54 protein-coding genes and 2 tRNA genes (2 of these 56 only partly in view) are annotated in these 54,885 nt (G+C 71.6%); 19 read left to right on the top strand and 37 right to left on the bottom strand.

Translation table 11 applies throughout. The features are described 5' to 3' along the window. On the bottom strand, positions 1-996 hold the 5' portion of the coding sequence (locus ACTWPW_RS19820; RefSeq protein ID WP_443169525.1) for an MFS transporter. The gene continues 273 nt to the left of window position 1, outside the view; 996 of the gene's 1,269 nt are visible here — the first part of the coding sequence; the start codon lies at positions 994-996; its stop codon lies off the left edge, out of view. 70 nt (positions 997-1,066) lie between these two features. Between ACTWPW_RS19820 and ACTWPW_RS19815 the strand changes: the two genes are divergently transcribed. Further along, the gene (locus tag ACTWPW_RS19815; protein ID WP_443169524.1) at positions 1,067-2,017 is read left to right on the top strand and encodes a GlxA family transcriptional regulator; all 951 of its coding nucleotides are present in this window, start codon (positions 1,067-1,069) and stop codon (positions 2,015-2,017) included. An 83-nt stretch (positions 2,018-2,100) separates the two neighbouring features. Then, positions 2,101-2,922, top strand: coding sequence for an SAM-dependent methyltransferase (locus ACTWPW_RS19810; protein ID WP_375115220.1), 822 nt, complete (start codon positions 2,101-2,103; stop codon positions 2,920-2,922). A 22-nt stretch (positions 2,923-2,944) separates the two neighbouring features. On the opposite strand, the gene ACTWPW_RS19805 is transcribed toward ACTWPW_RS19810, so the two are convergent. From ACTWPW_RS19805 to ACTWPW_RS19795, 3 genes are read right to left on the bottom strand one after another with little or no spacing between them, the layout of a single operon-like run. Then, positions 2,945-4,393 carry an FAD-dependent monooxygenase gene (locus ACTWPW_RS19805; protein ID WP_443169523.1) on the bottom strand — a complete coding sequence of 483 codons (1,449 nt, stop codon included), beginning with the start codon at positions 4,391-4,393 and terminating at the stop codon, positions 2,945-2,947. Beyond that, the gene (locus ACTWPW_RS19800; protein ID WP_443169522.1) at positions 4,381-5,028 is read right to left on the bottom strand and encodes a TetR/AcrR family transcriptional regulator; all 648 of its coding nucleotides are present in this window, start codon (positions 5,026-5,028) and stop codon (positions 4,381-4,383) included. Before ACTWPW_RS19800 ends, ACTWPW_RS19805 begins: the two co-directional genes overlap by 13 nt. Before the next feature lie 46 nt (positions 5,029-5,074). Continuing rightward, positions 5,075-5,524, bottom strand: a complete 450-nt coding sequence (locus tag ACTWPW_RS19795) for a MarR family winged helix-turn-helix transcriptional regulator (protein WP_443169521.1) — start codon at positions 5,522-5,524, stop codon at positions 5,075-5,077. Positions 5,525-5,606: 82 nt separating this feature from the next. Here ACTWPW_RS19795 and ACTWPW_RS19790 point away from each other — a divergent pair, with 82 nt between their 5' ends. From ACTWPW_RS19790 to ACTWPW_RS19775, 4 genes are all read left to right on the top strand, one after another. Further along, positions 5,607-6,008: a hypothetical protein gene (locus tag ACTWPW_RS19790; RefSeq protein WP_375115216.1), complete on the top strand. Its 402-nt coding sequence runs from the start codon at positions 5,607-5,609 to the stop codon at positions 6,006-6,008. Positions 6,009-6,055: 47 nt separating this feature from the next. Next, positions 6,056-6,628, top strand: coding sequence for a CGNR zinc finger domain-containing protein (locus ACTWPW_RS19785; RefSeq protein ID WP_443169520.1), 573 nt, complete (start codon positions 6,056-6,058; stop codon positions 6,626-6,628). An 84-nt stretch (positions 6,629-6,712) separates the two neighbouring features. Further along, positions 6,713-7,156, top strand: a complete 444-nt coding sequence (locus ACTWPW_RS19780) for a VOC family protein (RefSeq protein ID WP_375115214.1) — start codon at positions 6,713-6,715, stop codon at positions 7,154-7,156. Beyond that, a complete protein-coding gene (locus ACTWPW_RS19775; RefSeq protein ID WP_443169519.1) occupies positions 7,156-8,019 on the top strand; it encodes a pyridoxamine 5'-phosphate oxidase family protein in 864 nt (287 codons plus the stop codon). Before ACTWPW_RS19780 ends, ACTWPW_RS19775 begins: the two co-directional genes overlap by 1 nt. A 28-nt stretch (positions 8,020-8,047) precedes the next feature. Here the strand turns inward: ACTWPW_RS19775 and ACTWPW_RS19770 are convergent, their stop codons facing one another. The 5 genes from ACTWPW_RS19770 to ACTWPW_RS19750 all read right to left on the bottom strand — a co-directional run bounded on the left by ACTWPW_RS19770 (position 8,048) and on the right by ACTWPW_RS19750 (position 12,662). Continuing rightward, complete coding sequence (locus ACTWPW_RS19770) at positions 8,048-8,932, bottom strand: GNAT family N-acetyltransferase (protein ID WP_443169518.1); 885 nt, start codon at positions 8,930-8,932, stop codon at positions 8,048-8,050. 9 nt (positions 8,933-8,941) lie between these two features. After that, the gene (locus ACTWPW_RS19765) at positions 8,942-9,193 is read right to left on the bottom strand and encodes a hypothetical protein (RefSeq protein WP_375115211.1); all 252 of its coding nucleotides are present in this window, start codon (positions 9,191-9,193) and stop codon (positions 8,942-8,944) included. 75 nt (positions 9,194-9,268) lie between these two features. Beyond that, positions 9,269-10,753: a hypothetical protein gene (locus ACTWPW_RS19760; RefSeq protein ID WP_443169517.1), complete on the bottom strand. Its 1,485-nt coding sequence runs from the start codon at positions 10,751-10,753 to the stop codon at positions 9,269-9,271. A 211-nt stretch (positions 10,754-10,964) separates the two neighbouring features. Beyond that, positions 10,965-11,037 (bottom strand) — tRNA-Ala (locus ACTWPW_RS19755). A gap of 113 nt (positions 11,038-11,150) precedes the next feature. Beyond that, entirely contained in the window at positions 11,151-12,662 is a 1,512-nt protein-coding gene (locus ACTWPW_RS19750) for a YfbK domain-containing protein (RefSeq protein ID WP_443169516.1), read from the bottom strand. Between the two features lie 223 nt (positions 12,663-12,885). Here ACTWPW_RS19750 and ACTWPW_RS19745 point away from each other — a divergent pair, with 223 nt between their 5' ends. Further along, positions 12,886-14,556, top strand: a complete 1,671-nt coding sequence (locus ACTWPW_RS19745) for an asparagine synthase-related protein (RefSeq protein WP_443169515.1) — start codon at positions 12,886-12,888, stop codon at positions 14,554-14,556. On the opposite strand, the gene ACTWPW_RS19740 is transcribed toward ACTWPW_RS19745, so the two are convergent. Together ACTWPW_RS19740 and ACTWPW_RS19735 are read right to left on the bottom strand one after the other, a co-directional pair. Further along, positions 14,525-15,055, bottom strand: coding sequence for an isoprenylcysteine carboxyl methyltransferase family protein (locus tag ACTWPW_RS19740; RefSeq protein WP_375115207.1), 531 nt, complete (start codon positions 15,053-15,055; stop codon positions 14,525-14,527). The genes ACTWPW_RS19745 and ACTWPW_RS19740 overlap by 32 nt on opposite strands. Continuing rightward, on the bottom strand, positions 15,052-16,071 hold the full coding sequence (locus ACTWPW_RS19735; protein WP_375115206.1) for a type III polyketide synthase: 1,020 nt from the start codon (positions 16,069-16,071) through the stop codon (positions 15,052-15,054). Before ACTWPW_RS19735 ends, ACTWPW_RS19740 begins: the two co-directional genes overlap by 4 nt. Before the next feature lie 42 nt (positions 16,072-16,113). Between ACTWPW_RS19735 and ACTWPW_RS19730 the strand changes: the two genes are divergently transcribed. Next, complete coding sequence (locus ACTWPW_RS19730) at positions 16,114-17,085, top strand: helix-turn-helix domain-containing protein (protein ID WP_375115205.1); 972 nt, start codon at positions 16,114-16,116, stop codon at positions 17,083-17,085. Here ACTWPW_RS19730 and ACTWPW_RS19725 read toward each other — a convergent pair. Next, positions 17,075-18,160, bottom strand: coding sequence for a methyltransferase (locus ACTWPW_RS19725; protein WP_375115204.1), 1,086 nt, complete (start codon positions 18,158-18,160; stop codon positions 17,075-17,077). The genes ACTWPW_RS19730 and ACTWPW_RS19725 overlap by 11 nt on opposite strands. Positions 18,161-18,249: 89 nt before the next feature. Here ACTWPW_RS19725 and ACTWPW_RS19720 point away from each other — a divergent pair, with 89 nt between their 5' ends. Next, positions 18,250-18,996 carry a DUF2071 domain-containing protein gene (locus ACTWPW_RS19720; RefSeq protein ID WP_443169514.1) on the top strand — a complete coding sequence of 249 codons (747 nt, stop codon included), beginning with the start codon at positions 18,250-18,252 and terminating at the stop codon, positions 18,994-18,996. 10 nt (positions 18,997-19,006) lie between these two features. Here the strand turns inward: ACTWPW_RS19720 and ACTWPW_RS19715 are convergent, their stop codons facing one another. The 5 genes from ACTWPW_RS19715 to ACTWPW_RS19695 all read right to left on the bottom strand — a co-directional run bounded on the left by ACTWPW_RS19715 (position 19,007) and on the right by ACTWPW_RS19695 (position 24,624). Then, on the bottom strand, positions 19,007-20,530 hold the full coding sequence (locus ACTWPW_RS19715) for an acyl-CoA carboxylase subunit beta (RefSeq protein WP_443169513.1): 1,524 nt from the start codon (positions 20,528-20,530) through the stop codon (positions 19,007-19,009). A 55-nt stretch (positions 20,531-20,585) separates the two neighbouring features. Then, on the bottom strand, positions 20,586-22,091 hold the full coding sequence (locus ACTWPW_RS19710) for an FAD-binding oxidoreductase (protein ID WP_375115201.1): 1,506 nt from the start codon (positions 22,089-22,091) through the stop codon (positions 20,586-20,588). Positions 22,092-22,113: 22 nt separating this feature from the next. Further along, entirely contained in the window at positions 22,114-22,506 is a 393-nt protein-coding gene (locus ACTWPW_RS19705) for a DUF3224 domain-containing protein (protein WP_375115200.1), read from the bottom strand. Between the two features lie 36 nt (positions 22,507-22,542). After that, the gene (locus ACTWPW_RS19700; protein ID WP_443169512.1) at positions 22,543-23,325 is read right to left on the bottom strand and encodes an LLM class flavin-dependent oxidoreductase; all 783 of its coding nucleotides are present in this window, start codon (positions 23,323-23,325) and stop codon (positions 22,543-22,545) included. A gap of 90 nt (positions 23,326-23,415) precedes the next feature. Beyond that, positions 23,416-24,624: an FAD-binding protein gene (locus tag ACTWPW_RS19695; RefSeq protein WP_375115198.1), complete on the bottom strand. Its 1,209-nt coding sequence runs from the start codon at positions 24,622-24,624 to the stop codon at positions 23,416-23,418. 80 nt (positions 24,625-24,704) lie between these two features. Between ACTWPW_RS19695 and ACTWPW_RS19690 the strand changes: the two genes are divergently transcribed. After that, positions 24,705-25,052, top strand: coding sequence for a PLD nuclease N-terminal domain-containing protein (locus ACTWPW_RS19690; protein WP_375115197.1), 348 nt, complete (start codon positions 24,705-24,707; stop codon positions 25,050-25,052). Here ACTWPW_RS19690 and araA read toward each other — a convergent pair. The 11 genes from araA to ACTWPW_RS19635 all read right to left on the bottom strand — a co-directional run bounded on the left by araA (position 25,049) and on the right by ACTWPW_RS19635 (position 38,666). Further along, the gene (araA, locus tag ACTWPW_RS19685) at positions 25,049-26,515 is read right to left on the bottom strand and encodes an L-arabinose isomerase (RefSeq protein ID WP_443169511.1); all 1,467 of its coding nucleotides are present in this window, start codon (positions 26,513-26,515) and stop codon (positions 25,049-25,051) included. The genes ACTWPW_RS19690 and araA overlap by 4 nt on opposite strands. Next, positions 26,512-27,165 (bottom strand): L-ribulose-5-phosphate 4-epimerase, encoded by a 654-nt coding sequence (locus ACTWPW_RS19680; RefSeq protein ID WP_443169510.1) that lies wholly within the window; start codon positions 27,163-27,165, stop codon positions 26,512-26,514. Before ACTWPW_RS19680 ends, araA begins: the two co-directional genes overlap by 4 nt. Then, positions 27,165-28,784, bottom strand: coding sequence for a ribulokinase (araB, locus tag ACTWPW_RS19675; protein WP_443169545.1), 1,620 nt, complete (start codon positions 28,782-28,784; stop codon positions 27,165-27,167). The genes ACTWPW_RS19680 and araB overlap by 1 nt, the downstream gene beginning before the upstream one ends. Before the next feature lie 70 nt (positions 28,785-28,854). After that, positions 28,855-29,868 (bottom strand): LacI family DNA-binding transcriptional regulator, encoded by a 1,014-nt coding sequence (locus ACTWPW_RS19670; RefSeq protein ID WP_375115194.1) that lies wholly within the window; start codon positions 29,866-29,868, stop codon positions 28,855-28,857. A gap of 33 nt (positions 29,869-29,901) precedes the next feature. Then, entirely contained in the window at positions 29,902-31,161 is a 1,260-nt protein-coding gene (mmsB, locus tag ACTWPW_RS19665; RefSeq protein WP_375115193.1) for a multiple monosaccharide ABC transporter permease, read from the bottom strand. 76 nt (positions 31,162-31,237) lie between these two features. Beyond that, positions 31,238-32,767, bottom strand: a complete 1,530-nt coding sequence (gene mmsA / locus ACTWPW_RS19660; protein ID WP_375115192.1) for a multiple monosaccharide ABC transporter ATP-binding protein — start codon at positions 32,765-32,767, stop codon at positions 31,238-31,240. Positions 32,768-32,824: 57 nt separating this feature from the next. Next, entirely contained in the window at positions 32,825-33,943 is a 1,119-nt protein-coding gene (chvE, locus tag ACTWPW_RS19655; RefSeq protein WP_375115191.1) for a multiple monosaccharide ABC transporter substrate-binding protein, read from the bottom strand. Positions 33,944-34,135: 192 nt separating this feature from the next. Continuing rightward, positions 34,136-35,119 (bottom strand): galactofuranose ABC transporter, permease protein YjfF, encoded by a 984-nt coding sequence (gene yjfF / locus ACTWPW_RS19650; RefSeq protein ID WP_375115190.1) that lies wholly within the window; start codon positions 35,117-35,119, stop codon positions 34,136-34,138. Further along, positions 35,116-36,129, bottom strand: coding sequence for an ABC transporter permease (locus tag ACTWPW_RS19645; protein WP_443169509.1), 1,014 nt, complete (start codon positions 36,127-36,129; stop codon positions 35,116-35,118). The genes yjfF and ACTWPW_RS19645 overlap by 4 nt, the downstream gene beginning before the upstream one ends. After that, positions 36,126-37,637 carry a sugar ABC transporter ATP-binding protein gene (locus tag ACTWPW_RS19640; RefSeq protein WP_375115188.1) on the bottom strand — a complete coding sequence of 504 codons (1,512 nt, stop codon included), beginning with the start codon at positions 37,635-37,637 and terminating at the stop codon, positions 36,126-36,128. Before ACTWPW_RS19640 ends, ACTWPW_RS19645 begins: the two co-directional genes overlap by 4 nt. A gap of 162 nt (positions 37,638-37,799) precedes the next feature. Then, entirely contained in the window at positions 37,800-38,666 is an 867-nt protein-coding gene (locus ACTWPW_RS19635) for an ABC transporter substrate-binding protein (protein ID WP_443169508.1), read from the bottom strand. On the opposite strand from ACTWPW_RS19635, the gene ACTWPW_RS19630 reads away from it, so the two are divergent. Continuing rightward, a complete protein-coding gene (locus ACTWPW_RS19630; protein ID WP_443169507.1) occupies positions 38,665-38,817 on the top strand; it encodes a hypothetical protein in 153 nt (50 codons plus the stop codon). The genes ACTWPW_RS19635 and ACTWPW_RS19630 overlap by 2 nt on opposite strands. A 54-nt stretch (positions 38,818-38,871) precedes the next feature. On the opposite strand, the gene ACTWPW_RS19625 is transcribed toward ACTWPW_RS19630, so the two are convergent. Further along, on the bottom strand, positions 38,872-39,852 hold the full coding sequence (locus ACTWPW_RS19625) for a LacI family DNA-binding transcriptional regulator (protein WP_443169544.1): 981 nt from the start codon (positions 39,850-39,852) through the stop codon (positions 38,872-38,874). 296 nt (positions 39,853-40,148) lie between these two features. Between ACTWPW_RS19625 and ACTWPW_RS19620 the strand changes: the two genes are divergently transcribed. Further along, positions 40,149-43,538, top strand: a complete 3,390-nt coding sequence (locus ACTWPW_RS19620) for an alpha-L-arabinofuranosidase C-terminal domain-containing protein (RefSeq protein WP_443169506.1) — start codon at positions 40,149-40,151, stop codon at positions 43,536-43,538. Between the two features lie 31 nt (positions 43,539-43,569). On the opposite strand, the gene ACTWPW_RS19615 is transcribed toward ACTWPW_RS19620, so the two are convergent. After that, positions 43,570-44,316, bottom strand: a complete 747-nt coding sequence (locus ACTWPW_RS19615; RefSeq protein WP_443169505.1) for a metallophosphoesterase — start codon at positions 44,314-44,316, stop codon at positions 43,570-43,572. A gap of 77 nt (positions 44,317-44,393) precedes the next feature. On the opposite strand from ACTWPW_RS19615, the gene pdxR reads away from it, so the two are divergent. The 3 genes from pdxR to ACTWPW_RS19600 all read left to right on the top strand — a co-directional run bounded on the left by pdxR (position 44,394) and on the right by ACTWPW_RS19600 (position 47,610). After that, positions 44,394-45,809, top strand: coding sequence for a MocR-like pyridoxine biosynthesis transcription factor PdxR (pdxR, locus tag ACTWPW_RS19610; RefSeq protein WP_375115184.1), 1,416 nt, complete (start codon positions 44,394-44,396; stop codon positions 45,807-45,809). A 22-nt stretch (positions 45,810-45,831) separates the two neighbouring features. After that, on the top strand, positions 45,832-46,035 hold the full coding sequence (locus ACTWPW_RS19605) for a DUF4236 domain-containing protein (RefSeq protein ID WP_364113281.1): 204 nt from the start codon (positions 45,832-45,834) through the stop codon (positions 46,033-46,035). A gap of 102 nt (positions 46,036-46,137) precedes the next feature. After that, the gene (locus ACTWPW_RS19600) at positions 46,138-47,610 is read left to right on the top strand and encodes a pyridoxal-dependent decarboxylase (protein ID WP_443169504.1); all 1,473 of its coding nucleotides are present in this window, start codon (positions 46,138-46,140) and stop codon (positions 47,608-47,610) included. Between the two features lie 6 nt (positions 47,611-47,616). Here ACTWPW_RS19600 and ACTWPW_RS19595 read toward each other — a convergent pair whose 3' ends face one another. Continuing rightward, on the bottom strand, positions 47,617-48,564 hold the full coding sequence (locus ACTWPW_RS19595; protein ID WP_443169503.1) for a helix-turn-helix transcriptional regulator: 948 nt from the start codon (positions 48,562-48,564) through the stop codon (positions 47,617-47,619). Positions 48,565-48,662: 98 nt separating this feature from the next. On the opposite strand from ACTWPW_RS19595, the gene ACTWPW_RS19590 reads away from it, so the two are divergent. From ACTWPW_RS19590 to ACTWPW_RS19580, 3 genes are read left to right on the top strand one after another with little or no spacing between them, the layout of a single operon-like run. Next, positions 48,663-49,058: a VOC family protein gene (locus ACTWPW_RS19590; protein ID WP_443169502.1), complete on the top strand. Its 396-nt coding sequence runs from the start codon at positions 48,663-48,665 to the stop codon at positions 49,056-49,058. A gap of 21 nt (positions 49,059-49,079) precedes the next feature. After that, the gene (locus ACTWPW_RS19585) at positions 49,080-49,601 is read left to right on the top strand and encodes a nucleoside-triphosphatase (RefSeq protein ID WP_375115180.1); all 522 of its coding nucleotides are present in this window, start codon (positions 49,080-49,082) and stop codon (positions 49,599-49,601) included. A gap of 21 nt (positions 49,602-49,622) precedes the next feature. Beyond that, positions 49,623-50,144 (top strand): AAA family ATPase, encoded by a 522-nt coding sequence (locus ACTWPW_RS19580; RefSeq protein ID WP_375115179.1) that lies wholly within the window; start codon positions 49,623-49,625, stop codon positions 50,142-50,144. Positions 50,145-50,149: 5 nt separating this feature from the next. On the opposite strand, the gene ACTWPW_RS19575 is transcribed toward ACTWPW_RS19580, so the two are convergent. Then, a tRNA-Ala gene (locus ACTWPW_RS19575) sits at positions 50,150-50,222 on the bottom strand. A 74-nt stretch (positions 50,223-50,296) separates the two neighbouring features. Here ACTWPW_RS19575 and ACTWPW_RS19570 point away from each other — a divergent pair. Continuing rightward, positions 50,297-51,187: an RNA polymerase sigma-70 factor gene (locus ACTWPW_RS19570; protein WP_375115178.1), complete on the top strand. Its 891-nt coding sequence runs from the start codon at positions 50,297-50,299 to the stop codon at positions 51,185-51,187. A gap of 41 nt (positions 51,188-51,228) precedes the next feature. Here ACTWPW_RS19570 and ACTWPW_RS19565 read toward each other — a convergent pair whose 3' ends face one another. The 5 genes from ACTWPW_RS19565 to ACTWPW_RS19545 form a co-directional block, all read right to left on the bottom strand. Continuing rightward, entirely contained in the window at positions 51,229-51,759 is a 531-nt protein-coding gene (locus ACTWPW_RS19565) for a hypothetical protein (RefSeq protein ID WP_443169501.1), read from the bottom strand. Between the two features lie 9 nt (positions 51,760-51,768). Further along, complete coding sequence (locus ACTWPW_RS19560) at positions 51,769-51,984, bottom strand: helix-turn-helix domain-containing protein (RefSeq protein ID WP_364113297.1); 216 nt, start codon at positions 51,982-51,984, stop codon at positions 51,769-51,771. Between the two features lie 58 nt (positions 51,985-52,042). Beyond that, entirely contained in the window at positions 52,043-52,882 is an 840-nt protein-coding gene (locus ACTWPW_RS19555) for a metal-dependent hydrolase (protein ID WP_443169500.1), read from the bottom strand. Then, positions 52,879-54,102 (bottom strand): CynX/NimT family MFS transporter, encoded by a 1,224-nt coding sequence (locus ACTWPW_RS19550; RefSeq protein ID WP_375115175.1) that lies wholly within the window; start codon positions 54,100-54,102, stop codon positions 52,879-52,881. The genes ACTWPW_RS19555 and ACTWPW_RS19550 overlap by 4 nt, the downstream gene beginning before the upstream one ends. A gap of 202 nt (positions 54,103-54,304) precedes the next feature. Beyond that, positions 54,305-54,885, bottom strand: the 3' portion of a protein-coding gene (locus ACTWPW_RS19545; RefSeq protein WP_364113303.1) for an SRPBCC family protein. Its footprint extends 25 nt past the window's final position; the window shows 581 of its 606 coding nt (coding positions 26-606); the start codon falls outside the window, past its right edge; the stop codon is at positions 54,305-54,307.

Genomic DNA, 54,885 nt, shown 5'->3' with positions numbered 1-54,885 from the left:
GCTGGGCTCGGTCGTGGCCGCGAACAGGCTGGGCAGCACCATCAGCGACAGCCCGCGCAGCCCGTAGTAGACGCCGAGCAGCACTTTCGGGTCGATCTTGTCGCTGAGCCAGCCCGAGGCGATCGTGCCCGCGATGTCGAAGATGCCGATGACCGCCAGCAGGCCGGCCGCGACGGGCTCGGCCATGCCGTGGTCGTGGGCAGCGGGGATGAAGTGGGTGCCCACCAGGCCGTTCGTGCTCGCGCCGCAGATCGCGAACCCGCCCGCGAGGAGCCAGAACGGCCGCGTCCTGGCCGCCGCGGCGAGCACGGAGACGGCTCTGACGGCCGCGTTGACCTTGCCCTGCGGCGCGGGGCGCGGCGCGTCCGGGTCGGCGCCGAGCGCCGTCGTGCCCACGTCCTCGGGCCGGTCGCGCAGCAGCCACCACACGAACGGCACCACGGCCAGCGCCGCCGCGGCCACGGTCAGCGACGCGAAGCGCCACCCCGGCCCCACGGCGAGCTGGGCGAGCACGGGCAGGAAGACGAGCTGCCCGGTGGCGCCGGCCGCCGTGAGCACGCCGGTGACCAGGCCGCGGTGGCGGACGAACCAGCGGTCCACCACGGTCGCGGCGAACACCAGCGCCATCGACCCGGTGCCGAGCCCGACCAGCACGCCCCAGAACAGCAGCAGCTGCCAGCTCGCCGTCATCAGCACGGTGAGCCCGCTGCCCGCGGCGATCAGCAGGAGCGCGATGGCGACCACGCGGCGCATGCCGAAGCGGTCCATCAGGGCGGCGGCGAAGGGGGCCGTCAGTCCGTAGAGCACCAGGTTGATCGACACGGCCAGCGAGATCGTGCCGGCCGACCAGCCGAACTCCTCCCGCAACGGGGTGATGAGCACGCCGGGGGTGGCGCGGAAGCCGGCGGCGCCGAGGATCGCCACGAAGGCGACGGCCGCGACGAACCAGGCCCGGTGCAGTCGGCGGCGGGCAGGGGCGGTGGTGCTCGCTGTCATGCGCCAATACTGATTTATCCCCTTACATGGTTCGAGTGGCCGGATAGCCAATATGTGAAAGAATCTGGCCATGACCCATCGGATCGCGGTCGTCGTGCTCGACCACTTCGCCCCGCTCGACCTCGGGGTGCCCGGGCAGGTGTTCTGGGCGGCGGAGACACCGGCGGGCGAGAAGCTGTACGACGTGGTGACCTGTTCGGAGGGGCGGGCGCCGGTGCGGTGCAGCGCGGGCTACAGCGTGCTGCCCGACCACGACCTCGACGTGCTCGACACGGCCGACACCGTCCTGGTGCCCGGCATCCACGCGGGCCGCGCGCTGAAGGACGGCACGATCTCGGACACGCTGTCCGCGGCCCTGCAGGGGCGGCCCAGGACGATGTCGATCTGCACGGGCTCGTTCGTGCTGGCGGCGGCGGGCCTGCTCGACGACCGCCCGGCCACCACGCACTGGCGCGAGGCGGCCCGCTTCTCCCGCCTGTTCCCGCAGGTCAAGCTGGATCCCGACGTGCTGTTCCTGGACGACGGAGACGTGCTGACCTCGGCGGGCGTGGCGGCGGGCCTGGACCTGTGCCTGCACGTGGTCAGGCGCGACCACGGCAGCGAGGTGGCCAACCGCACGGCCAGGCGCTGCGTCATGCCGCCGTGGCGGGAGGGCGGCCAGGCCCAGTACATCGACCGGCCCCTCCCGTACGGCACCGGCGGCGGCACGGCGGCCACCCGCGACTGGATGCTCGCCCACCTCGACGCCCCGCTCGACCTGAACGCGCTGGCCGAGCACGCCAGGATGAGCGTGCGCACGTTCACCAGGCGCTTCCGCGAGGAGACCGGCGTGAGCCCGGCCAGGTGGCTCACCGGGCAGCGGGTGCAGCACGCCAGGCACCTGCTGGAGACGACGGACCTGGGCGTGGAGGAGGTGGCCAGGCGCTCGGGCTTCGGCACGGCGGTCTCGCTGCGCCAGCACCTGCACGCGGCCGTCGGGGTGCCGCCGCTGGCCTACCGGCACACCTTCCGGCGCGCCTGATCGGCCGCTCGTCGCAGGGTTTGCGGCAATTGCTCCCTTTCCGCCTAGAATCCGGAGAAGAGGATCAAGGAAAGGGTCGTCACATGGCCGAGGCGGACCACTTACCCGCCGGGATCAACCCGCACGTGCCCAGCGTCGCCCGCATGTACGACTACTACCTCGGCGGCCGGGACAACTTCGCCGCGGACCGCGAGGCGGCCGAGAAGATGATCGAGCTCGGCCGGCGGATGGGCAACGACGCCCGGCAGATCGCCCTGGCCAACCGCGGCTTCCTCGGCCGCGCCGTACGCATGCTGGCCGAGGCGGGCGTGCGCCAGTTCGTCGACATCGGCGCCGGGCTGCCCACCCAGGACAACGTGCACCAGGTCGCCCGGCGGCACGTCGCCGGCTCCCGCGTCGTCTACGTGGACAACGACCCCATGGCGCTCGCCCACGCCCGCGCGCTGCTGGCCAGGGAGCCGGACGTGATCGCGCTGGAGGGCGACCTGAGGGACCCGGACGCGATCCTGGACGACCCGCTCGTCACGGGACACCTCGACCTCCACGAGCCGTACGCGGTGCTCATGGTCGCCGTCCTGCACTTCGTCCCCGACGACGCCGAGGCCGCCCGCATCGCCGCCCGCGTCCGGGAGCGCCTGCGCCCGGGCTGCCACCTGGTGCTCTCCCACCTGTACGCCGGCAACGCCACCGACGACGAGACCCGCGCGGGCCAGCAGGTCTATTCGGGCACCACCTCGGGCGGCCTGGCCCGCCGGGACCGCGCCGGTATCACCGCCTACTTCGACGGCCTGGAACTGCTCGGCCCCGGCGTCGTGCCGGTCGCCGACTGGACCCCGGACGCCTCCCCCGACGGGGCGTACGACTTCGTCAAGTCGGGCATCCTCGCGGGGGTCGGCCGCGTCTGACCTCCGTGCCTGACCTCCGCGCCTACGCGGCCTCCAGGGTCTCGCCGAACCAGGTCTCCAGGGCCTCGTCCAGGGTCTCGTCCGGGGTGCCCGCCCAGGCCACGTAGCCGTCGGGCCGCACCAGCACGGCGTCCGGCCCGCCGGATGGCACGACGTCGACGCGCCCGTGGCGTACGCGCAGGCCGCCCGTCGCGTCGAGCAGCACCGGCCGGGCCCGGGCCGCCGCACCGGCGGGCAGCTCAGGCAGGAACCGGCCGACCAGCGGGTGCGGCGGCGCGGGCATCAGGTAGGCCACGTCCGACCCGGCCAGCAGGGAGGCGATGCGGCGCCGCGCGCCCGGGTCGCCCAGCAGCTCGCCGAACACCTCGCGCAGCGCCGTGACCGCGGAGCCGGGCGCGGCCAGCGCCAGCTGGGCCTGGGTGTGCATGGCGACCCGCCCGGCGGCCGGGCGGCGCTCGGCGTCGTAGGTGTCCAGCAGCCCTGGCGGCGCCCAGCCGTGCACCTCGGCGGCCAGCTTCCAGGCCAGGTTGGCGGCGTCTTGCAGGCCCAGGTTGAGGCCGGGCGCGCCCATGGCCGAGTGGACGTGCGCGGCGTCGCCGGCCACGAACACGCGGCCCTCGCGGTAGCGGTCGGCCACCCGGGTGTTGCGGCCGTTCAGCCGCCTGAGCAGGTGCGGGCCGGGGCCAGTGGGCTCGGCCAGCGGCACGTCCGCGCCGAGCACGCGGGCCAGGCTCCCCCGCAGCTCCGCGACGGTCATCGGCACGTCCTCGCCCGGCGCTTCGGCGTCCCACTCCATCGCCGACACCATGAGCGGGCCCGGCCCGGCCGGCAGCATCGCGTACGCGCCGCGCTCGGTCCTGTGCCACGTCCACAGCCCGAACGTGCCCGCCCCCGGCACCTCCATCTCGGCCCGCTCGGGCCGGATCACCGCGCCCGGCACGGTGACGTGGGCGGTGCGGCTGACGACGTCGGCGGCGCTGACGCCGGGAAAGCCGATGCCGGCCAGCTTCCTGACCGCGCTGTGCGCGCCGTCGCAGCCGACCAGGTAGCGGGTGCGCAGCTCGTAGGGCCCGTCCGGCCCCGCCAGCTCCAGCGTCACGCCCGCGTCGTCCTGGGCGAGACCGGCCAGCTCGTGTCCGCGCCTGATCCGCACGCCGAGCTCGGTCGCGCGCGTCTCCAGCAGCTCCTCCAGGGCGGGCTGGCTGATCCCCATCCCGTGGAGCGGGTTGTCGTCGAGCCCGGCCAGGTCCAGCGGCATCGCGCCGAACACGAACCCGGGCATCGGCGCCTCCTGGTCGGTGAGGCCGCGCAGGCGCAGCAGCCTGACCACCTGGCCGATGATCCCGTTGGCCTTGGGCTGGTCGCTGCGCCGCGGCAGGCGCTCGACGACGGTGGGGCGGACCCCGGCCAGGCTCAGCTCGCAGGCCAGCATCAGCCCGTTGGGGCCACCGCCGGCGATCACGACGTCCATGAGGTCTCTCCTTGTTGCGAAGGGGGTCCGGAAGGGGCGGGCAGGCCCGCGGCCAGCGCGCGCAGCGAGTCGCGCAGCAGCGGCACGAGCGGGACCGGAGGGTCGGCGCGCAGCCAGTGGCCGACCGCCGCCTGCACGGTGGCGGTCACCGCGGCGGCGACCAGGTGGGGGTAGAGGTCGCGGGCGGGGTCGGTGCCGGTGCGCTCGGCCACGGCCGCGGCCAGCTCGCCGTCGGCCGCGAACGCCACCCGCAGCGACTCCGCCCGCAGCGCGGGCTCGTCGCTCAGCATCCGGATGCTCGCCAGGAGCTCGGCGGGCGGGGCGGTGTCGGCGGTGCCCGCGTGCTGCTCCCACGGGAGAACCATGGCCTCGGTCAGGGCCTCCCAGAAGGGCTCGCCGGGCGGCCGGGCGCGCAGCGCGGTCACGGCTCCCAGCACGCGGTCGGTGTGGCGGGCGGTGATCGCCTCGTACTTGCTGGCGAAGTAGTTGTTGTACGTCCTCGCCGAGACCCCGGCCGCGGCCGCGATGTCCTCGACGCGCACGTTCTCCAGCCCTCGTTCCAGAGCCAGCCGGAGGGCGGCCGTCATCAGCGCCTCGCGCGTGGCCTGCTTCTTCCGCTCTCTCAGTCCGCTCATGCCGCGAGCCTACCGCAAATATTTGCGTGATGCGAAAATTTTCTGGTCACGCACAATCTGGGTCGTGGGCGGCGTACAGGCGGGCGACCATGTTGTTCAGCAGCGAGCGCTCGATGGGCGTCAGCGGGCCGAGGAAGGCGGCCTCGGCCTCCGCCATGTGGGCCAGCGCGGCCGCCACGACGCGGGCGCCCTCGTCGGTCACCGTGATCAGGTATTTGCGCCGGTCGGCGGTGTTGCGGACGCGGCGTACGTACTGGAGCTCCTCCAGTTTGTCGATCACGGCGGTCATCGTGGTGCGGTCCATGCGCGAGACGGCGGTGAGGTCGCGCTGGGACCTGGCGGCGTCGTGCGCGTAGGTCAGCACGCGCAGCTCCTTGCCGGTGATGGACCAGCGGGCGAGCTCCTCCTCGATGCGCTGCCGCGCGAAGTCGCCGATGCGCACCAGCATGTAGCCGGTGGCCGTGGAAATCCGCTCAGCCGCGCCGCGCTCGCTCATGCCGTCCAATGTAGAACCCTTGAGCTTCCGGAAAGTCGTCAGCTATGCTGACGGTTATCGTCACTCGCCAGGAGGCTCTCCCATGTCGCTGCCCGTCCGTGCCGAACCCGCCCTGCGCGTGTTACTCGCGCTGATCGGCGCCATCACCACGCTCCCCGTCCTCGCCCTGGTGAACGTGGGCATCCTCGACTGGAACTACGGGGTGGCCGACCCGGCCCCGATGACGCAGGCACTGCTGCAGCACCGCGGCATGCTGCAACTGCTGCTCGGGGCCGCCATCATGTGGGCCGCCTTCCACCCGCCCGTGCGCCTGCCGGCGGCGCTGGCCGCCGTGGCGGGCAAGACCACGTTCCTGGCGCTGATCCTGCCCAACGCGGCCATTCGGGGCGACCTGTCGCCGCTCAGCGTCTGGTTCGACCTGTTCTGCATCGTGGTGCTGGGACTGCTGGCCGCCCGCCTCCTCACCCGGCCGAGAGAGGCGTGATCCGGCGTCTCACGGGTGCAGGTGCTGTTCGGCGTTAGATTGAGGAGATGTCCTACCTGATCCTGGAATTCGTCAGCACGATCAGGGCCGACCGGTCCGGCCCGGTCGACCACCTGTCGGGCGTGGACGGCATGACGGCCTGGGTCCGCGAGCACGCGGCCGGCCTGGGCCTGGACCCGGACTTCACGGCCACGGAGGAGTTGCGGCAGGAGACCGTACGCCTGCGCCAGGCCGTACGCGCCCTGTTCGCCAGGGCCGTGAGCCCCGACCCGCCGAGCCGGGCGGACGCGCCGGACCTGCCCGCGTTCGAGAAGGCGCTGGCCCTGGTCAACGCCACCGCCCTGGCCGCGCCCACGGCCCCGCAACTGTCCTGGAACGGCGCGCCGGCCCTCACCACGACCCCCGCCGCCGGGGTGGATGAGTCCGCACTCCTGCGCGGCCGGCTCGCCACGGCGGCGGTGGAGTTCCTGGCGAGCCCGGACCGGAGCCTGCTGCGCACGTGCCAGGCCCCGCGCTGCGTGCTCTATTTCGTCAAGGAACACCCACGTCAGGAGTGGTGCTCGACGGCCTGCGGCAACCGCGCCCGGGCGGCCAGGCACTACCGGGAACACAAGAAATGACCTCTTCTAACGCCAAAAGCCGAGATTTGCCGTTATAGTTCTTCTAACGGCAAGCCAGTAGGGCAAACGTTAGAGGAGTGTGGGATGTCCTTCCAGACCGGGCACATCGGGCTCAACGTCACCGATCTCGACAAGTCCAAGGAGTTCTACGGGCGCGTCTTCGGGTTCACGGTGGCGGGCGAGTCCCAGGAGGACGGGCGGCGCTACGCGTTCCTGGCGCAGGACGGCACGCTCGTGCTGACGCTGTGGCAGCAGAGCGAGGGCCGCTTCGCCACCGCCCGGCCGGGGCTGCACCACCTGTCGTTCCAGGTGGCGGACCTCGACGCGGTGCGGCGCGCGGAGACGGTGATCAAGGAGCTGGGCGCGACCCTCCACCACGGCGGCATCGTGCCGCATCGCGAGGGGGCTTCCTCGGGCGGCGTGTTCTTCGAGGACCCCGACGGCATCCGGCTGGAGATCTTCGCTCCCGACGGCGGCGGAGACCGGCCCGCGCCCACCTCTGACGCGCCGACCTGCGGGTTCTTCTAATGGGAAGGCATCCGGGAGAGGTCGCCGTGCAGCGGCGGGCGGGGGTGCGGCTGGAGGACCACGGCAGCGCCCGTGCCCGGGCGGAGATCCCCGAGGTGGCGGCCGGGTTCCTGCGGAACCAGCGGATGATCGTGGCCGGCGCCGCCGACGACCTCGGGCGGCTCTGGGCGGGCTTGCTCACCGGGCCCGCCGGGTTCGCCGCTCCGGAGGACGACCGCACGCTCGTGCTGCACGCCCTGCCCGCGGCCGGCGACCCGCTGCACGGGCTGTTCGCGGCGGAGCGGGACGTGGGCCTGCTGGCCATCGAGCCGCACACGCGGCGCAGGATGCGCGTGAACGGCACCGCCGTACGCGCGGGGGACTCCCTCGTGGTCTGGACCGAGCAGGTCTACGCCAACTGCCCGAAATACATCCAGACCCGCGAGCCCATCGCCGAGCCCGGCACGCCCGCCGTTCTCGGCCGGGGCGACTCCCCCGGGCGGCGGCACCTGGACTGGATCGCGGCGGCGGACACGTTCTTCATCGCCACCCGCGCCCAGGGCTTCGGCGCGGACGTGTCGCACCGGGGCGGCAACCCCGGCTTCGTCCGCGTCACCGGCCCGCGCTCGCTGGAGTTCGCCGACTACCCGGGCAACGGCATGTACATGACCCTGGGCAACCTGGAGCTCGACCCGGCGGCCGGGCTGCTGTTCCCCGACTGGGAGCGTGGCGAGACGCTGCAGCTCACCGGCCGGGCCCGGGTGGAGTGGGGGGAGGACCGGCCGGTGGTGCGGTTCGACGTCGACGAGTACGTCCACCTCGCCGGCACCCTGCCCGCCGGATGGACCGCCCCCGGATACCACCGCTTCAATCCACTCGTGTGAGGAGGCGGCTCGGACGTCCACCGTGGGGTCACAGCCGCTTCTCGAACCAGTGGTGGGCGTAGGGCTCGTCGTTGAACGCCGCGACCTCCGCGTAGCCGGAGGCCCGGTAGAGGGCGATCGCCTCGGTGAGCGCGCGGTTCGTCTCCAGCCGCAGCGTGCGGGCGCCGTGCCCGGCCGCGCGCGCCTCGGCCTCGGCGAGCAGCCGGCGACCCAGCCCCAGTCCGCGGGTCGCCGGGTCGACCCACATCCGCTTGATCTCGGCCGTGGCGTCGCCGGGGTGCAGCTTCAGCGCCACGCAGCCCACCGGCTCGGCGTGCAGCGTGGCGACCAGCAGCATCCCGGCGGGCGGCCGCAACTCCTCGTCGCCCGCCGGGATGCTGCGCTCCGGGTCGAAGCCGCCGTCGAAGCGGCGGGCCAGCTCGGCGACGTACGCGCGGATGCAGTGCCGGGCGGCGGGATGGCTCGGGTCGAGCGCGTCGATCGCGACCATGGAGGCCGCCAGCAGGCGCTCGACCTCGCCCATCGCGGCCACCAGGCGCTCGCGGCAGTCGGCGGGGAGCGGCTGGAGGATCGCGGCGGCCGCCTCGTCGGAGCGCCGGTCGAGCTCCTCCCGCTCGGCCAGCCCGGCCGGGGTGAGCCGGGCCGTGCGCACCCTGCCGTCGGGGCCGCTCCCCTCGACCACGACGAGCCCGTCGGCCTCCAGGGAGCGCAGCAGCCTGCTCATGTAGCCGGAGTCGAGGTCGAGCCGGGCCCGCAGGGCGCGGATCTCGCTGCCCTCCGGCCCGATCTCCCAGAGCACCCGGGACTGGCCGAGAGGCCGGTCCCGGGCCAGGAACCTGTCGTTGAGCGCGCCGATCCGCTGCGTCACGGTCCGCTGGAAGCGGCGCACCTGCCTTATCGCCGTGCCGTCCATTCTCTGACTTTAGTCAGAGAATGCTGCCCACGTGAAGGGGTCGGCGATCGGGACCGCGCTGTAGTCCTCGCCCGCGACCGGATGAATTTCCTCCCAGCGCACCCAGCGCGCTTCCAGCGTCGTCGGCGGCCACAGCAGGTATCCCCACCGCGCCCCCTGGGCGTCGTCGCCCCAGGCGAGCAGGTAGCGGGCCGCGCCGTCGCGGATCGCGTGCTCCACGATGGGCGGCCTCCAGATCTCGGGCAGTTCCACAGGAGTCATGATCCCAGTGTACGAACTCCAGTTCGAGATTACCATCAGGCGGGCGCCGGCGGCAGGCCCTGAGGGGCCGGGGGCTCATTTCAGGCCGGTGACGAACGTCCTGGCCAGCTTGGTCAGGGCCCGTTCCGCGGCGGCGGGGTCGAGGACCGGCTCCTGGTAGCCGTCGGCGCCGACGACGCCGCCCCCGGCCGTCGTGCCCCTGAAGGTGAAATCGACCGTCCGGTCGCCGATCAGCACCTTGACCAGGATCTCCCGCATGGGCTTGTCGTCCGGCTTGTCCGGCCTGGTGGCCGAGGAGAGCACGACGAACGCCTGCCCGCCGAGTCCGGAGAGCTGCCGGCGGGGCTCGTAGTCCGTGTGGGTGGTGGTGTCGCCGATGCCGCCCTTGGCGCGGTAGCGGTCGAATTTCGCGGCCTCCCGGTCGAACTGGAACTTCGCCCCGGAATCGCCGCCGCCCCAGTCGACCAGGTGGACGCGCAGCTCGCCACCCCTGGCGGTGAACTCCTGGCCGGGCTCGTGCGCGACCTCCTCGCTGATCCGCCAGGTGCAGGTGGTGTGCTTGATGCGGCCGTCGCTCCCGCCGACCGACGGGCCCTCGGCGGTGCGGAAGAGCGCCGACTCGACGTTCGCGGCCGTGAGGATCGCGCACGGCCCGTCGAGCTTGACCTTGCCGGCGGCCTTGGCCATCTCCGCGGTGACCCGCTCGGCGACCTTCCCGGCCGCGGCCCGGACCTCGTCGCCGGAGGGGTACTTGGCGCCGGTGCGGTTACTGCCGCCGTACTCGACCTGGATCAGCCAGGGCCCCTGGCGGACGAACACGGCGGCCTTGAGCCCGCTGTGCCCGATCGAGCTCTGGCTGTAGGACGCGTCGCCGTGGTCGAGCTCCTTGAGCTCGCCGAAGGCCGAGCCGGAGGTCCTGCCGTCGGTCCGCTTGCCGTCGCGGACGTTGACCCGCCGCTCGTGGCCCTTCCTGTCCGCCTCGAACCGGTCCTTGGCGTGGTCGAGCGCGCTGCCGCCATCCGGGCTCCGGGCCGCGACCGCGATGGTCAGGCTGCGATGGCCCAGGACGCCGCCGCCGACGTCCATCTTGCTGTTGTGCCACGCGCAGGCGGCCCGCTTCTCGGTCTCGGTGGCGGCCGGCGTGGACGCCTGCCTCCCGCCGTACCGGCCGTCGGTGACCAGGCTCTTGCGGAGGGCGTCCGGAACGGCTGAGCAGAGCTGGTCGCCGGTGACCGGCCGCAGTTTCACGGGCTTGGCCGACGGCGACGGCGACGTGACCGTTCTGCGCCGCTCCCCCGTCGAGCTCGCCGGGGGTTCGGGCTGCCTGCTCTGGAGGAAGAACCAGATCCCCGCCGCACCGGCGGCGAGCAGCACGACGGCGGCCACGGCCACCACGGCGATCAGCGGCCCCTTCGAGCCCCCGCCACCACGCCGGGGCGGCGGCCGGTGCCCGCCCGCGTGCCTGCCCTGCCCTCCGGGCGGCGGAAAGCCACCTCCATGCGGTCCCGGCGCCCCGGGCGGCGGGAAGCCGCCCGGGTGCGCGCCCGCTGCCCCGGCCATGCCGAACCCCTGCGGCGGCCAGGCTGGCGCGGGCCCCGATGAGGGCGGGTACGGGGTGGACATCGGCAACCTTTCGGAGAAGCGGTTGCGAGCCTACGGACGACCGGTGCGCGAGCGTGTCAGGCGAACACCCGACAATGCGGCGCCACGGCCCCCGCACATGCGAAAAGGGCCGCCCCCGGATGACGGGAACGGCCCTCTTTCACACCTGTGGAGCTATGGGGATTCGAACCCCAGACCTCCTCCATGCCATGGAGGCGCGCTACCAACTGCGCCATAGCCCCTTGTTTCGTGTACGAGTGTAGCCGACTTCGCGACCCCCGATGCACACTCGCGAATCGCCCGAAGCCCCACAGGGCGGCTCGACCGGCCAGGCCCGGCCGAGCCGCCCCGCGGGTCACCCGACCGACTTGGCCCGTTCGATGAGCGTGGCCAGCTCCGACACCATCGGGTCCTCGGCGGCGGAGGCCAGCCGGGAGGCGTGCTCGCCCAGCGTGGGCAGGTCCAGCCCGAACGCCTCGCGGTCGCGCATGTACACCGCGAACGCCGCCACCACGACGTCCACCTGCAGCCGGATCGGTGCCTTGTCCCAGACGGAGGCGGCCAGGTCGCCGGACTGCAGCGACCCGCTGACCTCCGACGCGCCCCTGGTGTCGGGGTCCTGCCAGCGCACGGTGGCCTGGGCGAGCTGGCCGTTGGCGCCGGGCTTCAGCTTGATCGAGTACAGGGCGGTGACGGAGTGGCCGGGGCCGATCTCGCCACCGTCGCGGCTGTCGTCCCGGAACTCCTCCGTGGCCAGGGCGCGGTTCTCGTACCCGATGAGCCGGTAGCTCTCCACCACCGCCGGGTTGAAGACGACCTGTGCCTTGGCGTCGCGTGCCCGCAGCTCGATGTTGGCGGGCAACTGCGTGGCGAAGACCTTGGCGGCCTCCTCCTCGCTGCTGATGTACACGGCCATGCCGTCGCCGTTGTCGGCGAGCTGCTCCATCAGCTCGTCGCCGTACTCGCGGCCGACGCCCACCGTGAGCAGCGTGACCTGCTTGCCCGCGTACTCCTTGACCCGGTCCAGGAGGGCCTGCCACTGCGTGCTGCCCTGGTTGGCCAGGCCGTCGGAGAGCACGATGACCCGGTTCGTGGCGGCGGGGCGGAACGACTGGGAAGCCTGCTGGTAGCCGGTGACCAGCCCGGCCTCCAGGTTCGTGCCACCGGCGATGGTGAGCTGGTCGATCGCGTGGCTCAGCTCGTTCCTGGCGGTCAGCGGGGTCATCGAGGCCAGCACCGTGGCCTGGTCGGAGAAGGACACGATCGAGACCTGGTCGCCGGGTGCCAGCTGGGTGAGCAGTTTCTGCAGCGCCGCCTTGACCAGGTCGAGCCGGCCGGCCTCGGCCATCGAGCCGGACACGTCCACCACGAACGTGAGGTTGGCGGGCCGCCGCTCGGCCGCGTCGGACGCGCGGGTCTGCAGGCCCACGCGCATGACGGCCTCGTCGCCCGACGGCAGCTTCGCGCCGTCGACGTGCACGGCGAAGCCGTCGTCCGGGGGCTGCGGGTAGTCCTGCCGGAAGGAGTTGACCCACTCCTCCGGGCGGATCTCGCCGGGCTCCGGCCAGCGGCCCTCCTGAAGGGTACGGCGGGCGTAGCCGTACGAGGCGGTGTCCACGTCGAGGGCGAACGTGGAGATCTGCGCCGTCGTCGTATCCCGCTCGCTCTCGTCCTGGTCCTTGCCCTCGGCGTCGGCCTGGGCCGGCTTGGATGATTTCCGGGGAACGGCGGGTTGCTCGTTCTGACTTGACAGGGGTGCTTTCTGACCGCTCGTGGCGCTTTCGCCGCCGCTGCTGCCGCCGCCGCAGGCCGCCAATCCGAGAAGGGCTATAAGCCCGACACCGACCGCCAAGAGACGAAATTTCATCTCAACCACCTCCGAGTCGTACGACGGAAGCCGGTTCGCGATGGCCTGGCCGGTGACTCAAGCGAGCGCAAACCGCGATCTACGCGTGATCGGTTGTGACAAATGAGGTAGTTGAGGTAGGCATGTCGGGGTGCGCGTCTATTTGGGCATAGCCGCAAAGCGGCAGGACATTTCCGCCCATGTCCTAAACAGAGTTCGATCCGTTATCGAACCGGCCTTTCCCGTGCCGCCCGACGTCATTCGCGGCCGCGAATGGCACGGCCGGGGTGTCTCGCTGTTCGCGTGGACCAACGAGCCCGACGACTCGCGGCAGCCGCCACTGATCTCCGAGCACGACGGCCGGATCCTCGGGCTGAACGGCCACCTGGCCGACCCGTCCGACGTGACCAGGCTCCCCGACGACTCCGTGGGCGGCTGCTTCTCGGCCTGGATCGCCCGCGACGGCGAGCTGACCGCGAGCACCGCGATCAACCGGGTCTGCCCCGTCTTCTACGCCGAGACGCCCGAGCTGCACGTGGTCGGCAGCCGCGCCCTGCTGGTGCACCTGGCGGCCCGGCCGGACGACCGGGTGGAGCACGACGTGCTCGCCCTCCAGACGATGGTCAGGCAGGGGTTCTTCCTGTCGGACGAGACGCCGTACAAGGGGGTCTCGGCGCTGCGGCCCAGCTCGCGGCTCGTCGTGCGGGACGGCGTGCGCGCCATCACCGAGACCCCGCTGCCGGAGGCGGCGCCCGCCCCCACGTCGGCGCGGCGCAAGCGGGCGGCGATCGGCGAGCTGGCCGACGCGCTGCTGGCCACCGTGGCCCCGCTGCGCGAGCTGGACGAGCCGGTGAACCTGGCGCTGACCGGCGGGCGGGACACCCGCATCCTGGCGGCGCTGCTGCACGCGGCGCGGGTGCCGTTCCGGGTGACGACGAACGGCCTGGACACGCATCCCGACGTGATCATCGCGCGGCGCATCGCGGCCCGGCTGGGGGTGGAGCACACGGTCATCGCCCCGCCGCAGACCGCCGCGAAGGACGCGGTGCTGGTGGAGCACCCGCTCAGCCGGGCCTGGGAGACGCTGCGCACGTGCGAGGGGATGACCTCGGCGTACGAGTCGATCGTGAGTTACCTCCCCTACTCCGGCAAGCCCACCATGTCGGGGCAGAGTGGCGAGACGCTGCGCGCGGGCAGCCTGAACCTGCTCCAGACCGACCTGAGCGACAAGGCGCTGCTGCGGCGCATCGACAACACCTTCCGCAAGGACGAGAAGCTGTTCACCGCCGAGGCGAACGAGCACGCGCGCGAGCTCGCCCGGCCGTGGCGGGCCCGGCCGAACCGGCTGGAGGCGCTGGACCACATCTACATCTGGTACAAGGTCGGCCGCTGGCAGGCCAGCGCGCGGGCGGGCGCGCTGCGGCGCGGCGACCCCGTACGGCCGTTCCTGGACAACCGCGTGGTACGGGCGGCGCTGAGCCTGGACCAGGGCTGGCGCCTCTCCGAAGAGGTGATTTATGCCCTTATTTTGCGATTCGCCCCGAAGCTGCGGGACGTCCCGATCGAGGGGAAACCGTGGCGGTTCGCCGAGGGCATGACCCGGCCCTTCTGGCGCCGGCGCCTGCCCGAGCACATGCCCACCGCGAAGACCGGAGGCGGGTGGAGCTGGCGCACCAGCCCCGGCCCCGCGCTCACGGACGTGCTGCGCGAGCAGGTGATCGGCAGCCTCGACGCCCTCGCCCCCATCGTGCACCCGGACCAGGTACGCGCCCTCTTCGCCGACCCCGTGGTCCAGAAGCCCGCCCTGGCCTGGCACCTCTACACGGTCAGCACGCTGCTGACCGGCCTCCACCCGGGAAAGCCGCCGGAGGGCCTGACGGAGATCACGGTCTCCCGGCCGGATCCGGCCCGATGAGCGCCAGGGCCCGATCCTCCACGCGGATCCGCACGGCGAGCAGCACCGCGTTCGCCACGGTGAAGACCAGCGCGGTCAGCCAGGCCGTGTGGACGAGCGGCAGCGCGATCCCCTCGGCCACCACGGCCACGTAGTTGGGGTGCCGCAACCACCGGTACGGCCCCCGCCGCACCAGCGGCATCCCCGGCACCACCACGACGCGCGTGTTCCACTGCCGGCCCAGCGTCGCCACGCACCACCAGCGCAGCCCCTGGGCCAGCGCGACGACGGCGAGCATGGGCCAGCCGAGCGCGGGCACGAAGGGGCGGCCGAGCAGCCAGACCTCGGCCGGCGCGGCGACCAGGAGCGCCACGTGGGCCAGGACGATCCAGGGATAGTGCCGCCTGCCGTACTCGACGCCGCCCCGGGACCTGGCCCAGGCCAGGTTGCGCCGGGCCACGACGAGTTCGGCCAGCCGTTCGAGGACGACCAGCCCGATCAGCAGCGCGTACGCCGTCACCAGTGCAGCAGCAGCAACTCGGCGGAGAACCCCGGCCCCAGCGCCATCATCACGGCCGGAGTGCCGGGCCGGCCGCGGGTCTCCTGGAGCACGTGGAGCACCGAGACCGACGACAGGTTGCCGTACTCGCGCAGCGAGCGCCAGGTCACGTCCAGGGCCTTGGGCGCCAGGCCGAGCGTCTCCACGATCTTGGCGATGACCTTGGGCCCGCCGGGATGGCACACCCAGGTGGCCACCTGATCGGGCGTCAGGCCGTAGTCCGCCAGGAACGCCTTGATGTCGGCCGCCAGCACCTCCTCCACGAAATGGGTCAGGTCCGCGTCCAGCACGATGCGGAACCCGTGGTCGCCCACGTCCCAGCCCATGAGGTGCTCGGTGCCGGGGTAGAGCCTGCTGCGGGTCGCGACGACCTCGGGGCCGTGCCCGCGTCCGGTCGCCACGACGGCCGCCGCGCCGTCGCCGAACAGCCCGCTGGCCACCAGGTTCGCGATCGAGGTGTCGTCGCGCTGGATCGTCAGCGAGCACAGCTCCACGCAGACCAGCACGGCGACGTGGTCGGGCCAGCCGCGCAGGTAGTCGTGCAGGCGCGAGAGCCCGGCCGCGCCCGCCGCGCAGCCCAGGCCGAACACCGGCACCCGTTTCACGTCGGGCCGTAGCCCCATCCGCTGGGCCAGCTTGGCGTCCAGCGAGGGCGTGGCCAGGCCGGTGGTCGAGCAGAACAGCAGGTGGTCGACCTTCTCCGGGGGCACGTCCGCCTTGCGCAGCGCGCCCCGCAAGGCCTGCTCGCCGAGCTCGAGCGCCTGCTCGACGTAGGCGTCGTTGGCTCTGGCGAAGGAGTCGAGCTTGGCATAGTCGGCCAGTGGGAGCGCCAGGTTACGGCCCTCCACCCCGGTGGCCGCGTGGAATCGTCTGAGCAGTTCCTCGTCGCACTCGGTCAGCCGGGAGAACGCCTCGGTGATCTCCGCCTGCTCGTAGCGGTGATCGGGCAAAACGGTCTGTACTCCCGAAATGTGCATATATCTCCTCTGCCGCTGAAAAGCTGCGGCTAACATGCGGGCATGCTGTTGCCATCGCCGACCAGGCCACACCGGATGGCCGTGCTCGCGTTCGACGGCATGGCGCCGTTCGAGCTCGGCTGCGTGGTGGAGATCTTCGGGCTGCCCCGCCCCGAGCTGGAGCCGCCCTGGTACGACCTCAAGGTGTGCGCGGAGACGCCGGAGCCGCTCCGGGTCGTGGGCGGGTTCACCATGCGGGCGGACCACGGGCTCGACGTGCTGGCCGGGGCCGACACGGTGATCGTGCCCGGCGTGGCGGACGTGCGGGGACCCGTCTCCGGCCCGCTCGTGTCCGCGCTGCGGGAGGCGCACGGGCGCGGCGCGCGCATGGTCTCGATCTGCTCGGGCGCGTTCGCGCTGGCGGCCGCCGGGCTGCTGGACGGCCGCGCGGCGACCACCCACTGGAAGTACGCCGAGCTGCTCCAGGAACGCCACCCCGAGATCCGGGTCAACCCCTCGGTCCTGTACGTGGACGACGGCGACGTGCTGACCAGCGCGGGCAGCGCGGCGGGGCTCGACCTGCTGATCCACCTCGTACGTCGCGACCACGGCCCCGGCGTGGCCAACACCGTGGCCCGCCGCCTGGTCGTCCCGCCGCACCGGGAGGGCGGCCAGGCGCAGTTCATCGAGGCCGCGGTCACGCCGGTGGAGGACGACGACGCGGTGGCCAGGGCCATGGCGTGGGCCCTCGACCACCTGACGGACCCGATCACCGTCGCCGGCCTGGCCGGGGTCGCGCACATGTCGGAGCGCACGTTCATCAGGCACTTCAAGCGGCAGACCGGGACGAGCCCGCTGCGGTGGGTGATCTCGCAGCGGGTGGCCGCCAGCCTGCCGATGCTGGAGTCGACGGCGGCGCCGGTGGAGGAGATCGGGGCGGCGGTCGGGTTCGAGAGCCCGGTGACGTTCCGGCACCACTTCACCCGCGCCATGCGTACGTCGCCGTCGGCCTACCGCAAGGCGTTCAGCGCCTGAGCCGCCACAGCGAGGTCACCTCGGCGGCGCGGGCCGCGTGCAGCGGGTCGTCCGCGTCGCGCGGCCGGCGGTGGCGGGGCGCGACGTCCATCCGGGCGGCCACCCGCAGCCCGGCCCGCTCGAACGCCTCCAGCAGCTCGGCCCTGGTGCGCAGCCCGAGGTGCTCGGCCAGGTCGGACAGGATCAGCCAGCCCTCGCCCGCCGGCTCCAGGTGCTCGGCCAGCCCGCCCAGGAAACCGCCCAGCATCCGCCCGCCCGGATCGTAGACGGCGTGGTCGAGCGGCGAGGACGGCTTGGCGGGCAGCCACGGCGGGTTGCAGACGACCAGGGGCGCCCGCCCCGGCGGGAACAGGTCGGTCCGCACGACCTCCACCTGGTCGTCCAGGCCGAGGCGGGCGACGTTGTCACCGGCGCACTCGACGGCCCGGCGGTCGAGGTCGGTGGCCACGACGTGCCGGACACCGCGTCTGGCCAGCACGGCGGCCAGCACACCGGTGCCGGTGCCGACGTCGAAGGCCAGCCGGTCGTCCGGCAGCGGCGCCTCGGCGACCAGATCGACGTATTCGCCGCGGATCGGGGAGAACACGCCGTGGTGCGGGTGGATGCGGGCGCCGAGCGCCGGGACGTGCACGCCCTTCTCGCGCCACTCGTGCGCGCCGATCAGGCCGAGCAGCTCGCGGAGCTGGCCGACCGCGGGCGGGGCGTCGGGCCCGTAGACCTCCGCGCAGGCCGGCCGCACGTCCGGCGCCCGGCGCAGCGGCACCACGTGGCCCTCGGCGTAGGGGATGAGCAGCATGCCGAGCGTGCGGGCGCGCTGGGAGCGGGCCTGGCGGTAGCGGTAGAAGTCGCTGTCCGGGGCGGCCGGCTTGCAGCGCCGGGCCATGGCGTCGAGGAGCTGGCGGGCGTTGTGGAAGTCGCCGCGCCACAGCAGCGCGGTGCCCTCGCAGGCCAGGCGGTAGGCGGTGGCGGCGCTCATCCGGTCGTCGGCGACGATGACGCGCCCTGGCGGCGGCACGTCCAGCGCCGAACGCCAGATCGCCGATCGTTCCTGCCCTGCCTCGGTCCACCGGATCATCAGAACCCGACCATTTCACAGGCCACACCCTCGCGGCCACCACTTTTACGCTACAGCGCCGACCGTTCCCGGGGCATACGGTGTGAACCATGACGTTCGCCGGGACCCCTCGCCCGCGCCCGCGCTGGTACCACGCTCGGACGGACCTGGACGACTTCGCCATCGTCAGCTACCGGGTGGACGCCGACGCCCTGGCCAGGCACCTGCCCAGGGGGTTCGCCCCGATGAAGGCGGACTTCGGGGACGGTCCCGGCGCCCTGGTCTCCGCCGTCGCCTTCACCGACCGGGACTTCCACTTCCGCTTCCTGCCGCAGGTGGGCATCGACTGCGGGCAGATCAACTACCGGGCGTACGTCACCGCGTACGGCCGGCCGGGCGTCTGGTTCTTCGGCACCGCGCTCGACCACCCGGTGGTCGCGATCCCGCGCCACCTGTGGGGCATGCCGTGGCACCGCGACCGCATCCGGATCGAGGCGGACTGGGCCGCCACGCCGGCCGGCTGGCGGCTGCGCGCCGGGCACGCCAGCTGTGAGGCGACCGAACTGCCCGAGCCGCTCGGCCGCCTCGACGGCTTCGCGGGCGAGCCCGACTGGCTGGAGCGGCTCACCCATCCCACCCTGGGCTGGTACCGGCGCAGGGGAGGGCGGGTGGGCACGTACAGCATCTGGCACCCGGTGATGCGCCCGCGCCACCTCGCAGCCACGTCCGCGCGGTTCCCCGTCTTCGAGCGTCTCGGGCTGATCACCCCGGACACGGTGCCGCACTCGGTGCTGGCCCAGCCGCGCCTGAGCTTCGACATCCACACCCCGCCCCGCCGCTTCCGCCCGGACGCCTGAGGCCCGCCGATCAGGGGCGGGCTGCGGGGTTCGGGCCGGGGTCCAGGACCGCGTAGGCGTCGTGGACCCACTCCGTCAGGGCGGGGCGGGTGCGCGCCGGGTCGATGATGTCCTCCACCAGGAACGCCTCCGCCGTCCTGAACGGCGACCTGACCGCCTCCAGCCGCCCGGCGATCTCGGCCTTCAGCGCGGCCGCCTCCGGGCCCGCCTCGGCCAGCATCCGCTTGAAGGCCACCTCCAGCCCGCCCTCGATCGGCAGCGACCCCCAGTCGCCGGAGGGCCAGGCCACGCGCAGGCTGTAGCGGTCGTGGGGCCGGTGGGCGGCGCCCGCCACGCCGAAGACCCGCCGGACCAGGACCGAGGCCCACGGGACCGTCGACTGGTAGACGGCCGCCAGGGCGCGGGCGCCCCGCCGGATCGTGCCCGCCCGCTCTGCCGCCGTGCCGATCACGAAGCCGGGCTGGTCGACCAGGTGGACGACCGGCAGGTGGAAGGTCTCCGCCAGGTCGACGAAGCGGGCCATCTTGTCGGAGCCCTGGGCCGTGAGGCCGCCGCCGTACACGTTCGGGTCCGAGGCCAGGACCGCCACCGGGTGCCCGTCCAGGCGGGCCAGGGCGGTGATCACGGAGGGGGCGAAGCGCCGGCCCAGCTCCATGACCGTGCCCGTGTCGAAGACCAGGCCCAGGATCGCGCGCATGTCGTAGGGGCGGCGGCGGTCCCGGGGCACGATGTCGCGCAGCTCGGGCGAGACCCGGTCCGGGGCGTCGGTGGGCGTGCCGACCGGAGGTGGCTGCCAGGCGCTCTGGGGCAGGTACGACAGCACCCGCGCGGTCAGCTCGAACGCCTCCGGCTCCGAATCCGCCACCAGGTCGACCGTGCCGGCCGCCGACACCGTACGCCAGCCGCCGAGCTCCTCCTTGCCCACGCTCTCCCCCATCCCCGCCTCCACCACGGCCGGGCCCGCGATGAACACCTGCGAGAGCTCCTTGACCATGATCGAGACGTGGGACGTGACCAGCCGGGCCGCGCCCAGCCCGGCGACGGGGCCCAGGGCGAGCGCGACCACCGGGACCCGGCCCAGGTTGGCCACCACCTGGTCCCAGCCGGGGTTCGCCGGCACGTACGTACGCCCGTACTCCTCCATCTGCTTGACGCTGCCCCCGCCGCCCGTGCCGTCGATCAGCCGGACGAGCGGCACCCTCATCTCGCCCGCCATGCGCTCGGCCAGGACCTGCTTCTCGTGGATGGCGGCGTCGGCGGCCCCGCCGCGTACGGTGAAGTCGTCCCCCGCCACGACGACGCGGCGCCCGGCCAGCCGGGCCCGCCCGATGATGACGTTGGACGGCGTGAACCCGTCGGCGTTCGCGTGACCGGTGAGCGCCCCGACCTCCTGCCAGCTGTCGGTGAGGGCCGCCAGCCGCTCGCGGACGGTCAGGCGGCCCGTCGCGTGCTGGCGGGCGACCCGTTCCTCGCCTCCCATGCGCTCGGCCTGCTCCCTGCGGCGCCGCAGTTCGGCGAGTTCGGGGTCCCACACGACGCGCTCCTCCCGTTACATACCGGCTGGTCGGCACATTACTGGAAAGAACGGATCAGATCAGCACCCCCGGATTGAGGATCCCCCGGGGATCCAGGGCGGCCTTGGCGGCCTTGAGCGCGAGGGCGAACGGGTCGGGCCGCTGCCGGTCGTAGAAGGGGCGGTGGTCGCGGCCCACGGCGTGGTGATGGGTGATCGTCCCGCCCATGCGCAGGACGGTCTCGGAGACGCGGCGCTTGAGGTCGTCCCACTGCTCCAGCTCGGCGCCCTTCTCGGCGGGCACGACGATCGTGTAGTACGGCGCGGGTCCGTCCGGGTAGGCGAAGGCCAGGCGGCACGTCGTGGTCCCGGCCTCCCCTTCCGCCATGACGGCCTCGTGCAGGGCCGGGAAGCGGTCCCAGGTGACGGCCGTCTCGACGGTCTCGGCGATCACGCCCAGGCCCGGGTAGGCGTTGCGCAGGTAGGGCATGCGGGTGAACGCGCCCTTCCACGCGACGTCCTGGCGGGCCTCGCCGGCGGCTCCTCCGTGCCAGGAGACGATCTCCAGGGCCCGCGACACCCACGCGTCCACGGGATGGTCGGCCGACTCGAAGCCGAGGATGAGCACGGCCTGCCGCCCGTCGCCGCCGGAGGTCAGCGCGGCCTCCCGGGCGTCCAGCAGGCGGCAGTTGGCGGGGTGCAGGCCCGACTGCGCCAGGTCGTGCACGGCCATCACCCCGGCCTCCCACTCCGCGAACCGCACCGGCAGCGAGACCTTGTGCTGCGGGCGCCGGTGGACGCGCACCCAGGCGCGGGTGATCACGCCCAGGGCGCCCTCCGAGCCGAGCAGCCAGCGGTCCGGCGACGGCCCCGCGCCGGAGCCCGGCACCCGGCGCGACTCCCACACGCCGGCGGGGGTGCTGGCCCGGATCGACTCGACGAGGTCGTCGATGTGGGTGTGCAGGGTGGCGAAGTGCCCGCCGGCCCGGGTCGCGATCCAGCCGCCGAGCGTGGAGAACTCGTACGACTGCGGGAAGAAGCGCAGCTGCAGCCCGTCGGGCAGCCCGGCGTTGATCCCGGGCCCCGTCGCGCCGGCCTCCACGAGGGCCGCCTGCGAGGTCTCGTCCACCTCCAGGACGCGGTTCATGCGGCCGAGGTCCAGGCACAGGGACGGGCCGTCGAAGCGGGCCTCGACGCCGCCCACGACGCTCGTGCCGCCGCCCCTGGGCACCACCGGCACGCCCCGGTCGGAGGCCCACTCCAGGACCTGCGCGACCTCGTCCTCGTTCCGGGGCAGCGCCACCAGGTCGGGGGCGTTGGCGAAGTCGCCCCGGTAGGCGCGGATCAGGTCGCGGTAGGCCTGCCCGTAGGTGCGCACGGCCCGCTCGTACGGGTCGTCCGTGCAGAACGGCAGCGGCGGCACGGGGAGCCCGGACCTGGGCACCAGCGCCGGGGAGAACGGCACGGGTGGCTCCCACGAGGCCGGTTCGCCCAGCCCCGTGTGCTCGCTGAACAACCGGGCGATCTCCCGCAGTTCGGGCTCGCCAGGTTCGGGCCCCCACGCCCAGTGACTTGTCGGCATGGCACGATTGTCGCGCCGAACTTCAGAATGTGTAGTCGAAGGTGTACGAGTGGGTGCCGTCGGCGGCGACGGCGATGCCGATCTCGCCCCGGAGGCCGCGCAACTCCCCCGTCGCCGAGTCCGGGACGACTCTGACCCGCAGCGACTGCTCGCCCTTGTCGCTCACCGCGTCATGCTGCACGACGAAGCTGCCCGCCCGCCCGTCGAGGGTCGCCTCGACGCGCTCCAGGGCCACGTAGGACCGCGAGGTCTCCACCGGGGTGGTGGCCACCGTCATGGTGACGACGCTGGTGCCGGTCAGGTCGCCGTACCAGGTCTTGTCCAGGGTCACGAGCCCGAGGGTGACGCCGTCGCGGTCGTCGAAGGGCGGCTGGGGAGTCCAGTTGGCGGTGTCGAAGGTTCCCTTGGCGGTCATGGGGACGATCGTGGCAGCCGTACCTGTCAGGTTGCGTCAGGTACCGGCGAGCCTTTCCACGACCGGCGCGAAGGCGTCCATGAACTGGGCGTTCACCGACACGTAGGAGACCCCGAGGCGGTCCCTGCGCCGCAGCAGCGTGTCGGCCATCTCCTGGGGCGTGCCCGTGAGGATGCCGGTGCCGGTGCGGCCGAAGCGCTCCAGGGCCCACGGCGGGGGCTCCGCCCCGGCGCACGCCAGGTTCATGCCCAGCTCCAGGTCGTGGAAGCGGTCGCCGGCCAGCTCGTACAGCTCGTCCAGCTTGGCCGCCACCTGCTCCTCGGTGTAGTGCGGGGGCACGCCGAGCGCGACCGTGTCGGCCTTCATGGCGGCCAGGCGCAGCAGCTTCGTGCCGGCCGCGGCCACCAGGACCCGCACGTCCTCGACGGCGTCGATGGTCTGCGCGAGCCGCTCGATGCGCTGCCCCGGCGTGCCGAACCTGACCCCGAGCGTGGCCGCGTCGCGCTCGGCGTCCGGCCGCCCGGCCCCCAGGCCCAGCTCGAACCGGCCGCCGGTGAGCTTGTGCAGCGTGGCCGTCTCCCACGCCACGGCCTGCGGCGTCCGGTTGGGGGCGCTCAGGACGTACGTGCCGACGCGCAGGGTCGTCGTGGCCGTGGCGGCGACGGCGGCGGCCGTGAACGGCGACAGCGTGCCCAGTGTGTCGGGCACCAGCAGGGTCGAGTAGCCGAGGCTCTCCGCCCGGCGGGACAGGCCGGCCCACGCGCCGGCGTCGGGGGCTTGTCCGGCGACCGTGCCGAACCTGAACGGGTGATCGGTCATGCCCCAACGATGTCCGACGCGCGGGCCCGGCACATCGTCCCCCGGACCGGTGGACCACTACGTCCGGGGGCGCAAGCCCTCAGGGGAGCGCTACTCCCCCAGCAGTATCCGCGTGAAGTCGCTGGAGAACTTGCCCTCGGGGTCGAGCCGCCCCACCAGCGAGCGGAACCGCTCGGGGCACCGGGGCCACCGGGTGAACAGCTTGCCCCAGTGCGGCCGCGGGTCGAACGGCGCCAGCGTCTCCTCCACCAGCTCCAGCACCGGCGTCACCGCGGCGACGTCCTTCACCCAGGTGAAGTGGATGCCCACGCTGTCGCGGCCGTGGAAGGGGCTGAGCCACAGGTCGTCGGCGGCCACCGAGCGGACCTCGGAGATCTGCAGGACCGGGCGGATGCGGTCGCCGATCGCGAACAGCTCGCGCAGCGCCTTGACCGCGTGCTCCCTGGGCAGCAGCAGCTCCGACTGCAGCTCGTCGCCGGCGCCGCTGGGCGGGAAGTCGGGGCGGAAGTGCGGGAGCCGCTCGTGCCAGGGGCCGGGGACGCCCATCTGCACCGTGCAGCTGTCGGCGGGCATGGTGGGCAGGGGGTGGCGGGGGGCGTCGGCGGGGGTGGTGCCGTACCAGTCGGGGCCGGTCAGCTCCTCCGCGCGCTTGAGCCAGACGCGGGTGTCGCGGTAGTCGGTGAAGAGGCTGACGCTGTAGCCGCTCGACATGATCGCGTCGAAGTCGCCGAGCGCGTCCGCCGGCAGGCCCTCGCGGACGTACTGGCGCAGCTCGAACGCGGGCACGAGGTCGAGCGTCAGCGAGGCGACGACGCCGAGGGCGCCGATCGAGACCACCGCGCCGGGGAAGTCGGCGTCCCCGCGCGAGAGCGACAGCAGCGAGCCGTCGGCGGTGACGAGGTCGATCCCGGACACGGCGGCGGCCAGGCTCGCCACGCCGTCGCCGGAGCCGTGCGTGCCCGTGGCGACCGAGCCGGCCACGGAGATGTGCGGCAGCGAGGCCATGTTCGCCAGCGCGAACCCGGCCTCGTGCAGCAGCGGCGCGAGCCGCGCGTACGTCATGCGCGCCCCCACCCGCACCTTGGCCGCCGCGCTGTCGATCTCCACCAGGTCCGGCATCCGGTCCAGCACCACGAGATCGCCGGTGGTGTCGGCGACGTGGTTGAAGGAGTGTCCGCTGCCCAGTGCCCGCACCCGGGCACTGGCCGCGACGAGCCGCTGGAGCTCGTCGAGCGAGGTCGGATGATGGACATTGCTTGCCTGGAATGTGGTGTTTCCAGCCCAATTGGTCAGCGTCACGGCCTTACCTTCCCACAGCGACGCCTTGTCAGCCCGCGCGGGTACCGCTAGTTTCAGGTGCCGCTGACCGGAGGTGTGCCGTGCTCTACTTGTCCCAGGTTCTCGGCCTGGTCACGCTCGCTCTCTGGCTCTACTGCGTCTTCGATGTGATCACCACGCCCGACCCGCTCTGCCGGAACCTGCCGAAGATCGGCTGGGTGCTGATCGTGCTGCTGTTCCCGCTGATCGGGTCGATCGCCTGGCTGGTGGCGGGCCGGCCCGAGCGCACCCAGGCCGTCACGCGGCCCAGCGCCTTCCCCGAGTACGACCGTCCCGGCCGCTTCGCCGCCACCAGTCCCGACGACGACGAGGAGTTCCTGCGCCGCTGCCGCGAGCGCGCCGAGGAGCAGCGCAGGAACGCCCCCGAGAAACCTCGGGACGAGAGTTAGAAGCCCTGGGCCAGGCGGTAGTACGCCTGGTTCCAGCGCAGCTCCTTGGTGAACCGCTCGGTCGTGGTGTCGGCGTCGATGACCACCAGCTCCACGCCCAGCACGTCGGCCAGGTCGGTCAGCTCCTCGCGGCCGACGGCCGTGGACAGCACCGTGTGGTGCGGCGCGCCGGCGGTGAGCCACGACTCGGTGGAGGTGCGCAGGTTCGGCCGCGGGCTCCAGACCGCGCGGGCCACCGGCAGCTTGGGCAGCGGCTCGGGCGGCGACACGATGTCGATCTCGTTGGCGACGAGGCGGAACCGGTCGCCCATGTCGGCCAGGCCGACCACGATGCCGGGGCCGGGCTCGGCGTCGAACACGAGCCTGACCGGGTCCTCGCGGCCGCCGATGCTCAGCGGGTGGATCTCGCACGACGGCGTGCCGGCCGCGATGGACGGGCAGACCTCCAGCATGTGCGCGCCCAGGATGAGCTCCTGGCCGGGCGTCAGGTGGTAGGTGTAGTCCTCCATGAAGGAGGTGCCGCCGGGCGTCCCCTTGTCAGCCATGGCCTTGAGGGTGCGCAGGAGGACCGAGGTCTTCCAGTCGCCCTCGCCGCCGAAGCCGTACCCGTCGGCCATGAGCCGCTGCACGGCCAGGCCGGGGAGCTGGCGCAGGCCGCCGAGGTCCTCGAAGTTCGTGGTGAACGCCTTGAAGCCGCCCGCCTCCAGGAAGCTCCGCAGGCCCAGCTCGATCCGGGCCGCGTAGCGCAGCGAGTCGTTGCGCTCGCCGAGCAGCTCGGGGGCCACGGTGTACTGCTCGGCGTACTCCTTGACCAGCGCCGTCACGTCGGCGTCGGGGACGGCGTCCACGACCTCGACCAGGTCGTTGACGCCGTAGGTGTTCACCGAGACGCCGAAGCGGAGCTGCGCCTCGACCTTGTCGCCCTCGGTGACCGCCACGTCGCGCATGTTGTCGCCGAAGCGGGCCAGCTTGAGCGTGCGCACCTCGGCCAGGCCCTTGGCGGCCCGCACCCAGGTCAGGATGCGCTCGCCCACGGACGGGTCGGAGACGTGCCCGGCCACGGTCTTGCGCGGCACGCCGAGCCGGGTCTGGATGTGCCCGAACTCGCGGTCGCCGTGCGCGGCCTGGTTGAGGTTCATGAAGTCCATGTCGATGGAGCTCCACGGCAGCTCCACGTTGGCCTGCGTGTGCAGGTGGAGCAGCGGCTTGCGCAGCGCGTCGAGCCCGGCGATCCACATCTTGGCCGGGGAGAACGTGTGCATCCACGCGATCACGCCGGCGCACTCGTCGTCGGCGTTGGCCTCGAGCATCACCCGCCGGATGGCCGCGGCGTCGGTCAGGACGGGCTTCCACTCCACCGGCATGGGGAGCTGCTCGGCGATCCGCTGGGACTGCTCCGCCACCTGGCGCAGCGTGTCCTCGCCGTACAGTCCCTGGCTGCCGGTCAGAAACCAGATGTTCAACGCGGGCTCCTCTGTCCGTAGACGTTCTGATAGCGGTCGTACAGGCGGTCGATGTCGTCCTGCGCGATGGGCAGCGGGTCGCCGAGCTGGCGGGCCACGTGCACCGTACGCGCGACGTCCTCGCACATCACGGCGGCCTTCACGGCGGCCTTGGCGTCCTTGCCGATGCTGAACACGCCGTGGTTCCGCATCAGGACCGCCTTGGAGCGGTGACCCTTGAGCGTCTCGACGATGCCCTGGCCGATCGAGTCGTCGCCGATGAGGGCGAACGGCCCGATCGGGATCTCGCCGCCGAACTCGTCGGCCATCGCGGTCAGCACGCACGGGATGGCCTCGCCGCGGGCGGCCCAGGCGGAGGCGTAGGTGGAGTGGGTGTGCACGACGCCGCCGACCTCGGGCATGTTGCGGTAGACGTACGCGTGCGCGGCCGTGTCGCTGGACGGCGAGTGCTCGCCCTCCACCAGGTTGCCGTCGAGGTCGCACACGACCATGTTCTCCGGCGTCAGCTCGTCGTAGGAGACCCCGGAGGGCTTGATGACGAACAGGTCCTCGCCCGGGACCCGGCCGGAGACGTTACCGGCCGTCCAGACCACCAGGTTGTAGCGGACCAGCTCGGCGTGCAGGTCAGCGACGATCTTCCTCGTGTCCATCAAGCCTGTGCCTCGTTCCTGATCGCGCGCAGCGTGTGCAACATCCGTCCGTCCCCGAAGAAGTCGTGGAGCCTGCGGTACTCGGCGTAGAGCCGGTCGTAGGCGTCGGCGCGGGCCGCGTCGGGCACGTACGCGTTCTCGGTGCGCTTGCCCATGGCCGCGGCCGCCTCCTCGATCGAGGGGTAGGACCCGGCGGCGACGGCCGCGTGGATGGCCGAGCCGAGCGCGGGCCCCTGGTCGGAGCCGATGACCGACAGCGGGCGGCGCAGCACGTCGGCGTAGACCTGCATGAGGAAGGGGTTCTTCAGCAGGCCGCCGGCGACCACGAACTCCTCGACCGGCACGCCCGACTTCTCGAACGTCTCCACGATCATGCGGGCGCCGTACGCGGTGGACTCGATGAGGGCCCGGTAGACGTCCTCGGGCCTGGTGGCCAGGGTCTGGCCGACGATCACCCCGGAGAGGTTGTGGTCGACCAGCACCGAGCGGTTGCCGCCGAACCAGTCGAGCGCGACCAGTCCGTGCTGGCCCACGGCCTGCTTCTCGGCCAGCGCCGTGAGCTGCTCGTGCCCGTCGGTGCCGAAGTTGTCCACGTACCAGGCGAAGATGTCGCCGACGGCCGACTGGCCGGCCTCGTAGCCCCACAGGCCGGGCACGATGCCGTCCTGGACCACGCCGCACATCCCCGGCACCTCGGCGAGCTGGTCGCTGGGCATGATGTGGCAGGTGGAGGTGCCCATGATGGCCACCATCTGGCCGGGCCGGACGGCGTCCGCGGCGGCGGCCGTGACGTGCGCGTCCACGTTGCCGACGGCCACGGCGACGCCCTCGGGGATGCCGGTCCACTCGGCGGCCCGGGCCGTCACCCGCCCGGCGAGGCCGCCCAGCGGGGCCAGCTTGACGCCGTTGACGTCGTCGCCGACCGCACCGGTGGCGAGCTTGCCGACGAATCCGGCGAAGCCCGGGTTGAGCTCGGCGAGGTATTCCGCCGACGGGTAGCTCCCGTCCTGGAAGACGCCCTTGTAGCCGACCGTGCAGATGTTGCGGCTCTCGACGCCGGTGAGCTGCCAGATGATCCAGTCGGCGGCCTCGATCCAGCGCTCGGCCCTGGCGTAGACCTCGGGGGCCTCCTCCAGGACCTGCAACCCCTTGGCGAACTCCCACTCGGAGGAGATCTTGCCGCCGTAGCGCGGCAGCCAGCTCTCGCCCCGGCGCGCGGCCGTCTCGTTGATCCGGTCGGCGTGCGGCTGGGCGGCGTGGTGCTTCCACAGCTTGGGCCAGGCGTGCGGCTCGGCGGGCGTCTCGAAGCAGAGCGGGGTGCCGTCGGCCGTGGTGGGCAGGACGGTGCAGGCGGTGAAGTCGGTGCCGATGCCGACGATCTCCTCGGGGCGCACGCCCGCGGCGGCGATCGCCTGGGGCACGGCGACCTTCAGCACGTCGATCCAGTCCTGCGGCGACTGCAGGGCCCAGTCGGGGCCGAGCCGCACGTCCGTGCCGGGAAGAGTGTGCTCGATGACGCGGTTGGCGTACTCGTGGACGGCGCTGCCCAGCTCGGCGCCGTCGCTCACACGTACGACGACGGCACGCCCTGAGAGCGTGCCGAAGTCCACTCCGACCACGTATTTGTTAGCGTTCACATTGAACTCCAGGGAGTTTCCGGGGGCATGCCAATCATCTACCTGACAGCATCTACCTAACTGGGGCCGTGCTGGCCCTGACGACGAAGCTGGGCCGGACGACCAGGCGCTCGTACGCGGTGGGTCCCACGTCGATCTGCCGCAGCAGCACCTCGATGCAGTGCCGGCCCACCACGTCGAAATCCTGCCTGACCGTCGTGAGCGGCGGCGAGAAGAACTCCGACTCGGGGATGTCGTCGAAGCCGACCACGCTGATCTGGCCGGGAACCCGCACCCCCATCTCCGACAGGGCGCGCAGCACGCCGAGCGCCATCTGGTCGTTGGCCGCGAAGACGGCCGTGACGCCGTCCATCGCGGCCAGGCTCTTGCCCGCCTCGTAACCGGCGCGCGGGCTCCAGTCGCCGGCCAGCGGCTCGGGCACCGGCCGGCCGGCCTCCTCCAGAGCGGCCCGCCAGCCGTCGACCCGGCCCTGGGTCTCCAGCCAGTCGGCCGGGCCGCTGACGTGCCAGACCGTCTCGTGGCCCTGGTCGAGCAGGTGCCGGGTGGCGAGCTTGGCGCCCTCCACCTGGTCGATGCACACCACCGAGACGTCGGCGCTGTGCGTGCCCTCGACCGCCACCGCCGGCAGGCCGGTCGGCAGGTTCTCCAGGGCCCGCGCGGCCGAGCGCTGCGGCGCCACCACGACCACCCCGTCAACGCCCTGCTCGGCGAGGTAGTCGATGGCGTCGCCCACGCTGGCCGCGTCGATCGACTTGAGGCTGACGATGCTGACGAAGTAGCCGGCGGTCCTGGCCGCCTGCTCGATGCCGTAGATGGTGCTGGCCGGACCGTACAGCGTGGTGTCGAAGCTGACCACGCCGAGGGTCCTCGAGCGCTTGGTGACCAGGGCGCGGGCGACCAGGTTGCGGCGGTAGCCCAGCCGGGTGATCGCCTCCTCCACCCGGGCGCGGGTGTCGGCCCGGACGTTCGGGTGGTCGTTGAGCACCCGGGAGACCGTCTGATGCGACACGCCCGCCTCCTTGGCCACGTCGGCCATGACCGGCATGCGGCGTCTGGGCGTCGTCACGGTCTCTCCTTTCGCTGGGCTCCGGGGATCTTACTAGCGCGAAGCTCCCGCCCTGCGCTTCGTCCACACGTCGAACGCCACGGCGGCGAGCAGGACGGCGCCCTTGACGAGCATGACCCGCTCACTGGGCGAGCCGATCAGGGACATGCCGTTGTTGATGACCGCCATGATCAGACCGCCGGTGATGGCGCCGACGACCTTGCCGACGCCGCCCTGCACCGCCGCGCCACCGATGAAGGCCGCGGCGATGGCGTCCAGCTCGAAGCTGTTGCCCGCCGTCGGACCCGCCTGGTTGAGCCGGCCGGCGAAGATGATGCCGGCGATGGCCGACAGCACGCCCATGTTCACGAAGATCCAGAAGACCACCGACTTGACCTTCACGCCGGACATGACGGCCGCCTGGAGGTTGCCGCCGATGGCGTAGATCTGCCGGCCGAAGACCGTGCGGTTGGCCATCATCGAGTACGCCAGCACGAGGATCGCCAGCAGCACCAGCACCCACGGCAGGTTCTTGAACCGGGCGAGCTGGATGACCAGGAAGAGGATCAGCGCGGCACCGGCCAGCATCTTCAGCACGAACAGCGCCATGGGCTCGACCGACTGGCCGTAACCCTGGCGGGCGTTCCTGGTGCGCCACTGGGAGGTGAACATGCCGACGATCGCGACGACGCCGATCAGCAGGCTGAACAGGTCGGCGCCGCCGAGCGGGCCGAGGCCGATGTTGCCGAGATAGCCGTCGGTGAAGCCGTTGGCCAGCGTACGGACCTGGTCCGGGAACGGGCCGATGCCCTGGTTGCCGAGCACGGTCAGCGTCAGCGCCCGGAACAGCAGCATGCCGGCCAGCGTCACGATGAAGGCCGGGATCCCGAAGTACGCGATCCAGTACCCCTGCCAGGCCCCGATGAGGGCGCCCGCCACCAGCGTGGCCAGCAGGGCCAGCGGCCATGGCCAGCCCATGTTGACCATGAGCACCGCCGCCAGCGCTCCCGTGACCGCCACCACCGAGCCGACCGACAGGTCGATGTGCCCGGCGATGATGATCAGGATCATCCCGATCGCGAGGATCAGGACGTAGGAGTTCTGGACGATGATGTTCGAGATGTTCTGCGGCTGCAGCATGGCGCCGTCGGTCAGCACCGTGAACAACACGACGATCGCCGCGAACGCGATGTAGATACCGCTCGATCGCAGGTTGAGCGAAATTCCGCCGAGCGACACCCGGCCCGGCTGCCGTGGCGCTCCCCCGTCGCCCTTGGCGCCGACCTCCACGTCGGCAGGCGTGACGCTGCTCATGCGCCCGCCTTCGTCAGGCGCATGAGCAGCGTCTGGCTGTGTTTGATAGTTCGCTCGCTTCGCTCGCTCATCAGAGCTACTCCTGTCCCTTGGTCATGAGGTGCATGAGGCTTTCCTGGGTGGCCTCCTGGCGGGGAACCTCGCCGGTGATGCGACCTTCGGAGAGTGTGTAGATGCGGTCGCACAGGCCAAGCAGCTCAGGCAACTCACTTGAGATCACCAGCACGGCCTTGCCCTGGTCAGCGAGGTGGTTGATGATCGTGTAGATCTCGTACTTGGCACCGACGTCGATGCCGCGGGTCGGCTCGTCGAGGATGAGCACGTCCGGCTCGGTCATGATCCACTTGGACAGCACGACCTTCTGCTGGTTGCCGCCGCTCAGCTTGCCCACGACGCTGTTGACGCTGGGCGCCTTGATGTTCATGCTCTTGTGGAACTCTTCGGCGACCCGGTATTCCTCGTTCTCGTTGACCCAGCCGCGCTTGGCCAGGCCCTTGAGCCCGGCCGCGCTGATGTTGCGCTTGATGTCCTCGATGAGGTTGAGCCCGTAGCGCTTGCGGTCCTCGGAGGCGTAGGCGATGCCGTGCCTGATCGCGTCCTGCACGTGGCGGATCTCGATCGGTTTGCCGTCCTTGAAGATCTTGCCGGAGATGTGCACGCCGTACGCCCGCCCGAACACGCTCATCGCCAGCTCGGTGCGCCCGGCGCCCATCAGGCCCGCGAGCCCGACGATCTCCCCCCGGCGCAGCGTCAGCGATGCCCCGTCGACGACCTTGCGGTCCGGCTGGCTGGGACTGTAGACCGTCCAGTCCTCGATCCGCAGCGCCTCCTCGCCGACCGTCGGCTCGTGCGGCGGGAAGCGGTTGTCGAGGGCGCGGCCGACCATGCCGGAGATGATGCGGTCCTCCGTCACGTGGTCGCTGGCCATGTCGAGCGTCTCGATCGTCCGGCCGTCACGGATGATCGTGACGGAGTCGGCGATCGCGATCACCTCGTTCAGCTTGTGGGAGATGATCACGCACGTGATGCCCGCGTCCCGCAGCCCGCGCAGCAGGTCCAGCAGGTGAGCGGAGTCGTCGTCGTTGAGCGCCGCGGTGGGCTCGTCGAGGATGAGGAGCTTCACCTCTTTCGACAGCGCCTTGGCGATCTCCACGAGCTGCTGCTTGCCGACGCCGATGTCGGAGATCGGCGTGGTCGGGTTCTCGCGCAGGCCGACCCGCTTCATCAGCTCGGCGGCCTCGTAGTTGGTGCGGTTCCAGTCGATGATCCCGCGTTTGGCGCGCTCGTTGCCGAGGAAGATGTTCTCCGCGATCGACAGCTGAGGGCTCAGCGCCAGCTCCTGGTGGATGATGACGATGCCGGCGTGCTCGCTGTCGCGGATGCTGCCGAACTCGCATCTCTGACCCTCGAAGAAGATCTCGCCCTCGTAGTCGCCGTGCGGGTAGACCCCGGACAGCACCTTCATCAGCGTCGACTTGCCGGCGCCGTTCTCGCCGCAGATGGCGTGGATCTCGCCCTGCCGGACCGACAGGTTGACGTCCTGCAGCGCCTTGACACCGGGGAACGTCTTGGTGATCCCGCTCATCCGCAAGATGTGCTCGGTCATATGCCCCTCGCTCAGGGAGAGCCCCGGGGACGCGGTGGCATCCCCGGGGGCAGGCCCTTACTTGAGCTGGTCCTCGGTGTAGTAGTTGCCGCCGATGATGACTTCCTTGTAGTTGGACTTGTCGACGATCACCGGGTCGAGCAGGTACGAAGGAACGACCTTGTTGCCGTTGTCGTAGTCCTTGGTGTTGTTCACCTCGGGCTGGGCGCCCTTGAGCACGGAGTCGGCCATCTTCACCGTCTGCTCGGCGAGCTTGCGGGTGTCCTTGAAGATGGTCGAGTACTGCTCGTCAGCTATGATCGACTTGACCGAGGCGAGCTCGGCGTCCTGGCCGGTCACGATCGGGTAGGGCTGGCCGCTGGTGCCGTAGCCGGAGCTCTTCAGCGCCGACAGGATGCCGATGGACAGGCCGTCGTACGGCGACAGCACGCCGTCGACCTTGGTGCCACCGGTGTAGGACTTGGTGAGGAGGTCCTCCATGCGCTTCTGCGCGGTGGCGGGGTCCCAGCGGAGGATGGCGGCGGTCTTGAAGTCGGTCTGGCCGCTCACGACCTTCAGGGTGCCGTCGTCGAGCTTCGGCTTCAGCACCGACATCGCGCCCTCCCAGAAGAAGGTGGCGTTGTTGTCGTCGGGCGAGCCGCCGAACAGCTCGACGTTGAACGGGCCCTTCTTGCCGTCCTCGACGCCGAGGCCCTTCAGCAGCGAGGTCGCCTGCTGCACGCCGACCTTGAAGTTGTCGAAGGTGGCGTAGTAGTCGACGTTCGGGCTGTTGCGGATCAGCCGGTCGTAGGCGATGACCGGGATCTTCGCGTCAGCGGCCTGCTGGAGCTGGGAGGTGATCGCGGTGCCGTCGATCGAGGCCACGATCAGGAGCTTGGCGCCCTTGGTGATCTGGTTCTCGATCTGGTTGGCCTGCGTGGGGATGTCGTTCTCGGCGTACTGCAGGTCGACCTTGTAGCCGAGCTTCTCGAGCTGCTGCTTGACGTTGTCACCGTCGTGGATCCAGCGCTCGGAGGACTTGGTGGGCATGGTGACGCCGATCATGGCGCCCGCGTTGCCGGCAGCCGCGGAGGTGGAGGCCTCCTGGTCGACTGTCTTCGTGCTCGACCCACAAGCCGTCATGGTCGCGGCGAGAGCGATGGCGGACACCACGCCCCCGATTCGTCCCAACCTCATGTGCATCCCTTTCCATGGGGGTCGCGGCAGCGCTGGACGCGGCGACTGCCGGTTAAGCGAGGGATTCAGTCACAGAACGTGACGAATCAGAACAAAGTTCGCATTCGTTTCCGCCGATTGTTATCGCTAACAAAGCTTATGTCAACGGTAGGACATAACCTGACGGAAACTTTCAGGTAACTTCTATGCAGGTCAGCGGCGTGACCGAGCCGAGAATAGCCGCTGCAGCAGGATGAAGACGAAGAGCAACATTCCGATGAAGATCTTGGTCCACCACGAGGAGAGCGTCCCTTCGAAACTGATGATCGTCTGGATCAGTCCGAGCACGAGCACGCCGAGCACGGTCCCCAGCAGGAAACCGCTACCGCCGGTCAACAGCGTGCCGCCGATGACGACCGCCGCGATCGCGTCCAGCTCCATGCTCAGCGCGTGCAGGCCGTAGCCCGAGAGCATGTAGAACGACAGGAGCACCCCGCCCAGCGCCGAGCAGAACCCGCTGACGGTGTAGACGGTGATCTTCGTCCGGCCCACGGGCAACCCCATCAGCAGCGCCGACTGCTCGCTGCCGCCCGTCGCGTAGACCGAGCGGCCGAAGCGGGTGTAGTGCAGCACGTACGCCGCCACCCCCACGACCAGCACCGCGATGATCACGCTCGGCGAGATCCACAGGTCGGCGAACAGGTCGATCCGGGTCTGCGCGAACGCCGTGAACGTCGGGTCGTCGATCGGGATCGAGTCCGTGCCGATCGTGTAGCACAGCCCCCGCGCCAGGAACATCCCCGCCAGCGTCACGATGAACGGCTGGATGTCGAAGGCGTGCACGATGTACCCCATCACCAGCCCCAGCCCGGACCCGATGGCCAGCACCAGCGGCACCACCAGGTACGGCGGCCACCCCGGCCCCTCCATGAGGCTCGCCGAGATCATCGTGGACAGCGCCACCACCGACCCCACCGACAGGTCGATGCCCCCGGTGAGGATCACGAACGTCATCCCCACCGCCACCACCAGCAGGAAGGCGTTGTCGATGAAGACGTTCAGGATCACCTGCCCGCTGGCGAACCCCTCATAGCGGATCCCGCCCACCAGGAACATGGCCAGGAACAGGCACCCGGTCACCAGAACCGGCAGGTACTTGGCAGGGACGGTGGTCCTGCCGATCGTCATGGTGGTCATGCGGTCACCCGCACCTTCTCCTCGGAGGCGGGACTGGGCGGGGCCGTGCGCCCTTTCCGGCGGAACACCTTCGCGCGGAAGGACGGGGACTGGATGAGGCAGACGACCGTCACGACCAGCGCCTTGAACAGCAGCGTGGTCTCCGGCGGCACCCCGATCGAGTAGATCGTCGTGGTCAGGGTCTGGATGATGAGCGCGCCCAGCACGGTCCCGCCGAGCGAGAACCGGCCGCCGGCCAGCGACGTGCCGCCGATCACCACGGCCAGGATCGCGTCCAGCTCGATCCACAGGCCGGCGTTGTTGCCGTCGGCGCTGGAGACGTTCGAGCTGATCATCAGTCCGGCCACACCCGCGCACAGGCCGGCGAACGCGTACACCATGATGATGATCCCGCGCGCCCTGATGCCCGCCAGCCTGCTGGCCTCGGCGTTGCCGCCGACCGACTCGATCAGCATGCCCAGCGCCAGCCGCCTGGTCAGGAACACGGTGATCGCCAGCACGGCGATGACGATGAGGATGCCGAACGGCACGGTCAGCCAGTAACCGCCGCCGATCACCTTGTACGCCGGGCTGTTGACGGTGATGATCTGGCCGTCGGTGATGAGCTGGGCCAGGCCGCGCCCGGCCACCATCAGGATGAGGGTGGCGATGATCGGCTGGATCCCGATGCCCGCGACCAGGAACCCGTTCCAGGCCCCCAGCGCCAGGCACAGCCCGAGCGCCAGCGCCACGGCGGTGAACACGCTCGCGTCCTGGCTGATCTGCAGGCAGGCCAGCGCACCCGAGATCGCCACCACCGAGCCCACCGACAGGTCGATGCCGCCGGTGGCGATGACCAGCGTCATGCCCAGCGAGACCAGGATCAGCGGCGCGCCGAAGCGCAGGATGTCGATCAGGCTGCCGTACAGGTGGCCGTCCCTGACCTGGATCGAGAAGAAGCTGGGCGTGAAGAACACGTTCAGCGCCAGCAGCAGGGCCAGCACCACCAGCGGCCACAACAGCCGTCTCATGAGGCTCGCCCTCCGCTCGCGATCGTCTCCAGCAGCACGTCTGTCGTGAGCGCCTCGTCGTTGGGCAGCTCGGCCACCAGCCGCCGGTCGCGCAGCACCTCGACCTTGTGGCTGAGCCGCAGCACCTCCTCCAGCTCGGCGGAGATGAACAGCACCGCCATCCCGCCGTCCGACAGCTCCGCGACCAGGCGCTGGATCTCGGTCTTCGCGCCCACGTCGATGCCCCGGGTGGGCTCGTCCAGGATGAGCAGCCGGGGCTCCAGGATCAGCCACCTGGCCAGCACGACCTTCTGCTGGTTGCCGCCGCTGAGGTTGCGGACGAGGTGCTCGGGGTTGGGCGGGCTGATCTTCAGGGCCTTGACGTACCTGTCGACCAGCTCGTCCTGCTGCTCGCGCGGCACCGGCCTGGTCCAGCCCCTGGTGGCCTGGAGGGCGAGGATGATGTTCTCGCGCACGGTGAGGTCCGGGATGAGACCGTCGGCCTTGCGGTTCTCCGAGCAGAACGCGATCTTGTGGTTCATCGCCGCGCGGGGCGTGCGTAACGACGACGGCGACCCGCCGATCGCGAGCTCGCCCGTGCTCGCGTGGTCGGCGCCGAACAACAACCGGGCGATCTCCGTACGGCCGGAGCCGAGCAGCCCCGCCAGGCCCACGACCTCGCCCTCGTGGATGGTGACGCTGAACGGCTCGATCGCCCCGGTGCGGCCCAGCTCGCGCGCCTCCACCAGCGGGCGGTCGAAGACCTTGGCCTCACCGTGCAGGCGCTCCAGCGCGGCCAGCTCCTGCCCGATCATCTTCGCGACCAGCTCGACCTGCGGGAGCTCCCTCGTCAGGTAGTCACCGACGAGCCGCCCGTTCCGCAGAATCGTCATACGATCCGAAATTTCGTAGATCTGGTCGAGAAAGTGTGAGACGAAGAGGATGGCGATGCCCTCCTCCTTCAGCCGCCGCATCACCCTGAAGAGCTGCGCGACCTCGTCCGCGTCCAGGCTGGAGGTGGGCTCGTCGAGGATCAGCACCCTGGCGTCCACGTCGATCGCCCGCGCGATCGCCACCATCTGCTGGATCGCCAGCGAGTACGACGACAGCGGCGCCGACACGTCCAGGCTCAGCTCCAGCCGCGCCAGCAGCTCACCGGCCCTGGCCCGCATGCGCTTCCAGTCGATGCGCCCCCGGCGGCGCGGCTCGCGGCCGAGCAGGATGTTCTCGGCCACCGAGAGGTTCGTGCAGAGGTTGACCTCCTGGTAGACCGTGCTGATCCCGGCCTGCTGGGCCTCCAGGGGGCTGCCGAACGCGACCGGCGCGCCGCCCAGCTCGATGGTGCCCGCGTCGGCGGGGTGGACGCCGGTGAGCACCTTGATCAGGGTGGACTTGCCCGCGCCGTTCTCTCCCATGAGCGCGTGCACCTCACCGGGGAGCAGCCGCAGGTCCACGCCGTCCAGGGCCTTCACCCCCGGAAACTGTTTGCCGATCCCGCTCATCGTCAGGACCGGCGCGGGTACGGCCATCAGCCATTCCCCTTTCGCATCGCGATGGCGGCCCGGGCTGTTCCCCGGACCGCCTCCCTCGTCCATACGCCCCTGCCACCCCTCCGTCCACCCGCCCGAGGGACCCCGGTCCCGCACGGCCGGGGTCCCTTCCGGAATGACGGATCGGAGGACGGCCCGGGCTCAGTACTGGCGGGTGGACAGGGCCTGCTTGGCCTGCTCCTGGGTGAACGTGGTCTCCTCGGTCACCACGCGCGCCGGCACCTGCTCACCCTTGACGACCTTCTTGGCCAGGTCCATCAGCTGCGGGCCGAGCAGCGGCGAGCACTCGACGATGAAGTTGATCTTCCCGTCGGCCAGCGCCTGCATGCCGTCCTTGACCGCGTCGACAGTGATGATCTTGATGTCCTTGCCGGGCACCTTGCCCGCGCCCTCGATCGCCTCGATCGCGCCCAGGCCCATGTCGTCGTTGTGCGCGTACAGCACGTCGATGTCCGGGGTGGACTTCAGGAAGGCCTCCATGACCTCCTTGCCCTTGGCCCTGGTGAAGTCACCCGTCTGCGAGGCGACGACCTTGAACTTCGCGTCCGTCCCGATGACCTCGGCGAAGCCCGCCTTGCGGTCGTTGGCCGGCGCCGAGCCCGTCGTGCCCTGCAGCTCGACGATGTTCACCGTGTCCTTGGTGTCCTTGTACTCCTCCACCAGCCACTGCCCGGCCTTCTTGCCCTCCTCGATGAAGTCGGAGCCCAGGAAGGTCTTGTAGAGGGTCGTGTCCTTGGAGTCCACGGCGCGGTCGGTCAGGATGACCGGGATCTTCGCGTTCTGGGCCTCCTTGAGCACCGTGTCCCAGCCCGACTCCACCACCGGCGAGAAGGCGATGATGTCCACCTTCTGCTGGATGTAGGAGCGGATGGCCTTGATCTGGTTCTCCTGCTTCTGCTGGGCGTCGGAGAACTTGAGCGTGATGCCCGCGTTCTTCGCCGAGTCCTGCACGGACTTGGTGTTGGCCGTCCGCCAGCCGCTCTCCGCGCCCACCTGGGAGAAGCCCATGGTGATCGCATCGCTGCCACTGCCGCTGGCCGTACCGCTACCACCGCTGGCACCACTGCCACCGCTGCCGCAGGACGCCACCGACATCGCGGTGAGCCCGGCGAGCACCAACGCCGAGATCCTCTTTAACACGTGGGGGGTTCCCTTCTGATGTGAACGCTAACAACCCTGGTCGGGTGCCAGCGCGCCCTGCCTTCCGGTACGGCTAGGCCCGGGCCGTACTGACCCTGGCGACGAACGTCGGCGGCACCACGAGCCGCTCACGCTCCTGGAGTCCGCCTTCGAGCTGCCGTACGAGCACCTCGATGCTGTGTCTGCCCACCGCGTCGAAGTCCTGCCTGATGGTCGTGAGCGGCGGCGAGAAGAACTCCGACTCGGGGATGTCGTCGAAACCGACGACGCTCACCTGCTCGGGCACTCTCACCCCCTGCTCGGTGAACGCCCGCAGCACGCCGAGCGCCATCTGGTCGTTGGTGACGAAGACCGCGGTGACGTTCCTCATGCTCGCCAGGCTGCGGCCCGCCTCGTACCCCGAGCGCGGGCTCCAGTCCCCGGCGAGCGGTCGCGGGGCCTCGCGGCCCGCCTGCTCCAGCGCGGCCCGCCACCCGGCCACGCGCCCTTCGGCCTCCAGCCAGTCGGAGGGGCCGCTGACGTGCCACACCGTCTCGTGGCCCAGCGACAGCAGGTGCTCGGTGGCGAGCCTGCCTCCCGCGACCTGGTCGACGCACACCACGGACACGTCGCCCGCCTCGCCGCCCTCGACGGCGACGGTGGGGACGCCGAGCGGCAGGTCGGCCAGGGCCCGGGCGGCCGAGCGCTGCGGCGCGACCACGACGATGCCGTCCACGCCCTGGTCGGCCAGATAGTCCAGGGCATCGCGCACGCCGGCCTTGTCGATCGACTTGAGGCTGACGATGCTGACGAAGTAGCCGGCCGCCCTGGCCGCCTGCTCGATGCCGTAGACGGTGCTGGCCGGACCGTACAGCGTGGTGTCGAAGCTGACCACTCCGAGCGTTCTGGAGTGCTTGGTGACGAGTGCGCGGGCGACGAGGTTGCGGCGGTAGCCGAGCTTGTCGATCGCTTCGAGCACCCGTGTCCGGGTCTCGCTGCGCACGTTCGGATGATCGTTGAGCACGCGGGAGACAGTCTGATGCGACACGCCGGCCTCCTTGGCCACATCGGCCATGACCGGCAGGCGACGCCCCAGGGTGGATCCCACAGCCGTGCTCCTTTCCTGGCTTGGCCCCGACTGTGAACGTTAACAACCCGTTCCGTCAAGGGCTCCCCGCATTACGTTCGGGTTACGCAAGCTCACCTTGCCGGGCTCCGCCCGGCGGGCTGGGACGGCCACCCTCGCCTCGCCGCGAGTCCATCCCGGTGCCCCTTGACGCCGCTCCCGAGCAGTCCTTAACTTGTCGCGAATCGCCGTTGTTAACGCTCACTTCTGTGTTAACGCTAACAACCAGTGAGGAGCCCCCACTCATGTTGCGAATCGCCTTATCCGCCCTGCTCTTAGCGGGTCTGGTGGTGGCTCCTCCGGTCGCGGCGGCAGCGGACCCCATCCCTGAAGGCGCCGTCGTGGACCAGTTCGACGGCACCACGCTCGGCGAGGACTGGACGGTGTTGTCCCCTGACAGCTCCCGCTGGAGCCTGTCAGGCGGCGCGCTACACCTGGACACCCTGACCGGCGACACCCACCAGGGCACGAACAACGCCCGGAACCTCTTCCTCGTGGACGTCCCCGACGGCGACTTCGAGGTCGTCACCAAGCTCAGCGCGCCGGTCACGCTGGACTACCAGAGCGCGGGCCTGCTGGCTTGGCAGGACTGGGACAACTACGTACGGGCCGGGCTGGCCCACGTCGGGTTCGCGGGCGGGCCGGTGATCGAGACGGCCACCGAGGTCGGCGCGGCCTTCACCTCGGCCTTCGCGGCCAGGCCCGGCTCCACCGCCGAGATCGTCAAGCTGGCCAGGACCGGCGACGAGTTCGTCTCGTCCTACTGGGACGGCACGGCCTGGGTGCAGGCGTCGAGGATGACCGCCGCGCTGAAGGTCGGGCAGGTCGGGCTCTTCGGGCTCTCGGCGCAGAACGGCACCTCCGTCCGGGCCGACTTCGACTACATCGCGATCAAGGCGGCCGAGGGGCGGGCGGTGGTGCCGGAGGGGGCGTTCACGCTGCGGGCGGCGGCGCTGCCGTACCTGTCGGCCGACCGCTCGGGGGTGCGCGCCTCGGCGAAGGCGCCCATGACCGCCCTGGCCGTCACGGCGGAGCCCAGCGGCGACGGCGTCAAGCTCAAGGACGTGGCGACCGGCGAATACCTGGAGGCGAGGCCGCAGGTGCGGCTGAGCGGCTCGGCCTCGGTCTGGCGGCTGACGGATGCCGGTGGGGGCAAGGTCACGGTGTCGTCCGGCGGCCGGAGCGTCTCGATCAGCGACGGGAAGCTGGTCATGGGCACGGACGCGACGAAGTTCCGGATCGAGGGCTACACCTCGGGCAAGCTGACCGTGGACCCGAAGGCCAAGGGCACGAAGGTCAGCCCCGACCTGTACGGCGTCTTCTACGAGGACATCAACCACGCCGCCGACGGCGGCCTCTACGCCGAGCTGGTGCAGAACCGCTCGTTCGAGTTCAACTCGACCGACGAGAGCTCCTACACCGGCCTGACCGCGTGGTCCAAGGCCGAGCGCGGCGCCACCGCCGCCCTGACCGTCACCGGCGATGATCCGCTGAACGCCAGCAACCGCAACTACCTGCGGCTCGACGTGACCGGCGACGGCACGGCGGGCGCGGTCAACGCCGGGTTCAACCGCGGCCTGCCGCTCAAGGCCGGCAAGCGCTACGACCTGTCCCTGTGGGCCAGGCGCCAGCAGGCCGGTCCCCTGACGGTCACCGTGGAGGACGGCACGACCGTGCTGGGCCGGGCCACGCTGCAGGTCAAGGCCGGGGGCTGGGCCACGTACAAGGCGTCGTTCACCGCCTCGGGCACCACTGACGCGGGCCGGCTCGTGGTGCAGGCGCCCGCCGGGCGGACCGATCTGGACATGGTCTCGCTGTTCCCCCGCGACACCTTCAAGGGCCACGGCATGCGGGCGGACCTGGCCAAGATGATCGCCGACCTGGAGCCGCGGTTCCTGCGCTTCCCCGGCGGCTGCGTCACCAACGTGGGCACCTACGACCCGTACTCGGAGAACCAGGACCGGCGCCGCATCTACCAGTGGAAGGAGACGATCGGCCCGGTCGAGGAGCGGCCGACGAACTTCAACTTCTGGGGCTACAACCAGACCTACGGCATCGGCTACTACGAGTACTTCCAGTTCGCCGAGGACATCGGGGCCGAGGCGCTGCCGGTGCTGTCGGTGGGCGTGAACGGCTGCGGCGAGAACCGGCCGCTGACCGACGAGGCCAGGCTGGCCCGGTGGGTGCAGGACACGCTGGACCTGATCGAGTTCGCCAACGGGCCGGTCACCTCGACCTGGGGCAGGAAGCGGGCCGAGCTGGGGCATCCCAAGCCGTTCGGGCTGGAGTACATCGGGCTCGGGAACGAGGAGATCTACGAGGAGTTCTTCACGAACTACCCGAAGTTCGCGAACGCGGTGCGGGCCGAATATCCCGACATCAAGATCATCAGTAACTCGGGTCAGACGTCGCAGGGCGCCTGGTTCGACCGGATGTGGCAGTTCGCCCGCGACCAGAAGGCCGACCTGGTCGACGAGCACTACTACAACAACCCGGACTGGTTCCTGGCCAACAACCACCGCTACGACACCTACGACCGCACCGGGCCGAAGGTGTTCGTGGGCGAGTACGCCTCCCGGGGCAACACCTTCTACAACGCGCTGACCGAGGCGTCGTACATGACGGGCATCGAACGCAACTCCGACGTCGTGCAGCTGGCCTCGTACGCGCCGCTGCTGGCCAACGTCGACTACGTGGACTGGACGCCGGACCTGATCTGGTTCGACAACGACCAGGCGTACGGCTCGCCGAGCTACCACGTCCAGCGCCTGTTCTCCACGAACGTCGGCGAGCGGGTGGTGCCGAGCACGTTCGAGGGCGAGGCCAGGCCGGTCGAGGACATCAGGGGCGCGGTCGGGCTGGGCGCGTGGAACACCGCGGTCCGGTACGACGACGTACGGGTCACCGCGGCGGACGGCACCGTGCTGCTGTCGGACGACTTCTCGGCCGGGGCCGGCGGGTGGACGCCGGGCCTGGGCACCTGGGCCGTGCAGGACGGGGCCTACGTCCAGACGGCGCAGGTCGAGGACGCCAGGTCCACGGCGGGCTCGGCCGGCTGGTCGAACTACACGATGGAGGTGACGGCCCGCAAGACCGCGGGCGCGGAGGGGTTCCTGGTGATGTTCGGAGTCGCGGACACCGGCAACTTCTACTGGTGGAACGTCGGCGGTTGGGGCAACACCCAGTCCGCCGTCGAGAAGGCCGTGAACGGTGGCAAGTCCTCGATCGCCACCTCGGCCACCACCGTCGAGACCGGCCGCGACCACCGGCTCAAGGTCCAGGTCAGCGGGCGCCGGATCACGACCTGGCTGGACGGGCAGCGGATCAACGACTTCGTGGACAGCGCCCGGGTGGAGCCGCTGTACCAGGTGGTCTCCAGGGACGGGAAGTCGGTGACGCTCAAGGTCGTCAACGCGCAGGACACGGCCGTGCGCGGCAGCGTGGACCTCGGCTCGGCCCGGTTCCGGCCGACGGCCACGGTCACCTCGCTGACCGGCGCGCCGTCGGACGTGAACTCGATCGCCGAACCGGACCGGATCGCGCCGGTGCGGCGGCAGGTGAACGGCTTCTCCTCCGCCTTCGCCTACGACTTCCCCGCGTACTCGGTGACGTTCATCGAGCTCACCGAGCGGTGAGGACGCCGTAGGGGGCGGAGCCCCCCGCCCCCTACGGGACGACGCGGTAGTGGGTGGTCATCCGCCCCGCGTCGTCCAGCACGTGGAAGGCGATCACCGGCGGGAGCTCGTAGTCGACCGAGTCGGCGAAGCTCTCGCCGCCCTCCCACGGCAGCTTCAGCGTGGACACGACGCCCCCGCCCACCAGCAGCGGCCGGCCGGCGAACGTGGTGGCCGCGGCCATGTGGGCGTGCCCGACCAGGATCGCGGGCACGCCGGTGCGGCCGGCGAGCAGCGCCTCCAGCCGCTCGGCCCGCCGCAGCCGGATCGCGTCCAGCGGCGCGCTGTGGAGCGGCACCGGCGGGTGGTGGAAGGCCACGAAGACCGGCAGGTCGGTGCCGTCCAGCACGCCTTCGAGCCAGGTGAGCGTCTCGTCGTCGAGGTCACCGGGGTCCTGGCCCGGGATGGAGGAGTCGCACATGGCGAAGACGGCGCCGGGGGTGCGCAGGACCTGGTTGACGGGCCCGTCCGCGGCCTCGTCGCCGAGCAGGACGCGGCGGAACTCCGCCCGCACGTCGTGGTTGCCGGGGCCGACCAGGACGGGGTGGCGGGAGGTGAGCAGCTTGGCGGCCGTCTCGTACTCCTCGGCGAGCCCGTGGTCGGCGATGTCGCCGGTGACCAGCACCGCGTCGACGTCGCCGGGCATCGCGTCCAGGTAACGCATGACGGCGTCGGCCCGGCCGGCGCTCTGCGGTGTGGCGCCGATGTGGATGTCGCTCAGGTGAGCGATCACGATCATGACGGTGGTCCCCTTCCGGTTGTGCCAGCTCACCTACGGTAGGCCCGGGCACCGGACCACACGTAAGATCCGGTTCCGTGCGAAAAGACTGGGCCGGTTCCGGGGTGGACCTGCATCTGGAGCTCTCCGCCGGAGGCGGGCGGCGCGGCGCGCTGGAGGACGCGCTGCGGGCGGCGGTCAGGGACGGGCGGCTGGCGCGCGGCACCCGGCTGCCCTCGTCCCGCTCGCTGGCCGCGCAGCTGCGGCTGTCCCGGGGCACGGTGAGCGCGGCGTACGACCAGCTCGTCGCGGAGGGTTACCTGACCACCCGCCCGGGCTCGGGGACGGAGGTCGCCGCCGTGTCGATCCCCGAACCCGCCCCGGCCGCCCCGGAACCCGCCGCCCCGCCCGAGCCCGTGCACGATCTGCGCCCGGGGCAGCCCGACGTGTCCGCCTTCCCCGCCCGCGCCTGGCTGCGCGCCACCCGGCACGTGCTCGCGACCGCACCCGCCGCCGTACTCGGCCTCTGCGACCCGCGCGGCCGGATCGAGCTCCGGCGGGCGCTGGCCGGCTACCTGGCCAGGACCCGGGGAGTGGTGACCACGCCCGGGCACATCGTCGTCACGACCGGCTTCGTCCAGTCGCTCAACCTGCTCGCCGCCGTCATCGGCGACGGCCCGATCGCCATGGAGGACCCGGGGCACGACTTCTACCGGGAGGTGGTCCGCCGCGCCGGGCGCGAGGTCGTACCGCTGCCGGTGGACGGGCTCGGCGCGCGGGTCGGGACGCTCACCCCCGCCGTCGCCGCCGCGGTCGTCACCCCCGCGCACCAGTACCCCATGGGCGTCCCCCTGCACCCGAGCCGGCGCCGCGCGCTGCGCGAGTGGGGCGGCCTGGTCGTCGAGGACGACTACGACGGGGAGTTCCGCTACGACCGGCAGCCGGTCGGCGCGTTCCAGGGCACGGCACCGGAGCAGGCCGTGTACTTCGGCACCACCTCGGAGTCCCTCGCCCCCGCCCTGCGCCTGGCCTGGATGGCGGTGCCGCCCGCGCTGATCGGCCCCGTCACCGAGGCCAAGCTGCACGCCGACATCCATACGGAGGTGCTCGGCCAGCTCGTGCTGGCCCGGCTGATCGAGACCCACGACTACGACCGGCACATCCGCGCCGCCCGCCTGCGCTACCGCCGGCGCCGCGAGCTGCTGCGCGCCCGCCTGGCCGCCGCGCTGCCCGGCGCGGACCTGCCCGGCGTGGCGGCGGGCCTGCGCGCCCTCCTGCTGCTGCCCGGCGGCGGCCCCTCGGAGGCGGAGCTGCTCGACGCGTGCGCGCGCCGGGGCATCGCGTTGCGCCCCGCCTCCCCGCTCTGGCACGGCGCCGGGCGGGAGGGCCTGCTCATCGGGTACGCCGGCCCCTCGGAACGCGCCTACCCCCACGCGCTCGAAGCCCTGACGGAAACGCTCACGCGCGCGGCCGGCCGGGAACCAGCGGCCGATTCCGGTCGTTCTACCCCATGAGCGCACGATGCGGAGGAGGGACATGGGCTGGCACTACCGCAAGTCAATCAAAGTGGGGCCGTTCCGGATCAACCTGTCGCGGCACGGCGTCAGCCACAGCTTCGGCAACCGGCGCTTCCACGTCTCGACCACCCCCGACGGACGCAAGCACGTGTCGGTCCGCCTGCCCGGTGGCTTCCACGTCGGCAAGTCGTTCGGGAGCAGGCGCTACCCCAGACATTACTGACGCTCGGCGGTCTCCCGACCGCTTGAGATAGAACGGGCCGGAGGCGAAAGCCTCCGGCCCGTCCCCTTTCCCCGGGACCGCAAATGCCTACAGAGTGGGCGGATGAGCCCTCACATGACCCCTGAGGAGTTCCGCCGCCACGGCAAGCAGGTCATCGACTGGATCGCGGACTACCTCGCCGGCATCGAGTCCCATCCCGTGGTGTCACAGGTCAAGCCGGGTGAGATCCGGCGGGCCCTGCCGTCACGGCCGCCGGAGCACGGGGAGCCGTTCGAGGCCGTGCTGTCCGACCTGGGGCGGATCCTGCTGCCCGGCATCACGCACTGGCAGCATCCCGGCTTCTTCGCCTACTTCCCCTCCAACGCCAGCGGCCCGGCCATCCTGGGCGACCTGCTGTCCAGCGGGCTGGGGGTGCAGGGCATGCTCTGGGTCACCAGCCCGGCCTGCACGGAGCTGGAGACGGTGGTGGTCGACTGGCTGGCGGGCCTGCTCGGCCTGCCGGACCACTTCCGCACCGACGGGGCGGGCGGCGGCGTCATCCAGGACTCGGCGTCGAGCGCGTGCCTGGTCGCGCTGCTGGCCGCGCTGCACCGGGCCGGCGACGGCCAGGTCACCTCGGACGGGATCACCCGCCGGTACACGATGTACGTGTCGTCCCAGACGCACTCGTCCCTGGAGCGGGCGGCACGCATCGCGGGCCTGGGCGCGCAGGGCGTACGCGTCGTGGACGTCGATCCCCGTACGCTCGCCATGGACCCGAGCCACCTGCGCACCCTCCTGGACCGGGACCGGGCGGCCGGCGCCGTCCCCGCCATGGTGTGCGCCACCGTCGGCACCACCTCCACCACCGCCATCGACCCGGTCCCCGCGATCGGCGAGGTGTGCGCGGAGCGCGGCGTCTGGCTGCACGTGGACGCCGCCTACGCCGGGGTCGCGGCGATCTGCCCGGAGTTCCGGCGGCTCAACGACGGCGTCGGCGAGTACGCCGACTCCTACGTCACCAACCCGCACAAGTGGCTCCTGACGAACTTCGACTGCACCGTCCTGTGGACCGCCGACCGCGCCCCGCTGCTCGCCGCCCTGTCGACCCTGCCCGAATACCTGCGCAACACCGCCACCACGACCGGCTCCGTCATCGACTACCGGGACTGGCAGGTGCCGCTGGGCCGCCGGTTCAGGGCGCTGAAGCTGTGGTCGGTGATCCGCTGGTACGGGGCCGAGGGGCTGCGCGCGCACATCCGCAAGGGCGTCGCGCTGGCGCAGGACCTGGCCTCGTGGATCTCCGCGGACCCCGGCTTCGAGCTGCACGAGCCGCATCCGCTCGGGCTCGTGTGCTTCCGCCCGCGGTGGCCGGGCCTGGCGGCGGCCGAGGCGGACCGGGCCACGCTGCGGCTGATGGAGCTGCTCAACGCGAGCGGGTCGATGTACGTGACGCACACCAGGATCGGCGACCGGGTGGTGCTGCGGATGGTCGTCGGGGCCGCGATGACGGAGCGGCGGCACGTGGAGCAGGCGTGGGAGCACATCCGCTGGGAGCACGCCGCCCTGTCCGGCACCCTCCCCGCCGAGGACTGACGGCTGTCAGGGCCGGTATCGCTCGACCAGCTCGGCGCCGATCCTGGCCAGCTCGGCCCTGACCTGCTCCGGCTCCACCACCTCCACCCGCGCGCCCCACCCGGCGAGCTGCTCGGCGATGGTCAACGCCATCGGGGCCGCCACCCGCACCCGGACCCGCCCGTCCGCCTCGGTTCCCAGGGTCCGGCAGTGGCGCCCGAAGTGGTCGCGCAGGATGGGCAGGAGCCGGTCGGCGATGAGCACGGTCGCGGAGACCGTCGAGCGCCGCCGCTCCATCTCCGCCACGACCCCCTCCCAGGCCCGGGCCAGCTCGAAGTCGCCGGGCCGCTCGAACCCCTCCTCCGTCACCACGGCCTCGGCGATCCGGTCCACCCGGAACGTCCGCTGGCCGCGCTCGGTCCCCGCCAGCAGGTACCAGACGTCGTCCTTGTCCACCAGCCCCCACGGATCGACGACCCGCTCGGTGCGTTCCCGGTCGCGGCGGCCCTCGTACACGAGCCGGACCCGGCGCCGCCGTACGGTGGCGCCCTGCAGGACCCGCACCAGCTCGGGCCGCTCCTTCCCCGGCTCGCCCCAGCGGGCGGGGTCGACCACCACCGCGCCGGCCGCAGCCTCAGCCTCCTCCCTGAACGTCTGGGGCAGCGCCCGCATCAGCTTGCGCAGCGCGGACCTGACCTCGGGAGTGGCCGGCGCGGCCGGGCCGGCCAGCAGGAACAGCGCCTGGGCCTCGTGCGCGGTGAGCCCGGTCAGATCGGTGCGCGCGCCGCCCAGCAGCGACCACCCGCCGCCCCGGCCCGCCTGCGGGTACACGGGGATGCCCGCGGCGGACAGCGCTTCGAGGTCGCGGCGCGCGGTGGCCACCGACACCTCCAGCTCCTCGGCCAGTTCCGCCGCGGTCACCCGGCCGCGCGCCTGCATCAGCAGCAGCGCGGCCACCAGTCGATCGGCTCTCATGTTTCCGATTCTCCCGGAAAAAGTGCTCATTTGATGAGCACTTTCATCCCGCAAACTGTCCATGTAGCTCAACGGGAACGAGACGAGAGGTCACCGACATGCTGCGAGGATTCGCCACACTGACGTTCTGGGCCGCCGACCTGGAGGCCGCCAAGGCCTGGTACACCGAGTTCCTCGGCATCGAGCCGTACTACCAGAAGCCCGGCTACATCGAGTTCCGCCTCGGCGACTACCAGCACGAGTTCGGCCTGATCGACGCCCGCTACGCCCCGCCCGGCGCGACCGACCGGCCCGCGGGCGCGGTCATGCACTGGCACGTGGACGACCTGGAGGCCACCCTGGAGCGGCTGCTCTCCATGGGCGCCAAGGAATACCAGCCGATCACCCACCAGGGCGACGGGGAGGGATTCGTCACCGCGTCGGTGGTGGATCCGTTCGGCAACATCCTGGGAATCATGCGCAACCCGCACTACCTGACCGTTCTCGGGGAGTGACGGGTCTGCCATCCTGGAGCCGTGTCCAGGCCGCGCATCCTGCTCACCGCCCCGCCCCGCACGGGCAAGACCACCGTCGTCCGCCGCCTCGCCGACCTCCTGCGGGCGGCGGGGGTGCCCGTCTGCGGCTTCCTCAGTGACGAGGTGCTCGAGCACGGGCGGCGGGCGGGGTTCACGGTGGAGGAGTTCGGGGGCCGCAAGGCCGTGATGGCCCACCTCTCGTGGGTGTCAGGGCCGCGGGTCGGCAAATACGGCGTCAACGTGCCCGCGTTCGAGCGCGTCGCGCTGCCGGCCATGCAGCGGGCGCTGACCACGAAGGGCGCGGTGACGCTCATCGACGAGATCGGCCCGATGGAGCTGCTGTCGCCGGCCTTCCTGCCGCGCTGCGTGGCGCTCTTCGAGGCCGGCCTCCCGATCGTGGCCACCGTCCACCAGCGCACCCACCCGACGCTGAAGGCGCAGATCGAGGCCGAGCTGATCACCGTGACGCCGCAGAACCGCGACGACCTCCCGCGGGCCCTGGCCCGCCTGCTCGCCCCCTGACCCTCTGGGATGATCGGCTCCATGACACGGGGACGCCTCATCCTGCTCTGCGGCCTGCCGGGCTCCGGGAAGACGACGCTGGCCCGCCGCCTGGCCGCCGAGCTGCCCGCGGTCCGACTGTGCCCGGACGAGTGGCTGGCGCACCTCGGCCTCGACCCGTACGACGACCCGGCGCGCGACCGGCTGGAGAGGCAGCTCTGGCGGCACGCCCAGGATCTGCTGCGGCTCGGCCAGACCGTCGTCCTCGAGTACGGCTTCTGGGCCCGGGTGGAGCGCGACGAGCTGCGGCTGGCCGCCCGCGCCCTCGGCGCCGCCGTGGAGCTGCGCTATCTCGCGACCCCGATGGCCGAGCTCCACCGCCGCCTGGCCACGCGTAACGAGGCCGGCTCCTGGGGCACCGTCCCGATCACCCCGGACCTGCTCGACGAGTGGGCGAAGCTGTTCGAGCCGCCGACGGAGGCGGAGCTGGCCCTGTTCGACCCGGTCACGAGCGGGCCGCGGAACGCGAACGGCGGCGCCCGGGAGGACACCGCCGCTGAGTGAAGGGGTGGAGCTATGGGGATTCGAACCCCAGACCTCCTCCATGCCATGGAGGCGCGCTACCAACTGCGCCATAGCCCCTTGCGATCAACAAGTGTAACGGAGTCCCGGAGCCCTTGTGTCACGCCGAGGCTCCCGTGATACGTCTATGGTTCATGTCGACCTTTGACGAGCACCGAAGCCTGCTGACGGGAGTGGCCTACCGGATCCTCGGCAGCGTCGCCGACGCCGAAGACGTCGTCCAGGAGGCGTGGCTGCGCTGGTCGGGGGTGGACGAGTCGACCGTCGACGAGCCCAAGGCGTACCTGATCAGGGTGACCTCGCGGCTGGCCATCGACCGGCTGCGGTGGGCGAAGTCGCGGCGGGAGTCGTACATCGGGCCGTGGCTGCCCGAGCCGGTGAGCACCGCGCCCGACGTCGCCGAGCGCGCCGAGCTGGCCGACTCCGTGGAGATGGCGTTACTCGTCGTGCTGGAGACGCTGTCGCCGCTCGAACGGGCCGTGTTCGTGTTACGGGAGGCGTTCGACCTGCCGTTCTCGGAGATCGCGGAGATCATCGGGCGGGCCGAGCCGGCCACCAGGCAGCTCGCCCGGCGGGCGCGCGACCACGTGCACGAGCGGCGGCCGCGCTTCGACGTGGACCGGGACGAGCGCCGGCGGATCACCGAGCGGTTCATCAGCGCCTCCGCCGAAGGCGACCTCGACGGGCTGATCGAGCTGTTCGCCGACCAGGTGACGATGGTCAGCGACGGCGGCGGCAAGGCCAGGGCGGCGCTGCGGGTCATCACCGGCTCCGAGAACGTGAGCCGCTACCTCCTGTCGATCAACACCCCGGCGAACATCGCCAAGTTCATGGCCTCGATCGGCATGGCGGAGGTCTCCGGGATGTCGTTCGCGGTGGCGATGCTGAACAACGCTCCCGCCGTGGTCATCTCGGCCGACGGGCGGGTGATCAGCGTCCTGACGTTCCTCGTCGCGGACGGCAGGATCGAGACCATCTACCTGGTCGCCAACCCCGAGAAGATCGCCCACCTGAAACCCGCCTGACCCGCGGGCACGGCCGGATGCAGCGGGGCGCGGCATGGGGGTCAGGCGGCCCGGCGGGTCGGGATGCCGGCCTCGCGGACCAGGTCCGGCAGGTTCACCCCGGCGTCGCCGAGGATCCGGCCGACGCCGTTGGCGTAGTCGGCGAGCAGGCCCCACAGCAGCCGCTCCCCGGTGATCGGGCCCGGCCGCCACTGGGCCACCTCGATCACCTTCCTGGCGTGCATGGCCAGCGGGATCTGCCCCAGCGGCCCGTACAGGGTCACCCGCAGCGGGCGCACGCGGGAGCGGCGCAGCGTCCACCGCCCCGGCTCTTCCGTGCCCGCCCGGGTACGGCGGTGCACCTCGGCCAGGTCGATGCCGAGCGTGGCCAGGAGCGACCCCGGGTCCGGCACGTCCACGCGCTCGCGCACGTCGGCCGCCGAGGCGGTGAAGGACGGCAGCGAGAACGGGCGCACCTCCGCCACCCCCAGCAGGATCAGATCGGCGTCGAGGGCGGGCCGCCCGGCGTCGAGCGCCAGGATCCCCGCCCTGACCACCGCCCGGCGGGCGCCTTCCGTGTACCTGTCGAACATCACCTTCTCCTACCTCCCCGTCCTGCGGGCGTGCTTGCGGTGTGCCGACTGCCGGCGGACCCCCAGCGCGTCGGCGATCTGCTCCCACGACCACCCCTGGGCGCGGGCGTTCGACACGTGGACCGCCTCCAGCTCCTCCAGCAGGGCCCTGAGCGCGGCCACCGCCGCCAGCCCCACTCCCGGGTCGCGGTCGGTGGCCGCCTCGGCCAGCTCGGTGACTTCCATGGTGTCAGCATGTGCTGACAAGCACCCGCTTGTCAACAGATGCTGACAGATGGATCCCTCAGGCGCGGCCCGCCCGCATGGTCAGGGTCGCGTCCTCCGGCGACAGCCGCAGCTCGACCGCGACCCCGGCCAGCTCAGCCGTATGCCCCACGTGGGTGCCGCCGCACGGGATCGACGCCTCGCCTTCGGGCAGCGAGCAGTGCCACGTACGGCGGGCCGTCAGCCCCGGCCCCGGCACGTCCAGCCGGACCGGCGCGTCGGCGGCCACCCATGCCGCCAGCCGGTCGTTCACCCGCCGGGCGACCTCGGCCGGGTCCAGGTCCTCGCCGGAGAAGCCCTTCTTGCGCAGCGACTTGCCCAGGCGGTAGACGTCCACGCTGCCGTGCGGCACGATCCGCGAGGAGGTGATCGCCGCCTGGTCGAAGTCGGGGCTCCCGAGCGCGTCGGGCCGCGCCTCCTTGCGCCAGTGATCGGCCAGCGCCGCGTTGAGCGCGAGCGCGGCCAGGTGGCAGGCGGTGTGGCCGTAGGAGAGCGCCGCCCGGAAGGCCGGGTCGACTTCGAGGTCCACCTCGGCCCCCACCGGCAGCGGCGCCCCCGTCACGTGGACGACCAGCCACTCCCAGCCCTCGGTCCCGCGCCGCACGGGGATGGACTCGCCGAGGAAGATCTCGCCGGTGGTCGGGCCGGTCGTCGACTGGGCCCCTGTAACGCAGTCGACGACCGGCAGACCCCCGATCGTGCCGCGGTCCGCGGGCTGGTCGGGCCAGGTGTGGTCGAGAGGGTGGAAGGGTGTCTCGGCGGCGACGAGGCCGTGCCGATCCCCCACCGGAACGACCCCGACGATCTGGGAGCGGCCGCTGGTCAGGCCGCTCGGGAAGGTGACGACAGTGGATCTCACCGGGCCATTCTGGCAGCGGCCCGCTCGTCCTCCAGGTAGCGGTTGCGGCCGGCGTACAGGCCGGTGACGAGCTGCGCCACCAGCACGGCGAAGATCAGCACGTACGGCACCGCCCACCCGCCGGTCGCCTCCCGCAGCACCCCCACGAGCAGCGGGCCGATGCTGGAGATGAGGTAGCCGGCGCTCTGCCCGAACGCCGACAGCGCGGCCGTGGCCTCCGGCGTACGGGTGCGCAGCGCCAGCATCATCAGCGCCAGCGGGAACGACCCCATCCCCACGGCCACGAACACCACCCACACCATCGCCGTGGAGGGCGGCGCGAACCAGAGCCCGAGGAAGCCGACCGCGTAGAAGGCGACGAGCCCGGCCACGGCGGGCCGCTGGTCGCGGTAGCGGGAGGCGATCACGGGCACGAGGATCGAGACGGGGATGCTCAGCGCCGTGAACACGCCGAGCACCAGCCCGGCCTCCGAGGTGGTGTAACCGCCGTCGGTGAGGATCGTGGCGAGCCAGCCGAACATGATGTAGGCGATCATCGACTGGGTGCCGAAGTAGATCGCGATCATCCACGCCAGCTTGCTCCTGACCAGGCCGCGCAGGCTTGCGTCCCGGCCGCCCGTGTCCCGCTCCGGCTCACTGCGCAGCAGCGCAAGCCACGGAATGGCGGCCACGGCGGCCAGGGCCGCCCACACGCCGAGCGCGACGTGCCAGTCCCCCGACGCGCGCTCGATGGGCACGGTCGCGGCGGCGGCCAGCATGGTGCCCGCCGCCAGGGCCGTGGTGTAGACGGTGGTCATGATCCCGGTGTTCGCCGGGAAGTGACGCTTGATCAGCGTCGGGATGAGCACGTTGCCGACGGCGCCGCCGGACAGCGCCACCGCGCTGCTCAGCAGGAACACCGGGGCCGAGCCGACCATCGACCTGGCGAGCAGCCCCACGCCCAGCGTGACGAGGGCGAGCAGCAGCAGCCGGTGCTCGCCGACCCGCCGGGCCAGCGCCGGGGTGATGGCGCCTACACTGGCGAAGGCCAGCACGGGCAGCGTGGTGAGCAGCCCGGTGCCGGCGCTCGACATGCCGAGGCCGGCGGCGAGGTGGTCGAGCAGCGGGCCCACGCTGGTGACGGCGGTGCGCAGGTTGAGCGCGGCGAGGACGATTCCCAGCACGAGGAGCCAAGCCAGCGGGGTGGTTCTGCCTCGGGACTCTTGGGCGAGCACGCTCATGTCGGGGGTGGTCCTCCACTCATCAAATCATGGGACGAATCACCACCTTAACAGGACCGAAATATCCGTTTATTCCTGGTCATGGCAAAACCCCCGGCGATGGGATTCCGGGGGTCTTGCGCCCGCCCTGAACAGATCCGCCCTGATCAGAGGGCAGGCGCTCAGGGGCGGCGCTCAGTGGACAGGGATCAGAGGCCAGGGATCAGAGGACGGGCCGCGGGCCCTCGGGAGGCTCGCCGCCCGGAGGCACCGGGCCGGGAGGCGGGAGCGTGCCTCCGGGCGGGTAGTCGCCACCGCCCACGGTGCCGGGCGGGACGGGCCGGTCGCTCTCGCCGTAGGAGGAGCCGCGCTGGTGCGGCCCCGGCACGTCGCCGCGCCACCCGCCGGTCTCGCCGCCGCGCGACTCGATGAAGGTCTTGAAGCGCTTGAGGTCGCCGACGACCCGCATGCGTACGAGCTGCAGCCAGTCACCGGCGGTCTCGACGAAGCCCTCGGGGTCGTACTCCATCTGGAGCGTGATCCTGGTCCTGCTGTCGTCGAGCCGGTGGAAGGTCACCACACCGGCGTGGTGCGGCCGGTCCACGCTGCGCCAGGCGACGCGCTCGTCGGGGTGCTGCTCGGTGATCTCGGCCTCGAACTCGCGCCGGACGCCGGCGATCTCCGCCACCCACGCCGTACGTGTGTCACCGATCTGCTTGACCGACTCCACGCCCTCCATGAACTCGGGAAAGCTCTCGAACTGCGTCCATTGGTTGTAGGCCGCCCTGATGGGGACCTCGACGT

Origin of the sequence: Nonomuraea sp. KM90, assembly GCF_052246675.1 — a bacterium.
Classification (GTDB): Bacteria; Actinomycetota; Actinomycetes; order Streptosporangiales; family Streptosporangiaceae; genus Nonomuraea.
The sequence above is the reverse complement of the archived record's forward strand: the minus strand, read 5'-3'. Positions and strand labels throughout refer to the sequence as shown.

Excerpts from the sequence above, each read along its gene's own strand:
- ACTWPW_RS19795 (WP_443169521.1), bottom strand. The coding sequence starts at position 5,524 with ATGAGCGAGCGCGGCGCGGCTGAGCGGATTTCCACGGCCACCGGCTAC.
- ACTWPW_RS19730 (WP_375115205.1), top strand. The coding sequence starts at position 16,114 with ATGCTGTTGCCATCGCCGACCAGGCCACACCGGATGGCCGTGCTCGCG.
- yjfF (WP_375115190.1), bottom strand. The coding sequence starts at position 35,119 with ATGACCACCATGACGATCGGCAGGACCACCGTCCCTGCCAAGTACCTG.
- ACTWPW_RS19770 (WP_443169518.1), bottom strand. The coding sequence starts at position 8,932 with ATGGACGGCACGGCGATAAGGCAGGTGCGCCGCTTCCAGCGGACCGTG.
- ACTWPW_RS19645 (WP_443169509.1), bottom strand. The coding sequence starts at position 36,129 with ATGAGACGGCTGTTGTGGCCGCTGGTGGTGCTGGCCCTGCTGCTGGCG.
- ACTWPW_RS19765 (WP_375115211.1), bottom strand. The coding sequence starts at position 9,193 with ATGACTCCTGTGGAACTGCCCGAGATCTGGAGGCCGCCCATCGTGGAG.
- ACTWPW_RS19720 (WP_443169514.1), top strand. The coding sequence starts at position 18,250 with ATGACGTTCGCCGGGACCCCTCGCCCGCGCCCGCGCTGGTACCACGCT.
- ACTWPW_RS19550 (WP_375115175.1), bottom strand. The coding sequence starts at position 54,102 with ATGAGCGTGCTCGCCCAAGAGTCCCGAGGCAGAACCACCCCGCTGGCT.
- ACTWPW_RS19815 (WP_443169524.1), top strand. The coding sequence starts at position 1,067 with ATGACCCATCGGATCGCGGTCGTCGTGCTCGACCACTTCGCCCCGCTC.
- ACTWPW_RS19700 (WP_443169512.1), bottom strand. The coding sequence starts at position 23,325 with ATGACCGATCACCCGTTCAGGTTCGGCACGGTCGCCGGACAAGCCCCC.
- ACTWPW_RS19810 (WP_375115220.1), top strand. The coding sequence starts at position 2,101 with ATGGCCGAGGCGGACCACTTACCCGCCGGGATCAACCCGCACGTGCCC.
- ACTWPW_RS19805 (WP_443169523.1), bottom strand. The coding sequence starts at position 4,393 with ATGGACGTCGTGATCGCCGGCGGTGGCCCCAACGGGCTGATGCTGGCC.
- ACTWPW_RS19620 (WP_443169506.1), top strand. The coding sequence starts at position 40,149 with ATGTTGCGAATCGCCTTATCCGCCCTGCTCTTAGCGGGTCTGGTGGTG.
- mmsA (WP_375115192.1), bottom strand. The coding sequence starts at position 32,767 with ATGACCGAGCACATCTTGCGGATGAGCGGGATCACCAAGACGTTCCCC.
- chvE (WP_375115191.1), bottom strand. The coding sequence starts at position 33,943 with ATGAGGTTGGGACGAATCGGGGGCGTGGTGTCCGCCATCGCTCTCGCC.
- ACTWPW_RS19790 (WP_375115216.1), top strand. The coding sequence starts at position 5,607 with ATGTCGCTGCCCGTCCGTGCCGAACCCGCCCTGCGCGTGTTACTCGCG.
- ACTWPW_RS19760 (WP_443169517.1), bottom strand. The coding sequence starts at position 10,753 with ATGGCCGGGGCAGCGGGCGCGCACCCGGGCGGCTTCCCGCCGCCCGGG.
- ACTWPW_RS19635 (WP_443169508.1), bottom strand. The coding sequence starts at position 38,666 with ATGGGCTTCTCCCAGGTGGGCGCGGAGAGCGGCTGGCGGACGGCCAAC.
- ACTWPW_RS19735 (WP_375115206.1), bottom strand. The coding sequence starts at position 16,071 with ATGCACATTTCGGGAGTACAGACCGTTTTGCCCGATCACCGCTACGAG.
- ACTWPW_RS19590 (WP_443169502.1), top strand. The coding sequence starts at position 48,663 with ATGCTGCGAGGATTCGCCACACTGACGTTCTGGGCCGCCGACCTGGAG.
- ACTWPW_RS19640 (WP_375115188.1), bottom strand. The coding sequence starts at position 37,637 with ATGGCCGTACCCGCGCCGGTCCTGACGATGAGCGGGATCGGCAAACAG.
- ACTWPW_RS19580 (WP_375115179.1), top strand. The coding sequence starts at position 49,623 with ATGACACGGGGACGCCTCATCCTGCTCTGCGGCCTGCCGGGCTCCGGG.
- ACTWPW_RS19775 (WP_443169519.1), top strand. The coding sequence starts at position 7,156 with ATGGGAAGGCATCCGGGAGAGGTCGCCGTGCAGCGGCGGGCGGGGGTG.
- ACTWPW_RS19625 (WP_443169544.1), bottom strand. The coding sequence starts at position 39,852 with ATGGCCGATGTGGCCAAGGAGGCCGGCGTGTCGCATCAGACTGTCTCC.
- ACTWPW_RS19710 (WP_375115201.1), bottom strand. The coding sequence starts at position 22,091 with ATGCCGACAAGTCACTGGGCGTGGGGGCCCGAACCTGGCGAGCCCGAA.
- ACTWPW_RS19600 (WP_443169504.1), top strand. The coding sequence starts at position 46,138 with ATGAGCCCTCACATGACCCCTGAGGAGTTCCGCCGCCACGGCAAGCAG.
- ACTWPW_RS19780 (WP_375115214.1), top strand. The coding sequence starts at position 6,713 with ATGTCCTTCCAGACCGGGCACATCGGGCTCAACGTCACCGATCTCGAC.
- ACTWPW_RS19570 (WP_375115178.1), top strand. The coding sequence starts at position 50,297 with ATGTCGACCTTTGACGAGCACCGAAGCCTGCTGACGGGAGTGGCCTAC.
- ACTWPW_RS19605 (WP_364113281.1), top strand. The coding sequence starts at position 45,832 with ATGGGCTGGCACTACCGCAAGTCAATCAAAGTGGGGCCGTTCCGGATC.
- ACTWPW_RS19785 (WP_443169520.1), top strand. The coding sequence starts at position 6,056 with ATGTCCTACCTGATCCTGGAATTCGTCAGCACGATCAGGGCCGACCGG.
- ACTWPW_RS19680 (WP_443169510.1), bottom strand. The coding sequence starts at position 27,165 with ATGGACACGAGGAAGATCGTCGCTGACCTGCACGCCGAGCTGGTCCGC.
- ACTWPW_RS19800 (WP_443169522.1), bottom strand. The coding sequence starts at position 5,028 with ATGAGCGGACTGAGAGAGCGGAAGAAGCAGGCCACGCGCGAGGCGCTG.
- ACTWPW_RS19615 (WP_443169505.1), bottom strand. The coding sequence starts at position 44,316 with ATGATCGTGATCGCTCACCTGAGCGACATCCACATCGGCGCCACACCG.
- ACTWPW_RS19630 (WP_443169507.1), top strand. The coding sequence starts at position 38,665 with ATGGTGATCGCATCGCTGCCACTGCCGCTGGCCGTACCGCTACCACCG.
- ACTWPW_RS19565 (WP_443169501.1), bottom strand. The coding sequence starts at position 51,759 with ATGTTCGACAGGTACACGGAAGGCGCCCGCCGGGCGGTGGTCAGGGCG.
- ACTWPW_RS19750 (WP_443169516.1), bottom strand. The coding sequence starts at position 12,662 with ATGAAATTTCGTCTCTTGGCGGTCGGTGTCGGGCTTATAGCCCTTCTC.
- ACTWPW_RS19560 (WP_364113297.1), bottom strand. The coding sequence starts at position 51,984 with ATGGAAGTCACCGAGCTGGCCGAGGCGGCCACCGACCGCGACCCGGGA.
- ACTWPW_RS19705 (WP_375115200.1), bottom strand. The coding sequence starts at position 22,506 with ATGACCGCCAAGGGAACCTTCGACACCGCCAACTGGACTCCCCAGCCG.
- ACTWPW_RS19595 (WP_443169503.1), bottom strand. The coding sequence starts at position 48,564 with ATGAGAGCCGATCGACTGGTGGCCGCGCTGCTGCTGATGCAGGCGCGC.
- ACTWPW_RS19725 (WP_375115204.1), bottom strand. The coding sequence starts at position 18,160 with ATGATCCGGTGGACCGAGGCAGGGCAGGAACGATCGGCGATCTGGCGT.
- mmsB (WP_375115193.1), bottom strand. The coding sequence starts at position 31,161 with ATGAGCAGCGTCACGCCTGCCGACGTGGAGGTCGGCGCCAAGGGCGAC.